Raw genomic sequence first — 57,671 nt, 5'->3', positions numbered from 1 at the left:
TAAAACAATGATACCGGCTGCATAAAAAACTGTAGTTGGTTTTTGTGTTTCGTCTATTTTTTGATTTTCATTCACATTTTTCCTGTATTTAAACAGTTCTCTCCTCTCATATGTATCGAAAAGTCAGTTTCTTTTAAAATGTCTACTTAATACCCCTAATTATGTTATATACATGAGCTAAATATTTAACTCAATATTTCCTTAACCCTACCTACTATACCACTCTCAAGCATTACCTTTATGCCATGGGGATGCTTATGCGCATTTGTAAGTATTTTTAAAACTACACCCTCTGTTAATTTACCTGTCCTTTGATCTTGTTTCTGAACTACTCTAACCTTTGTTCCTTGTTTTATATTATTTCGTATCGTTCCGTCCATTTTATTGCCCTCATTCCTTATTTGTAAGTTGTACACTATTATAACCGTTTTCCATACAACCAACAATTATTTCTTTTATCTTACTAATACAGTAGTTTATTAAATATAACTTTTTGTCCTTCCAAGATTTTTAGTTTGTACTTTCATATTCTTCTAAATATTTTTACCAATTAAGCAATGATATATTAACTTTTAATTGTACTATAAATTACCTTATATCGAATTTCTCGATAGGTTCAGGCCCTTGGATTTTTTCTCTTTTTACTTGTAGGGTTCCTTTATGATTAGGTACTGTCTGCCACTGTACCAATTGAATGTTGCCATCGGATATTTCAATAGCTGTAATTCTTGTAGGATAAACGCAACACCCCATATTAAAGTAGGGTAGCTCATTATGCTTAGGATATTTGATCCTATGGGTGTGTCCACAAAGGAGCATCATTTTATTTTTTTTAATCCATTTCTTATAGTTTTTTTCGATTTTATGACGTTTTTCAGCATTTTTTACAGGACTAGCTGGGTTTTGGATACCAAAAGCGTGAAGGAATCTCCAGAAATATTTTAGGGATAGCATCGTAAAGAACCAAAACTGATCATTTAAGAAATCACCCTGATGACCATGAACAATTAGAATTTCTTGATTGGTTTTTTTAACTTTCAATACTAATGCTTCAAGTGGTTTAATTCCATATAGAAACTCATGTTCAGTTTCGTAGTAGCTATCATAATAAGTGTAGTAATTATCTCTAACATAATCTTGGTTCTTCAAATATATATTATGATTTCCATAAATTAAAATTAGTCGATCATCATCATAGAATCTTTTAATATTTTCAAACGTCTCATGATGGGCATTTTTTATGTTTGCGAATTTAGAATGCTCCCAGAGTTCATCTCCATCTCCTGCTTCTACATACGTGTATCCATTATTGAAATAATGCTTAAGCGCATAATTGTAGGCGTTTTCATTCCTTGTAAACTCGTCAGCAAGACTGCCCGCACCTCTATGACAGTCACTAAGAAAAACATATTTCGAATTTTCATCAATATACGCTACTTTAGCATTATTATAAGCTTCTGTTAATCTTTTAGCAGTCCGCAAATTTAATCACCTCACATAATTTAAATGATTTATAATTTACATACCCTAATTTCTTCATGCTTAATATATAAAATTTAAGTACGAATTAAAGAATTCTTTCTGTTTCTTGATTAGATCTTCCATGTAGATAGAACCACATTATTATAGAAGTGAAAAAATAAAAAACAGCCGCGGATTAATATAATTGCATATCAATCCGTTGGGCTGTTACTTTAATTTCTATAAAAGAACCTGAAGCGCTTTTTCTTATACAAATAAACCACCAATTCGTATAATGATTCCACCTACTAAAAATGCTAATGTGCTGGTTAGTACTAATATAACTGCAGTCATCTTCAGATTAAATTCTCTGGCAAGGGTGGCAAGTATCGCCACACAAGGAACATATAATAATCCTACCACAGATGCTGTAAATAATTGTAGCATGGTTAGGTCCATTTCCACTAGTGGAACTACTGTCAGTTCTCGCCTAAGAACTCCTAATATTAATGGCACCGATGCTTCTGCTGGCAATCCTAACCAGTTAACCACTAAGGGACTAAAGAGTTCTCCAATGAATTCCATAATTCCCGACTCGTAAAGCACTGCAGCAACTCCAACAATTGCCATCATTGGTAAGGCGCCTTCATCAAGATAATTTTTCACCTTTGACCATACCTTCTTAAAAATCACCTCACCCTTAGGCAGCAGTAGCTCCGGAATTTCTATTATGGTATGGGGCCGGCTTCCCGGTAGAAGCTTATCTAAGATTAGGCCTGCAAGAAAAATAACGAAAAATGAAAATATAAAAATCATCAATAGTGCTAAGATAGATCTTTCAGCTAATAAGGAAATAAAGGCTCCTGTTTGAGCAACACAGGGTATTCCTAAACAAACCATAGTAGATACTGTGATACGTTCTTTACGGGTACTTAATTGTCTGGTGGCCATAATAGCTGGAATTCCACATCCGTAGCCTAAAAGTAAAGGTACCATGCTAGATCCGGGTAAACCTAATTTATTTAATAAGCCATCCAATAATGCTCCTAGTCTTGGTAGATACCCACAGTCCTCCAATATACTTAAAGCAATATAAAAGGAAATTACATAGGGTAATACTAAAGTGAAGGGCCATTCTAACCCCTTGACAAAAATCCCATATTCTCCGATTAATACCTCGAGTATAAATCCTTGAGGAACAACGAGTTCTATTACGCTACTAATAGCAGGGATAATTAGACCTCTAAATAATGGAAGTAAAATAAATCGGCGTAGACCCATACCAACACCCACAACAATTCCAAAAACTGCCATTAATATAATTCCTGCTAAGGGAAGGCCTGGCCATGGTTTAACTAAGCGTTCACCCCATATTTGTCTTTTGGTTTTTTTCTCTGTTTTAGGTTTCGTCTTCACTTCCTGAGTAATCTTTTCTGCCTTTTTCCAAAGGTCTTCTTGGACTTCTGACTTTTCCTCTATATGAACTTGCTCCCCATCACTAGAAGCTCCTGTAAACAACATCTGCTCTAGGGTTTCCTTTACGGTGTTAACCCCTTTTTTATCCACAGCTACCGTTGGAATTACTGGCACACCAAGTCTTTGAGAAAGTAGTTCTACATCAATTTTCTCTCCACGATCTTCAATCAAATCCATACGATTAAGTACTGCAATAGTAGGGATTCCGTACTCTAGCACCTGAAAGAAAAGATATAAACTACTTTCAAGATTATGGGCATCTATTACGCTTATGACCGCTTCAGGTCTATGATTTATTGTAAAATCTTCAATTCCTGCATCCTCATGACAACTATTTATTTTTTTAGAACTGATTCTTCCTTGAAGCATTTCAACAGCTACTCGTTCTGCCTCGTTGTTTATTTCAAGCGTATATGTTCCTGGAACATCTATTAGATTAGCTCTATGATCCCCTAGTTTAATTTCTCCTGCAGTAAATTCTACTGTAGTTCCAACATAATTTGCAACACTGATATTTAAACCGGTAAGATGATTGAACATTACACTCTTTCCGATATTGGGTTGTCCTATCATGAGAATATTAGGTCTATCCTGATAATTACTTGCCAACTTAAATCACCTGCTTTCAACATTTTTACTGTTTGGTTGTTTTAATGTTTTTGCTTTATTTAAATAGTAAATCATTACGACTCCCGAAATCAATAAAGGAATCCAAAAGGTAATTACACGGGTCATTAAAGCTATGGAAAATGCTTCATGAGAAGCTAAATGCTCATAAGCTAAAACTAAAGCCATACTTCCCTCAAAGGTAGCTAACCCACCAGGTAATAGAGGTACCATACTTACTAAATATGCTGTATAAGTTGCGATGATCACTACAATTACACTTAATTCATAACCAAGCATCCTAGCTACTAAGTATACCTTCACAGGATACAAGGCCCATACCATAAAGGCAATACTAAAAAGAAAAATCCTTTTATGGCCAGCGCTGATAAGTGTTTTTGACTGTATAGAAGTTTCGATCATAAAAGCATATATTTTAGTGCTTTTATGAAGTATTTTAGTAAGTAGGGGGTGGCGAATTTTCCCTTTATTAAAAATCTTGTTTGCCAATACATGCAAATGTAATCCTTGTAAATTAAATAAGAGTAAAAAAAGTATAAAAAATAATAACAAACCTATAAAGGCTACATAAACAAATATAGGGACTTCGTAGCTAAAGAAAGCCACTGCTAAGGTTACAAAACTGATCCCTAAAAAAGGTAGCATAGAAAAAAACTTACTCATTAAAGTGATAGCAGTAAGCTGTGAATATTCCAGTCCAGTTTCTTTCTGCATTAAATATACTTTTAGCGCTTCTCCCCCCACCTTTACAGAAGGAGTTACACTTTCCACAAAGGAGCCTGCTAAATTAATACCAAAGACGCTTCCCAAGGAAACCTTAGGAGATTTTTGTTTTAATAAGTAATGCAATATATAGGTGGTAGAAAACAGTGTACCAAGCTGTAACATAGTTAGCAATAGCAATTGAGTTATACTTATACGACTGATAATACTATATACTTCTTCCCAGCCAAGTATAAAGACAACTACTAAACATAATACGACCCCCACCATTAATAAAAAGGTTTTCTTCAAGTTTATTTGCCTCCAGTCTTTTCTACTCCCACCTACGGAATTAAAAATAGATAAGATTCTTTAAATGCCTTCATCCTATGTAGGCATTTCCCATTGGGCTGATATTTCTCTGATAAGTAGCCATATTCTTCTTTAAATTGATCTACCGGTTGTCTAAAAATAATCCTGCCCCCTGGTGGGCCAACAGCCATCAAATTATCAAGCATTTCTTCCTTATCTTTTATATGTAGGGCAACAAGTGCTGCTGTAAAAGTAGGAAGTGCTTCTGGTGTTCCATCTCCTAGTTTGACTTCAATATTTTTCTCTAATCCATATTTTTTCAAGCACGCTTGAGCCATTTCAACAGCTTCCTGATCCTTATCTAAAGCAATTACTTTTGCTCCAGTCATTTCCACTATATGAAGGGCTGTAAAGGGTATTGCTCCACAGCCTATATTTAGTACAATATCATCTTCCGTAATCTTGGCCAACTCCACTTCTTTTTTTACTACATCCCTATATAGGTTGTGATATAGTTGAAAGGTTGGTCGAAATCTACAGACTACTTTTTCTAAGGATGTAAACAACTTTTTCATACTTTAAAACCTCCGGTTGTCTCTGAAATTTCCTCTTTCAACACAAAACATCAATATAAGTTGAAGCTCCAACTTATATTGATGTTTACTTTTAATTAATTCACATACTTGAGGAAATTACATAATTAAATTTAGACGAATAAATATAAAAAATATACCTTCCCTGCTTCGAATTTGTCGACTTGTTTTTTATTATAAATTCAATGATACAAGTCAACAAATGAGGCGCGACCTCAGGTAACATTTTGTATATTTATTCTATGAGAACCTTAAATAATGTAATTATACAATTTCCTCACTTCTATAATTTAAAATACGCTATCCATTAATTTAATCTACTATAATGTCTTGAGCAACCTCTTGACCTAAAGCAATGTTTCTCCCGTCAATAGAGCATAGTATAGGACCATTAAGTGCTCCCTTTGCCATGATAGTCACGATCTTATTCATTCTAAATCCTAGAGAGGCTAAATAGGAATTCGGTGGCACATTCACAATTTTACCCTGTTCCCCACATGTTAATTGTTTTAGAGATCTATTTGAAGTTTGATAGACCTTATTTATCACTTTATTGCCTTTATGTAATCTACTAATTTCTACAGCCACACAAAGTCACGTCCTTCCTCATTTTGAATCTATTTGTAATTTTTAAAAATCGACGATAATGATTTTCATTAACTATAATTGTAAAGCATTGTTATAGTTTTGTCAATGATTACAGTGCTATAAAATAATAAAATATTGTCATTTCCTTGACACCCATTAATACAAAATTTCTCCTGTATATTTTATACTTTTTCTGGATTTTAACTATTCATGAGACCTTTTCTCTCAAAAAGCAAAATCCCCTAAACTTAACGTCTTGGGGAGCATATTGCTATCTAATTTATCTATTTTTCAGGCAAATAATAAAGTCTTCCTTCTTTAGCAATTCTAAGTCATCCAAGCCTGACGCAATTAATATCAAGGCGTACCGAGCTATATGGCACTTGTTTTTGTTTTCAGTATACCCCCTATTGAATTATACGGTTTTTCACACGAGGCGCACGTGGTCGTGTAAGTAGAAATCTGTAGGGGTTACACCTGCCCTAGTGGTAGTTAATCCACCTTTTTTACTAGTTGTTTTGTGTATGGTAATAATTCCTCTATCTTCTCCACGATACGTTTTTGTTCTTCTAGTGGGGGGAGGGGTAGAATATAATTTTTCACTGTATTAGTACCTAACTCTATTTGTTTCGTACTTCCGGACGATTGCTTTTCAATTACGCTTTGTACAGTAGGATTGGCAATATAAAAATAAAGATATTTAAAATCAACATATTGTTTTAATAATCTAATGACAGTTACATGACTATCAGTAACAGCAAACTGATATGGATTTTTATTTTCTTCGTATATTGCTACTCTTCCTAAGGTTCCTAACCCTGTTGAATTCCACATCAAATCTCCATCTTGTAAGATTCTTTCTTGCTTATAAGATTCTATGGTATTAGGATCAATAAACTTTGCTTTCTCTAGACTAAACCCTGACCACTGATTACATTTTTGTGCAACAACTGGGTACATTTGGATATCTGAGTATTTTGGTGACTTCCCTCTTTGTATGTATTCACATACTTGTTCTAACCTAACCCACTTCCAATTCTCAGGAATATCAAATGTAATCTCATCTTCTGTAATGTCTGGAAGTGCCTTTGTCTTTTTAATCTTTTTCTCTTTTATCAGCTTTTCTTTTTCTGCTTGAATCTGCTTATAAAGGTCTTCTGCCGTTCCATCTTCTTCTCGTTGCTCTACTAGCTTGCCTTGGATGGCATATTGCAAAATCGACTTTTGCATATCCTCTGGGAACTTTTTATTCAGCTCCTCCACCTCAGTATAGGCTTTATCGTATTGGTCAACATAAGGCATTAGTTCTTCTATCTTTGCTACGATACGCTTTTGTTCTTCTAGTGGGGGGAGGGGGATAGGAAACCTTTTAATGGTATCCATCGAAATATTGTCATTAGTTGAGTTTTTACTTATTCTTATAATGTTTTGTATTATAGACGATAGAATAATATAGTTGATATACTCTGGTAACAAACTATGGCTGATTTTAATTGTTGCTACTCTTTGATTTGTCATCATAGGCTCATCTATTTCTTTAACAAATAAGCTCTTACCAACAGTCCCACCTGTCATGCACAACAAGATATTATTCTTTTCAAGCAAAAACATTTGAAGAGAGTCATCATAAGGATGTCTTACAATTTTATTGTCAACAAATCCTCTTTCATTAAAATCTGATATTCTTATCACCCTTACACCCTGTTCTGTGTAATTAGTGCTTTTAAATGCATACCCTCCTGTTATAGTAGCGAGTTGTTCTAATTTAACCCACTCCCAACTCTCAGGAATATCGAACGGTTTTTCATCCTCTGTAATTTCTGGCAGTAGTTTGGTCTTTTTAATCTTACCCTCTTTAATTAGCCTTTCTTTTTCCACTTGTATCTTTTCTATTAATTCCTTTGCAGTACCTTCCTCTTCCCTTTGTTCTACCAGTTTTCCCTGTATGGCAAGTTGAAGGATACTGTTTTTTAAGTCTTGTGCCTTCATTTTAATTACCTCCAAGCATAGAAGTAATTTGTTCTAGTACGTGATCGATTTCTGCATTAAGAGAAGCTCTTTTTTCTTGATATTCTTGAATCAAGTCCATTGGCTCAAGAATAACTTCTTCTTCGTGAGGAAAACCACAAAGGTCAATATTGTAACTTCTTTCTATGATTTCTTCCACTGTATATTTTTTCGCTTTTGGGAAAGCCTCTACTTCGATTTCTTCTCTATTTTCCCACCAGTTAAGGGCATCATTAAATGCTCTAGTTTCATCGGTCTTGTCTTTGAAAAGTTTTTATAGCCTTCTGGCATGTCCACTCGATAGAACCAAGTTTCTTTCGTAGGCGCAGTGTTATCAAAGAATAAGATATTGGTTCTAATGGATGTGTAGGGTGCGAATACACTGTGGGGCATTCTCACCACTGTATGGACATTAAACTCACTGAAGAGCTTTTTCTTAATATTAAATTTGGCATTATCTGTTCCAAATAAAAATCCGTCTGGAATGATTACTGCGCATCTACCCTGTTTTTTTAGTCTATACATGATCACATTCATAAATAAATCCGCTGTTTCTGAGCTTCTCAGTTCTGTTGGGAAGTTTACTTTTACACTATCCTTTTCACTTCCTCCATATGGTGGATTCATTAGAATGATATCAAAGGGCTCCATTTTACGAAGGTCTTTGTAATCCATCTCTAGAGCATTACCATGTAGGATGTTTGGATCATCTATATCATGAATCAGCATATTAGTGACACAAAGCATATGGGGTAAGGCTTTTTTCTCTATCCCATAAATAGACTTGTTATAGATTTCCCTATTTTCAAGGGAATTTCCCACCTGCTTATCAAGCTCGCTTAAGGCTGAGGTTAAAAAACCACCAGTTCCACAGGCAAAATCAGCTATTTTTTCCCCTAGTTGAGGCTTTACTACTTTTACCATAAAGTCTGTCACTGCCCTTGGTGTATAAAACTCCCCTGCATTCCCAGCACTTTGTAAATCTTTAAGAAATGACTCATAAATAAAGCCAAACTCATGTCTTTCCTTGTATTCTGTAAAGTCTATTTCATCGATTATATTAACAACTTGTCTTAGAAGCACACCATCTTTTTGATAGTTGTTGGCATCTTCAAAGGCATAGCGAACAATTACTTGACTCATAGGGGTTTCTTCATCAATTTCTAAATTCTTTAAGGTTGGGAAAAGTTTATTGTTTACAAAGTCAAGTAGGGCATCACCTGTTAGGGCTTCACCATCTTTTTTATCTACTGCCCAATCTCTCCATTTAAGTCCTTCTGGGATTATAGAAACATAGTTATCGTCATGAAATTCCCACATTTCTTCTTTTGCATCATATATTTTCAAGAATAAAACCCATACAATTTGTTCTATTCTTTGGGCATCTCCATTTACTCCTGAATCATTTCGCATGACATCTTGAATTCTTTTAACAAAGTTATTTATTGCCATTTTATCTACCTGCCTTTTCTATTTATGCATAATATATTTCGTTTTCTAGTTCTTTGACAGCTTTTAGATAAGCTTCTTTACCACCAAAAGCTTTGACAATTTTCATCGGACTACCGATTTGAGCAAATTCCTTTAGTTGTAGTACCTTTGTATCTTCAATCTCTTTAATACCATCATTAGCATACTTATCAAGTAGTGCTTCTATAACCTCTTTAGCAGTATCTGAATATTTATAGAGATAATGTCTTTTCTTCACATTTTCTGCTCGTTCTTTTTTCGTAAGTGGTGCTTTATCATAAGCGATGTGACAGATAAGGTCAAAGTCATCTAGCTCCGTCTGCCCTAATTCTTCTCTTACAGCATCAAGAAGCACACCACCGTCTTGTAATTCATCAATGATGGCTTGTTTTTTCTCCGCTTCTGTCCATGTTCTTAAAAACTCGTCTAATCTCGAATACTGCTCTAGGATGTTTTTCTTGGTATAATCAATAAGGCTTTCTGTGATAAGCTTTCCATCTTTATCTACATATTGCACCCGTTCTGACAGAATGCTTACGGTTATATCCCCAACATAATACTTTCTTGGCTTATCTTCCCCTTCATCATCAAAAGGTGGTATATTACCAGTGCCATATTCACCTTCCTTTTCATTCACACGACCATTCGCTGTATCTTCCTCAATGCCCACTTCCTCTTCGTCTGTTGGCTTTTCCGGTTCATCTACTGGGTCACCCTCACCAAGGTCAATAACTACTTCCGGTTTGCCATCAAAGGCAGGATCGGCAAAAAGTCTACTGGCATTTTTAAAATCCATAATAGTAAAGTAGGTCTTACCATATTCTTCAAGAAGCCTTGTTCCTCTACCAATGATTTGCTTAAACTCAGTCATCCCATTTTCACCAAAATTATTATCCAACACAATTAATTTACACATCTTAGCATCTACCCCTGTAGTCATTAGCTTGCTAGTCACTGCTATAACTGGGTAAGTGCTTTCTTCATCTATAAAGTTTTCAAGTTGTGCCTTACCTTCATCATTGTCACCGGTAATACGCATAATATAGCGATCATTCTCTGCATACAAATCCTTGTTTTCATTAATAAGCGCTTGTCGCATTCTTTCAGCGTGTTCTATATCCACACAGAATACAATGGTCTTACTAAATCTATCTGTCTTCTTTAAAAACTCTGTAATTTTAGCTGCCACAATCCGCGTACGATCATCTATTACTAATTTACGGTCAAAATCTTTAACATTGTATTCTCGATCTTCTATCTTATAGCCATGCTTATCTACTTTACCTGCTTCTGGGCGATAGCCTTCAAGGTCTTTGTCCAGACCGATACGAATCACTTTATATGGAGCTAAGAAACCGTCTTCGATTCCTTGTTTTAACGAGTATTCATAAATTGGCTCACCAAAATAAGAGAAACTCGATGCCTCTTTTGTTTCGATAGGTGTAGCTGTACACCCTACATGAGTAGCTGAAGAAAAATAATCAAGGATTTTTCGCCACGCTGATTCTTCTTTGGCGCTTCCTCTATGACACTCATCTATAACGATAAGATCAAAGAAGTTTGGTTTAAACTGTAGATATGCTTCTTCTCCCTCATCCCCTGCTAGTTGTTGATACAGGGCTAAGTATATCTCATAAGAACTATCAAGGTTCTTATTTTTAACCTTTGTCATCTTACCACCAAAAGGCTTAAAATCTCCTGAGATGGTCTGGTCAATAAGTACATTTCTATCTGCTAAAAATAGAATTTTTTTCTTAAGTCCTGACTTCCAAAGTCGATAGATAATTTGGAACGTCATAAAAGTTTTTCCCGTACCTGTGGCACTGACTACTAGTACACGATTTTGCCCTTTAGCAACAGCATCAACAGTTCTGTTTATTGCTACCCGCTGATAGTAGCGTGGACTTTTATAATTTGGTATGTAGTAATAAGGCTCAAGTATAACTTTCTCTTCGGCCTCATCAATGCCTTTATCGATTCTGTATCTTTTGTATAAAGCTTCTGGCGATGGAAATTCTTCTAGCTTCAGTTCTTTTACTCCCCCTGTAATAAGATTCTGTTCCACAAATCCTTCTCCATTTGAGGCATAGACATAAGGCACATCTAGCGCTTTGGCATAGTCAATAGCTTGTTGAAGCCCTGCACCAACCGAATGATTATTGTCTTTGGCTTCTACAATGGCTAAAGGAAAGTTGCTTTTATAGGACAAAACATAATCTGCCCGTTTTCTTTTCCCTCTTGCCGTAACATTCCCACGCAAAATAATACGCCCTGCTGTAAAAGGGTATTCTAATCGTACTTGCTTTTTAATATCCCACCCAGCATTTGTAATTGCCGGTGTAATGTATCTGGCTTTTATATCTTCTTCAGATAAGTTTCTCTTTCCCATAATCTCCTTCCTTTCTCCTTTATTTTTTAATATCCCCTAATTGATTTTAAACCCCACGATGTTTCTTTTTGCAATAGGCATTTATAGATTTCATATAAGCTTTCTAAATTAACTATATTTCCTTTTTTAATACAGACTACGGCGTATGTAATACAGCTTATCTTTTAAGTATGTTTTTGGCTTATTCCAAGCTAATTTCTATCATAGCCATGTAAAATAAATATAATTACAGTATACCATATTCTTACACAAAAAAATAAAGAAAACCTTACATTATAGCAAGGTCTATGTGTTTGTAAAGGCTATTTTATTTTTTAGATATTGTCCAATATATACGTCAATATTTTGTGCAGAAATACAAATATGTCATGTGAAATACTTAAGAACAAAAGTAGACAGTGACTTTCTATATCATTCAACACCAATCTTCAATCCAAAATTGTCTGCCATGAGTTCCTCCCCTCCTTTAAAGCATGAATAAAGACACCATATTATGATGTCTCTTTGGAAATCTTATATTCGATTAAGCTTCTGCTTTTTCTAAGAATATATCACCTAGAATTTCTAGCATTTCATCAAAGCTTGTACCTTTAATACCTAAGTTCTTCAAATCAGGTTTGTCTTCCTTGATTTTGTCAATGAACAGAATAACATCATTTTGAATTTCTTCTGTGAACTCAATCCTGCTTGTAGGAGATACATTGGCCAGAAGTCTAAAGACATCATTCTTATGTTTCTTTATATTTTTCGTATCGATCTCTTCTCCGACTTCTTTTCGTTCTTTCATATCCAGCCATGCCTTAATCTTAAACAAGATGACCGTTTCAATTTCAATGAGTGAATAGCCGTGTACTGTGCGTTTCCCTTTTACTAATAGATCATAATAATCATCGTTTAGTAATATTGCTGAGAGACTGACAATGCTATCATTAATGTGAATAGGCGTTAGTCCCCTATCGAAACTAAGTTCAAATTCATTAGGAAGCTTGCTGAAAAGTTCAATCATTTTGGGAAAGGATGAATCCTTCGGTTTAGTGAAACGGTAAAATTGATTTTCACCAGTTCCCTTCTCACGATGCTCATAGCCTCCATCTTCTATGAACTGCCAGAAGGTTTCTCCAAAAGAGGAATCCAGAGCTTCAATGATTAGCACTATATCCAGGTCTTTGGTTGCTCTAAACGGTGCTCCCAACTCATCCATAAGAATATCGCAAGCAGTTCCTCCAATAAAGACATATTGACTTGTATGATTTCCAAAATACTCTTTGAATTTTTCTAATCCCTGTACCATGATTCACCTCGCAATACCTCTTCAAGTGCTTGCTCAATCCTTTCATCAGTTTCTTCTTTCAAAGTTGCGTATAAAGAGACCAGGTCTACATGGTGTTTGTTAGAAAACAGTTTCGGATCATAATCCCAAAGTTCTAGCTCCACCAGTTTCGCATCTTTTATCAAATCATTATTATTAACAACTTCTATTTGCTCTTTATTTAGCTGATTTCTATCTAATGCCAGGACAGGATGACCAGGTGAATTCAACATGGATAAGCCTGCCAGCGCATCCAGTCCTGCAGTCAAGGCCCCTACAGGTTTTGTCTTGGTGTAGATGATTTTTCTCACTGGTGTTTTAAGATAAGCTTGACCATTTTTAAAGTAATCCGGATCTGGAATCCTTCTATATTCCTTACTCCGTCCTGTCTTCCCAGCAATTTCATAGGTGATTAAATTCGCATGGTACAGGTTATTTAACGCCCTAGAAGCTGTCATTTTGTTAAATCCCATCTTATCTGCGAATTCAGTTATATTTACAACTTCATCTTTATGGTACAAGAAATACAAGTACGCAATCTGTGCAGGTGTTGTAAAAAGCTTTGTTTCCTTATCAACATGCTCTGGCGCTTTTTTTAAATCGAGACCTAAAAACGGCAAGTACATTTGCCCATCTTCAATCACAAATGCAATTCTGTTTTCAATTAAACTCTTTCTTCTATACCTGGTAATCGCTTTGTAGAATAGCACAATATGAAGATCTGTCAGGTTTTTAATTTGCTTTATATGCTTTTGTAGCTGATCGATATTAGGCATCTCATGTATAACTTCCACTAGAACACATCGTGTTTCAAGAATTGTCATCTCATAAAAACTGTAATTGTTTCTCAAAAAAATCGGCAAGTTATTCTTTTTATTCCAAGTATTCAGTGTAATATGCTCATCGATATTCTCTTTCAAATAGGCTTCAGCTGCCATTAACAATTAAACCACCTCCTAATATAACATTTTATACTTAAAATATAACATTTAGTTTGTTGCATTGCAAGTTAATTTTGTTACATTAGGTTAATTTAACTTTTTGATTTTTAATCTAACAGTATCTAACATGTCAAACCGTATTTCTATTATTTTGCCAATTGAGGTGCAAAATAAACAAAAGCATGATCATCCACTTTAAAAATGGGCTGTCTAAAGTATAATGGTTACTATTAATAAAGGTTAAAGCACCACCAGTTATTAACATTGAGATAACTGTTATAATAAAAACAACACTATAATATTTATTCATAACCATTTACCACAAAGTATTAACAAAACGGGACGGTGTGGTCAAGACCCATTTTAGGTTACACCTTGGGTACGGTTAATTAATCTATTTTTTTCTGGCACTATAATTTCTGAAGGTCTTTAAAAAGACCAGATTTAACGTTCTTAATCCTAACTGTCCCTACTAGAATATTTAATGACTTTAAGTATTGCTAACTTCCACTAAGATGCAGCATTCATATCTGTATATTTTTGTGGAGACAATCCACCTAATCGTGTTTGCGGTCTATAATTATTATAGTAATTTAAGTAGTTATTAACTAAATCTTTTACTTCATTAACATCAGATAATTCTCTAGTGTGTAGATATAATTCTTCGCATTTAAATAAACTAAAGAAGCTTTCTGCTTTAGCGTTATCCCAACAGTTTCCTTTCCTCGACATGCTCTGACGAACACCTAGTTCTGATAGAAGATCCATGTACTTGATACTTCTGTATTGCACACCTTGATCACTATGAATGATTGCATCTTTCAAATTAATTTTACCAACAACCTGTTGTATCGTTTTGATAACCAATTCTTTATCTTGCTTATCTGACACAGTTGCTGACACAACCTTACTATCGTACAAGTCCATTAAGACACATAAGTAAGTCATACCAGTTTTTGTAGGAATAAAAGTTATATCTGTAACATATTTTTCACCCTTAGATTGAGCTATAAAGCTTCTCTTCAAAAGGTTTGCCTTTATATCTGCTATAGATTCTTTAGATATTTTCTTTTTTCTTCTTGTTATAGAACGTATATTTAGTTCTCTCATAATTCGTAAGACTTTTTTATGGTTCACCATTAGACTATAGTCTTCTGCTAATTTATGTTTTATAGATCTGTAACCTAACCTTCTTCCAGATTTATTGTATATTTGGAGGATCTTTTTTTCTATATCATCTGATCTTTTAGCAGGCTTATTTTTGTATTTGTATAAAGATGTACGACTAATTCCTGCAATTTCACAGAGTAGGCCAATAGGATATTTATACTGTAATTCTAATATAGCTTGATACTTATAATCTCTTATTTTAGTTTTTTTTTAGATAAGAAGGGCTTCATGTATTTTATAGATTCTAAGTACTCAATTTGTGCCTTTAATCTAATATTTTCAGCTTCTAATTGTTTCTCTCTAGTTGTTTTACTTGCATGAGGTATATGAGAGTTTTTGCTTGGTCCAGCAGTCTTATGAAGTTTTGAGGCATCTTCAGGTAGCAGCCCTTTTTTCTTTAATTGCTTTTCCCAGTTGTTTATATAGTTCTTTGAAGGTAATTCATACCTTCTTGCAATAGCTCTAACGCCTATATCGCTTTGATAATAGTCTTTGATGACCTGTAACTTAAACTCATCCGTGTACTTTTTCATCCGTATCATCTCCCCTTATAAGTAGTATACATAACCGTCCCTTACATGTACACTATATAGGGTCTAGTACAGTGACTGTTTACTCCATTATATTCCAATAACTTTATTTCTACTTAGCCCTGATATGGCTATAATCTGTCTATTTGTCAATCCCATGGCCTTTAATTTTTTTATAAACAATATTCTTTGCTCTACTGAGATGTTTTCTATGTTGTTAATCCCTAAGGTTTTCTTCTCACTATCTACAATACTTTCTGCTTCAGTATCTGTTCTTCTTATGTTGTCTATTGTTAAATTTATAGGAACTAAATCTTTTTTCATAAATTCTTTTCTGAATAGTTCTTTTGCCTTTCTTTTATTTGTATGGTATATGCTAAGTAGAAATTCGGTATCGGTTAATGTGCTTTTATTTGTATATTCCTTGTAACTGCTCCATTTGAAATTCGTTGGATTCTCAACTATTTTTGCTTTTACTGGATTGTTCAATATGTACTTGGCCACTTCAATTAAATACGCCTCTGTTTCTACGGTTTCACTTTTAAATCGGTCTTGAAATACGTGTCCAACCCTATTGTGCCTTTGATTAAACCAAGCGCCATAAGTGCCACACACTTTTTTCATAATTGTACTAATTGTAACTTCATTCTCTTTTAATAAAAAATGGGCATGGTTATCCATTAAGCAGTATGCGTATAACTCAAACTTTGTTTCTTCTTTTGTTTTCATCAGAATTTCTATAAATTTGTTCTTGTCTACTTCATCGGAGTAAATATTTGAACGATTAATTCCTCTAATCATAATATGATATATTCCTGTTGAACTTATTTTTCTAGCTGCTCGGGGCATTCTTACACCTCCATATCTTACTTTTAATTATACATTATTATCATTTCCTTATCCTTCCTTAAGCTTGCATCATATAACTATATCTTTCCCCTCTTCAGTTCCTTTAAAAAACTGTATAGAAATATCGTAATAATAAGAGCCACACCAATGAAAGTGTACATCATAATCTTTTCTTCTCTCATCATAAAAGATAACCACAGAAATAATACGATCCCAGAGAAGATCACCAGAATGACAAAATTTTTGAAGATATTTGGTGCTCTATCGGATTTTGCAAACTCAAAACTTCCCTCAATGATAATTTCAAAAATAAATTCCAAGATAAATCCCAAAGGATGCCCACCTTTCATTTATCTCTTACTCTTACAATGCAAAAGTATAGTAATGCTTTATTTATTATATTCCTATAACTTTCTTACTACTTATACTGTTATTACAATAATATCTAACCAACAATTCCAGCGCTTTTAATCCTTTTATAAGGTCTAATAGCTCTAACCTACTTTTGATTATAACAATTTCAAATATATATTACCATATTTTAGTGTGAAAAAGTCACCGTCCCTTTTTGTTTCAATACAGAAGTATCATTTGAGGTTATAATATTGTTTGTTTCTTCTGATAATAAAATTTACTTCTCATACCCCAAAACGCTAAAGCTAATTCTATATATTCCTGAACTCTTCTAGCTGAGTTAATTGCTTTCGAACCTGAATATATTAAAGCATCTACAAGTTCTTTATCGTATATATTGTAAAACATTTCACAATATTGGTATATACTTTCACTAGGAGATTTTTTATATTCAAAACACTTCAACGCTTCTTTTAATATTAAACAATTCTCTTGTGTTGAATGATTTAATACTAATTCATTTTTTCCCTTATAATATTCATCTAAAGCCCAAATAAACGTATCCCCTCTATCATTACCAATAGATTGTTTTGCTATTTGTAATTTGCCTTGTTTAACCATAAGAGAACAATTTTCTATACTGTAGTGCATTCTATGGCATATTTCTAATTTATTTAGATACTCTTCCTTCTCCTCTTCATCTTCAATTTTCTTAATATATTTTCTAAAATTATCATATCGTCCCTGTCCGTTTTTGCTATCTTTACCAGAAAAATTAAAAATAATATCTCCACTAACTGAAATATTTTTGTTATTTTCTTTTGTAATCCCTTTTATTTCTGATTTTATAAATGCTTCTTTCCTACCAGCTTTTATGTCTGGTTTTGATAAATCAAAAATTTTACACAAAGACATCGTCTCGTCGCAATCTGACTTATACATTATCTTATATGCATCCCAAGCTAAATCAGATGTATCAAATCCTTCAACATTTCTCTTTACTTCCATACTTATTCCCTCCAAATCATTAAAATCTAAGTAAGTTTTTTTCATTTACTTCTTCGAGATATATTTTTTTATCCTAAAGCTAGACCCTAACAAAACACCCAAAATCCCGCGCCAACATCCCCCAACTATTCGCTAAATGTTCGTTTATGTAAAGCGAATGGATAGTTGCAACCGAGGGTTAGTACTAGAGGTAACTTTTTCCTAAAAATTACATTTAAGGAAGTGGACTAGGGATAGGACCCTCTTGAGATAGACCCTCTGTATAACTAAAGGGGACAGTGACAATTTTATTCATCCATTAATCTAAATATTGTATATCCATATATTTTCTTTTGTCTATTTAATAAAAATGTCGGTGAATTCTTTAAAATAGTGATTTTGTGTTATAAAGGCCAAGTTTTCCCAAGAGCAAAGATGCGATTGGCTAGAAAACGACGGCGGAAGTCTAGTAACACTACATAAAAAGTATAGATATATTACTAGAAGCAGAGTGAGTAGAACGGTTGTATTATCAAAAATTTAAGGCTTAAGTGAATTTCTAATACAATATATTAAAAGCCCGTTTCTATTAGCTCGTCCAACGTCAAAGGAGTTGTTGACGAACTTATGCAAGAAAATCTTAAATCTTTGATTTGTCATTTCTACTGCCATATACTTTCTTCAGTCGTTTCACTCCTTCACAAGGAGTGAAACGACTTCTGTATGCGGCGTATGGGGGAACATATCCATACACTTTACTTTTTGTACTTTATATCCTTTTTGCCCTAATTCAGTTAGGTCTCTTACTAGTGTTTTTGGGTTGCAGGATACGTATACGATCTTTGGTGCATCAAAGGCGATTATATCTTGTAGTGCTTGTGGGTGTATGCCTGCTCTTGGTGGGTCTAGTATGATTATGTCTGGTTTTTCTTTTAATGATTTTATTTTTTCTTTTACGTCTCCTGCTATAAAGGTACAGTTATCTAGTTCGTTTAATTTTGCGTTGTTATTGGCTGCTTCTACGGCATCTTCGATGATTTCTATACCGATAACTTTTTCTGCGTTTTGTGCGACTATTTGCCCAATGGTCCCGGTTCCACAGTATAAATCAAACACAGTTTGGTTATTTGCATCACCTACGAAATCTCTAACGATTGTGTACAGCTTTTCTGCCCCTGGACTATTTGTTTGGAAGAAGGAAAAGGCTGAAATTTTGAATTTTAGTCCTAGCAGTTCTTCTGTTACATAGTCTTGTCCGAACAGGATATCTGTTTTGTCACTTTGTACTGTGTCGGCTAAGTTATCGTTAAAAGTGTGTAAAAAACCAACTAGTTTCCCTTCAAGCTGTAAATTTTTTATTTCTTGAAGTAATGGGTTTATATCTATATCCATTTGTGTTGTTGTGACAAGATTAACTAATATTTCTTTTGTAAAATATGCTTTTCTTACAACAAGATGTCTTAAATAGCCTATATGCGACCTACTGTTATAATAGGGTATTTCCCTTTCTTTAAAAAAGTCTAAAATAGTACTTAGAATTTTTCTAAAATCTTCATCCATTATGGTGCATGCATCAACAGTAACAATATCGTAATGACGCCCTCTCTTATGCATGCCTAATGTTAAGGGGCCTCCTTTTTCTTCGTCTCCAAAGGAAAACTCCATTTTATTTCTATAGCTATAGGCTAACGGGCTTGTACCAATTTCTTCCCATCCTTTTACTGCTATATTTTCTTCTTCAAAAAGTCTTTTTACCTGATCTTCTTTCATTTTAACTTGATCTTCGTAGGAAACCCCTTGTTTAAAACAACCACCACAAATTCCGAAATGTTTACAGGTAGCTTCTTTTTCTAATGGTGATTTTTCTACAATCTCCATTACTTTTCCTTCTACTTTATTTTTTCTTACTTTTGTAATGTAAACTTTCACTTTTTGTCCTTTGATTGCGTGTTTAACGACTACTTTCGTTTGATCTATGTAACCGTAGGCTTTGCCTCCGAACTCATTTTCTTCTATTGTTAAATCCACAAGTTGCTTCTTCTTAATCATTGCATACACTCCTATTAATTAGTCAAGCTTTCTAGCTCATCTTCGGTTAATTCTCTATACTCACCTAGCTCCAAGTCTTTATCTAAAGATAATGTGCCCATTGTTAACCGCTTTAAATAAATAACTTTTTTATCTACTGCCTCAAACATACGCTTTACTTGATGGAATTTACCCTCGTAAATCGTTAAGGCTATTTCTGATACATCTGCTGATTTAATTATTTCTAACTCTGAAGGCAAGGTTTTGTACCCGTCCTCTAGGGTTACACCAGCTTTAAATGCTTTTATATCTTTATCGGTCACTTTACCTTCTACCTTTGCATAATAGGTTTTTGGTACATGTTTTTTTGGTGACAATAGTTTGTGGGCCAATTGACCATCATTGGTCAATAATAAAAGTCCCTCTGTGTCTTTATCTAATCTTCCCACTGGAAATACATCAAACACCCTAAAACTAGTGTCAATTAGGTCTATCACGGTTTCATGTCTTGAGTCTTCTGTAGCGGATATAACATCTGGTGGTTTATTCATCATCAAATAAACAAACTCCCTATATTCTATTAAGTCTTCCCCTACTTTTATTTCTGATTGATAAGGATCTACATGGATACTACTACTTTTTACGACTTTATTATCTATTGTTACCAACCCTTGTTTACAAATGGATCGTATATCTTTTCGACTTCCAAATCCAAGGTTGGCTAAAATTTTATCTAATCTTTGTGTTTTACTCATTTGTCCCTCCATATTTTAGTACTTTTCATTGATATAGTTTTCTATTAATGATTTACGTGTACCCTCTTTAAATACAAGCTCATCCTTTAAGTGATTTAATAACCACTGGTTTCTTGAATGTAAGATAATCTTTGGATAATCTTTAAAAATTATTTCAAATAAATTCTCCTTTAAGTTTGGTGAAGAAACTTTTATATAATATGCTTCTACGCCAATATAATCAAGAATTTGAACAGCTTTATGGGTACTTTGATCTTTTTTTCTATAATAGAAATTTACTTTATCCATTAAATCTCGATTAAGATCTTCGTGTTTATCGTTTTTTCGCATTTCTCTTGCTTGTAAATAGCAATACTTTGCCATCATATTATAGTACTGATAATTGTATATGGCTTTTTCAAAGCTATCGATATTTTTAAAAGGTTTTACATTCATTCTTTGAATATAACTATAATTTTCTTCTATAAATTCTTTTTTCGTTAAATCTCCTTTTTGAAACTGGGCAATCAGGCTATCTCTCTGGGCTGCAAATTTCTCAAACATATTTTCACCTTGTACGTATTTCAAATTAAACACCCTTTTCAGTTTTAAGAACTAATATATTACTTATACCATTTGTTTTAAAAACCAGTCAGTTCACGATACTACTATCGATTCCTAACTGGTTTTTTAGTTAAATTATATTGAAATTACCTTTTTCTTAGCTTAATCTTTGTTGATATCATTGCATAGGATAAAAATAACATCATAGAAATGATAAAGTAGGGATTTGTCGTATAGTTTATAGAATAAAGGGTCATTAGGGCAACAATTCCACCACACATTGTAATAGGAATGCCTAAATACACGCCTTCAAACTCCATCACATTATATCTGGCCAATCGATAAGCACCACTTATGGCAAATAATAATATAATGATCAATCCAAAGTTACCATATTCGCCTAGTTTGAATGCATATATTAATATGGCCGGAGCTACTCCAAAGGAAATTAAGTCACACAATGAATCCAACTCTTTACCTAATTCGCTAACAACGTCAAATTTTCTTGCTAAAGATCCATCAAATCGATCCATAAATGCAGCTAGTAAAATTAATAAAGACGCTGCTACGTAATCTTCTTTAATAATATTTATAATAGCCACAATACCAAGGGCTAGATTAAAGAAAGTGAAAATATTTGGTATATGTGCTTTAACACGCACATCAATCACCTCAATTCTTACTTTATATTTTATCATACTTTGTTAAAAAATATTTCTAAACTTTAATAAAAAATACACAAGACTAATTACATTTTACTGTATTTTGACAAAAATTGATAGTAATAACTTATAAAAAATGATATAATTTGCATTGAAAATCCAAAATATAATATATAAATGAATCAAGGAGGTACTTTAATGCCATTAGTTACTAGTACAGAGTTATTCCAACAAGCATACAAAAACAAATATGCTATTGGTGCCTTCAACGTAAATAATATGGAAATTATCCAAGGAATTGTTGAAGCTGCAAAAGAGGAACAGTCTCCTCTAATCCTTCAGGTTTCTGCTGGAGCTAGAAAATATGCAAGTCCAATTTATTTAAGAAAGCTTGTTGAAGCTGCTGTTGAAGATTCAAATTTACCAATTGTACTCCATTTAGATCATGGTGAAAGCTTTGAAATATGTAAACAGTGTATAGATGACGGTTTTACTTCTGTTATGATTGATGCTTCTCACCACCCTTTTGAAGAAAACATTGCTATTACTAAAAAAGTAGTAGACTATGCTCATAGCAAAGGTGTTGTTGTGGAAGCTGAACTTGGTAGACTTGCAGGTATTGAAGATGATGTTAATGTTAGTGAAAAGGATGCTATTTATACAAATCCTGAGCAAGCAGCTGAATTTGTTGAAAAAACTGGTGTAGATTCTTTAGCGATTGCTATTGGAACAAGTCACGGGGCATACAAATTCAAAGGAGAGCCATCACTAGACTTTGAAAGGTTACAGGAAATTGCAAAGTTATTGCCAAACTTTCCCCTAGTACTACATGGAGCATCTACTGTTTTACCGGAGTTTGTGGATTTATGTAATCAATATGGTGGTAATATCCCTGGCGCTCAAGGTGTGCCTGAGCATATGATTAAAAAGGCAACACAGTTTGGGGTTTGTAAAGTAAATATTGATACTGACCTTCGTCTTGCAATGACTGCTGCAGTTAGACGTGAGCTACAGGCAGATCCAAAAAACTTTGATCCTAGAAAATATTTAGCTCCTGCTAGAACTGCTATCAAAGAAATGGTTCAGCATAAAATTGCGAATGTATTAGGCTCAAGTAATACTTTAAATAAATAAGTTTAAATGCTGGTGTGTTCACACCAGCATTTTTATTATCTTCTTTAATCTATAATATTTTTAAAGGTTTAAAATCTAAGTAATCACAGGATGTCAATTTATAATGTATACCTTCAAATTCCCCTTGTAATCCAATATTATAAGCATCTTTTCCGTGTAGATGTCCATATATAACTTGCTCTACTTCATGTTCTTTAATGACTTCTGTAAATAAAGAAGGTTCAAACTTTTCATTGGTTGGTGGATAGTGAAGCATACATATTATTTTGTCATACCCTGCTTTTTTTGCAGCTTCTAAGGATAGTTTTAAACGGTTAGCTTCTCTATTATAAATTTTATTGTCTTTTTGGGTAAAATGATAAGACCCGGGACAATTCCACCCTCTTGTACCACAAATAGCATAATCTTCATATGTTTCAAATGTGTTTTGGATAAACATCATATTATCATATAGCCCATTTATTTTGGTTAAGGAAGTCCACCAATAATCATGATTGCCTTTTATAAAAATTTTTTTTCCTGGAAGCTTGTGTATCCATTCTAAATCTTTACTAGCCTCTTGTAATGAGATTGCCCAAGAAATATCCCCTGGGATCAAAATTGTATCATCTTCTGAAACAGTTAACTTCCAACTCTGCTCTATTTTTTCATAGTGACGTTCCCATTGCTCTCCAAAAATATCCATAGGCTTTTCGCTGCTAAAACTTAAATGTAAATCCCCAATAGCGTATAGGCTCATATTTTATCACCTTTTCTTAACTTTACTTAATTAATCCCATCTATTTCATCAATAAAATTGCTTATTTCTTTATCCAGCTTTTTTAAATCGACTACTTCTGTATTTTCCCAAACTTTGTTAAATTGTGCTTGGAATTCTATTACTTCTTTTGTACGTCCAGCTTTCTGTAGTGCATGAATGTTTCTTAGGATATTTGATATGGTTTTGGAACGTACTTCAAACATCTTTTGTGCTTGTCTAATTTCATGTCTTATTCCTGACATTTCTTGATCTAACTTAAATGCAGCATCAGCTGCTTTTTTGATACGGCCTTCTATATGTATAGGAATATTTTGCTTATATTTATATTTAAGTGAATGTTCTATGGTTGCCCAAAAATTCATGGCTAAGGTTCTTATCTGTATTTCAGCTAGGATTACCTTTGGCCCAAGTGCAGTTTGTATTGGGTAGTTTATAATAATATGATAGCTTCTATAGCCACTTTCTTTATAATTTGTAATGTAATCTTTTTCATATACAATATCTAAGTCACTTCCATCACGTTCTCTTATGTAATCCACAACAGTATAGATGTCTTCAACAAACTGGCACATTATTCGAATACCTGCTATGTCTTCAATCTTTTCTGCGATGTCTTCATTTTCTACCTCTAGTTTTTTTGCCTTTTCTATTATGCTAGAAACTCGTTTTACCCGCCCAGTTACAAACTCGATCGGTGAGTATTCGCCAATAGTTCTCAATTCAGTTCTTATACTTTTAAACTTTACTTTTAACTCTTCTACGGCATTTTCATAGGGAATTAAAAACTTTCTCCATTCAGTAGTATGCATTTTAGTCACCTCATTATAGCCAATTGTATTAATATTGAACTCCTATGTTATTATAACATTTTTTTCCTTAATTATTGAATTAATTTTTATACAAAATCCACCAATATTTTTAAAAAACAAACTCTTGAAGTATAAACTTCAAGAGTTAGACAACTAAACTCATTCTATCATATATTTTTCTAAAAACTCCGGCAAATCATCCTTACACTTACCTATTGTCATAATAAAGTTTACATTATATTTTAATTCTAATTCTGCGAGTTTATTAAAAAATGTTTCTAACTCTTGTACTTCTTTATTGGTTATATTAAATAATCGATCAATGTAGATATTCTCTACATCATAATTTGAAGCAATTATGCCACATATGAACCCATATAGGGATGTATCATCATTTATGTTGTATTCACTAATCCCCATAAACCGTACCTTATAATCGATTTTATACATCTGGTTGTTATCATAGTCTAGAAAAACTAAGTTTCCTTTAGTCGTTTTTATTGCATTGTTTACCATTCCAATTAACTTTTTTGTTTTTCCACTTCCCTCTTGACCGGTAAGTAGCTTTATCATTAATTTTCTACCCCCTTTTTATCTATTATTTATAAATATTCTATATTTTCTGATATTTACCTTTAAAAATTTTTAGATACATCTTTATATAAAAACAATTTTCAAGCTGTATTTCATTTTTTAGAATAAATATACAAAAATAATCTTACTCATTATTTCAATTTATACTTATATTTGCGTAATGATCAGTCTCATAATAGATTATTTTGTATATTTATTCATTTGAAATTATTGTTGAATTATTTTCTAAATTGTTTGCCTTGATAACTGTCCCTGGCCTCTAAATTATGATCAATTAAATCTTTAATTTTCCACCAGCTCATGTTCCAATTTACAAACAAACTATTTTCTTCTGGTGCTCTACCAATCAACCTCTGTACTACTATTTTAGGACTAAGGTGTTCTAAAAAAGTAATCACTCGGTCTACATATTGGTCTACTGTAATCATCTCAATATCTCCATGCTTATATTGTTCTCCTAATTTTGTATCATTCATAATATATAGTGCATGAAGTTTTACTTGTTCTACTTCAAGTACAGACAATATCTTTGCATTTTCAATAACATCATCCATGTTATCCCATGGTAAGTTTAGAATCAAATGTACACACATTTCAAAACCATACTTCTTTATTTTCAATACAGCATCAATAAATTCTGCTAGTGTATGACCTCTATTTACTTTTTTTAATGAATGATAATTTACTGTTTGAAGCCCTAATTCAATTGTAATTTCAATATCATAAGCTTCTTTTATTTCTTTGAGATAGGCTAAATACATTTCATCAATACAATCTGGTCTTGTTGATATAGCAATTTCTACTACATTGTCGACAACAGCCTCTTTTATATATTTTTTGAATTGATCTAGTGGCATATATGTGTTTGTATAGTTCTGAAAGTATGCAATAAATTTATTCGCTTTATATCTACGGGAGATATAATTCATATTTTTTTCAATCTGTTCTTTAACTGATAAAGTATCGGATAAATTCTCAAACCCAGCACCTACTTCTGCGCAAAAGGTGCACCCTCCTGTTCCTTTTTTCCCATCTCTATTTGGACAAGTGACTGGAAGGTTAATCGGTAGTTTATAAACTTTTTCTCCATACTTTTGTTTTAAATGCTTTGAGTATATATTATATCTTTCTTTTGTATCCAAAATAATCAATCCATTCTCTAAGATTCAACTTCCAATATTATGTTGAAATAATTTTTAGATCTAATCTATTGTTCAGTTTTTTAGATAACTCTATACTAATATTATTTTTGCTTTGTTCTTCCCTTGATTCTCCTAAAACAATTGCGTTGATATCATTCTTTTTACAAAAATCTATTATACTCTTTACAACCTCAGAGGACCTAATAACTGTCATATCTGCGCCTACATTTTTAGATATTTCAAATAAATAGTCCAGTGCTTCTCCTTCTTTAGAGTTCCCAAGAATTTTCCACCCATTCGGTGCAACATGTACAACATATAATTTATCGTCAGGAGTATTACACATTTCTGATCCGACTTTTATCAATTTTTCACAGGTCTTTTGTTGTGTTACACATACCATTACATTTTTTTCTTCCATATTGCTCCCCCTTTTTTTACTTTCTTGAAGCAGAAGAATATTGTACTTACTTATATTATACTATAGTTTTATTCCTATTTCACATTCACATTTTGACAAACCAAAAGATAATCCTTTAGCCATGGCTAAAGGATTATCTTTTGTTAACCTGTTATTCTACCTCGTAAAACTACTTTCCCTTCTGGTGCCTTTGGCTTTGCAACCTTCTCTGCGGTTACTATAACCTCGTCGTATCCACGCCAATCCCCGGTAGTTTTTCCATAACCTGCAAGTATTCCAGGTGCACAATCTTTTAATTCAACACCGAAATACATTTTAGTATCTCTGTCAACTACCCATGCATAGTATCCACAATAATCTTTTCCTAGCTCTGACAGTGCTGGTAATCCAAAGGTGGTAATCCATAATGTCGGATCATCAACATTAACAAAAGCTACCCCACCTAAAGCAGTTATACTAGGCTCAGGCTTTAGTAATACCCTTACAATCCCAGTAGGTAATGGAACGTCCGGTGCTGGTATACAAATTTGTTGGCCAATCTCAAGCACATTAGGATCAGTCACCTGTGGGTTCGCTTGAATTAATCTTTGTAAACTTACGCCAAATCTTCTAGCAATTAAGAACATGGTATCTCCTGCTCTTACGGTATATAAGGTTCCATCAGGACAATCAACTGGAGGTGGAACCGGTGGTACTGGTGGTGTTGGAACTCGTGGTATGCAAATTCTTTGCCCAATTTCAAGTATATTTGGATCAGGTATTTGAGGATTTGCTCTTATAAGTTGTTCAACTGTGACTTCATATCTTCTAGCAATTAAAAACATTGTATCTCCAGGTTGCACAATGTAAACTGTGCCGTCAGGACAAAACTCTCCTGGTGGTGGAGGTGGTACTGGTGGTGCTGCTGTAGGAACACAAATCCTTTGACCTACTACAAGAACATTCGGATTTGCTACTTGGGGATTTGCTTGTATTAGTGCTTGTAAGCTAATTGCATATCTATTTGCAATTCGAAACATTGTATCCCCTGGTTGTACTGTATAAATAAACCCACCAGGACATGTCGGCGGTTCTGGCATTTGATTCATCATTGGATTTTGCATAGGCCCCATCATTGGATTCATCGGGTATGGCATTCCATAATTATTATAGTACATGATTCATTTCTCCTTTCAAATTAAATGCTCTATGTCATTATATGAATTTACTATTATTTTGGTTCAAAAAAAAAGAAGCAACTTTCGTTACTTCAAGAATCGTCTAATTATACAATATATAATTTTATTGACTTATTTTATTACCTCGTAATCAGTAGCAATAATAAATATACACCAGATATCCCTACAAATGTATATATAAACCTTGTCACTACCGTTTGAACACCAAATATTTTATCAACAATATTTACATTAAATAACCCTATTAGCCCCCAGTTGATCGCCCCTACAATAACAAAAATTAAAGCAATCCATGTTAACAAATGATCTCCCCCTTATATAATATATACTTTTTTCACAAGATATCAGTGAAAGCACAATCATATTTTTCTACATATATATGTCTAAACTAATTTTGATATGCTATAATGTTATGGGAGGTTATCAGATGTTTTACCGAATACGTCAATTCCTTTTAGGACTTACTGCAAAAATGACAGAAAATGATCATATATTTATTGATAAATTTTTAAATAGCAAAGAAAAAGAATTATTTTATCGTCTAAGAAGTAGCGAACAAAAACATTCTGTAAATGTTGCATATGGATGCTTTAAAGAACTTAATAACAATACTTTAACCCGTGCAGCTTTATTACACGATATCGGTAAGGTGAAAAGTAATCTAACCTTGGTAAATAAAGCCCTAGTTGTTCTTAGTATGAAGTTTAATATAAACAGCAAAATCCTTCCTTCTTTTTTAAGACAAGCACTTTACTTTAAAGCACATCATCCGGAAATTGGATTTGAAATATTAAATGAATTTATAGAAGATGAAAAAATGTTATCCTTAGTTAGGTATCATCATAATCCTGAGAAATATAAAACTTTAGAAATGGATGTATTAATAAAATATGATAACTTATATTAATATATTTCTACGTAAGAAAAGGGGCCTGAATTATGAAATTTAATCTATTAAAAAATACACTAGTTGCCTGGGCAATATTATTTACATTGTCTATTTTTCAACTTGTTAACAAAGGCGAGGGTTATACCCACATTATTTGGATTGGCATGGTGGGAATCGGTATTTTTTATTCCATTTTACTAATTTTAAATCAATATTATAGAATAAAGCTAACAAAAAATGATAATGGTGTTGAAGTCGGTGGAAATCTTACAGGTATTTTTAACGGTATTTTATTTTTTGCTGTAGCTATGCTGACCTATTCTATTGTTTCCTTTGAACCAACTTTAGCAAGAGGACCGGTAATTTTACTATTCGTTCATAGTTATGTATCAGGAAATAGTGCTATAGTTGGTGATCGATATATTGCTATTGGTTTTTCTTTTTTTAAAAAAGATAAAATTACAGATTTTGAAGTGAAGGAATTAAAGCTAAAACAATTTTCTGGAATTATCAAGTTAAATAACGGCAAGCAAATTACGATTACAAGAAGTAAAGAAGATTTACTTTCATTCGCTGCTCTTATTGACCAAAAACCGAAAGAACCTCTTAGCTAACTAAGAGGTTCTTTTTTAATTACTGTTTCTTGTATCGATATCTTTTAATACTGCATTTTTATTTCTTTCTTCTACTTTTTGAATAGACCACTCATTTTGGAATAATAAAACAGGATTATTATTTCTGTCTTCAGCAATTAAGGTGTCCATTGTAATGCTAAACTTATCTGGTTCAAACTTTTCACTCATTTCAACCCATCTAATGTATTTATATGGCATATGTTCCATATGAATTTTCACATTATATTCATTCAAAAGACGATATTCAAGCACTTCGAATTGAAGCACCCCAACAACACCAATAATTAACTCTTCTACTCCCACTTCAGGTCTTTTAAATACTTGTATCGCGCCTTCTTCTGAAAGTTGATCAATACCCTTTAAAAATTGTTTTCGTTTCATAGAATCTTTTGCATAAACTTTAGCAAAATGTTCTGGTGCAAAAACAGGAATACCTTCGTAGTTAATCTTAGCGTTATCTTCACATAATGTATCCCCTATTCGAAATATACCTGGGTCATGGACTCCTATAATATCTCCGGGATAGGCATTTTCAACTACAGCACGATCTTGTGCAAGAAACTGCTGTGGTTGGGAGAGCTTTATTTTCTTTTTATTTCGCACATGATTTACAGCCATGCCTTTTTCAAACTTACCTGAACAAATTCGAATAAAAGCGATACGATCTCTATGAGCTGGATTCATATTCGCTTGTATTTTGAAAATAAACCCCGTAAAGTTGTCACTTCCTGGATCTACTGGTCCGATGTTACTTTGACGAGCTTGGGGCGGTGATGTTATATCTAAAAAGGACTGTAGGAATGGTTCTACCCCAAAATTAGTCATTGCACTTCCAAAAAATACTGGTGTTAATTCCCCAGTTAAAATTTTATCTAAATCATAGTCATCTCCAGCTATATCTAATAGTTCTATCTCTTCTAGTAATTGGCTGTGTAGGTCCTCCCCAAGTAATTCTTTGAATTTAGGGTCAGCAATGTCTCCAGTAACAGTTGTTGCTTCTGACTGTCCGTGATTTCCCCCATCAAAAAGCTCTATTTGTCCCTTCACACGATTATATACGCCTTTAAAATTTCCATCAGTTCCTATAGGCCAATTCATTGGATAGGAACGAATACCTAATACTTGTTCTATTTCTTCCATTAATTCAAAGGGATCTTTACCTGCTCTATCTAGCTTATTAATAAATGTAAAAATAGGTATTCCTCTCATTTTACAAACATGGAATAATTTCTTTGTTTGTGCCTCTACCCCTTTAGCACAGTCTATAACCATGACAGCACTATCTGCTGCAACTAATGTTCTATAGGTATCCTCACTAAAGTCTTGATGTCCTGGTGTGTCTAGTATGTTTACACAGTGATTTGCATAATTAAATTGCATTACACTAGATGTAACAGAAATACCTCTTTGCTTTTCTATTTCCATCCAATCAGAAACAGCATGTTTTTGTGTTTTTCTTGATTTTACTGAACCAGCTAATCGAATAGCCCCTCCGTATAGTAAAAACTTTTCAGTTAAAGTCGTTTTACCTGCATCGGGATGGGAAATAATCGCAAAGGTTCTTCTCTTCTTTACTTCTTCCTCTAATAGATTTTGACTCATACTAATCCTCTTTCCGCAAAAAATGTTTTTTAACACAATAGATTTTATATGTTTTTAAAATTACTGTCAATGAAAGTTATCTTTAGTGTAGCTAATTTAACTATTTTATTAAAGTTTTATTTTGAATAACCCGTAAAATAACCAATCTTATTAATAAGATTGGTTATTTTAATACTTTTTATTAATTTTATAATAATAGTGCTCCTATGATTCCAAATATGATAAGTGGAATATTAAAGTGTAAAAACGTTGGTACACAGGTATCCCAAATGTGATCATGTTGCCCATCAGCATTTAATCCAGCTGTCGGCCCTAACGTACTGTCTGATACAGGTGACCCTGCATCTCCTAAGGCTGCGGCTGTTCCTATTAGTAGGATCGTTGCCGGGACACTAAAGTCCATAGCTGTTGCTAATGGTATATATATTGCAGCTATTATAGAAACCGTACTAAAGGATGAACCTATACCCATAGTAATTAATAAACCTAATAGAATCATTACAGTTGCACCCATAAATTTAGATGTTATTATATTAGTCGTTGATTCTACTAATGTTTCTACTCCACCAGTAGCCGTCATTACCGACCCAAAACCTGAAGCAACAAGCATAACAAAGGCAATGAAGCCCATCATGCCAATTCCACCATTAATAAACTTATCTAAATCTTTAAATTTCATCGCACCGGATAAAATCATAATTAATATACCGGCTAAAGCAGCTAAGGGTAAAGATTTAAGTTGAATTTGTATAACCAATGCTGCCACCGCACCTATCAAAGCAAAAACGTGTGCTTTATTTAATCTATCAGAATTTCCTGACTCTGTTGTCGCTGCAACTTCCTCAGTAACAAGTTCCTGGGACTCATATGTGCGTCCTTTTCTATAAGTAAATAAAATCGATATAAACAAACCTACAAGCATTGCTAAACCAGGAATCCACATAACCTGCCAGATCATTCTATTGGTAACTGTCATTCCGTTTAGGCCCATTTGGTCTCTAATGATATTGTGAAATATCAATCCGTATCCTAATGGTATTGCAACATAAGGTGCTTTTAACCCAAAAGTTAAGGCTGTTGCTACTGCTCTTCTATCAATATTTAATTTGTTCATCACACCTAATAGTGGCGGAATAAGTATAGGGATAAAAGCGATATGCACAAGAATTAAGTTCTGAGATAAACAACTAATTGCTGCAATAATAAAAACTAAAACTTTTCCTTTTCCACTCAAACCATTAGCTAATTTTTTTGTTAATAAATCTGCAGCTCCAGTTTGGGTAAAGGCAACAGCAAAAGCACCTAATAAAATATAACTTAGGGCTGTTTCTGCATTTCCACCCATTCCATCAATTAAGGTTTCCATAATTTCGCTAACTGGCATATCTGCAATTAATCCACCTGCAAGTGCAGCTATAATTAATGAAATGATAACATTTACTTTTAAAAGACATAGTACTGTTAAAATTAGTATAGATAGTACTACTGGATTTGTAAACATAGAGAATCCCCCTTCAATTTTAATTTTGCTCTGTTACTTTAGTACGCTAAATCATTACTGTTATATTGTCTTATATTTTTTCTAATTTGTCTAGTGTTTTATTAAAATATTTAATATTAAAATTATTCTGATAATTAGAGTGTTAAAACCCTAGTTTTAAATTTTTTTCAAAAAAATGTGTTGACATATTAAAAGTTTAGTCTTACAATGTTAAAAACATTATAATTATTAAAACGATGATTAAGATGAGTAGATACAGGATGTAATTATAGAGAGTCGGGGATGGTGGAATCCTGATATTAAAGAATGTATTGAATGGACTTATGAGTTGAAGCCGAAATATTTAGTAGGCAACACGGGTTCTCCCGTTATAGAGATAGGATATCGGATTTTTATCCCGTATCGGATTGAGTGGGTATTTTATTACCAAAACAAGGTGGCACCGCGGTCTATAACCGTCCTTTATGTATGTATTTGCATACGTAAAGGGCGTTTTTTTATTTTTGTTATATTTAAAATTTATATAAATCAAGGAGGCGTTTATTATGAAAAATAAAAATGGGTATTTTGGTGAGTTCGGTGGTTGTTATGTTCCTGAGGCTTTAGAGACTGTGTTAAAGGAGGTAGAGAGTAACTTTTTCAAGTACATTGAAGATCCTGATTTTTTAGAAGAGCTTGCGTATTATCAAAAACAGTTTATTGGTAGAGAAAATCCTTTGTATTTTGCTGAGCGATTAACAGAAAAAGTTGGTGGTGCAAAAATCTACTTAAAGCGAGAAGATTTAAATCATACTGGTGCTCATAAAATAAATAATACCGTTGGTCAGGTTTTACTTGCAAAAAGAATGGGTAAAAAACGTATTATTGCAGAGACAGGCGCTGGTCAACATGGTGTTGCTACTGCTACTGTTTGTGCACTTTTCGGTATGGACTGTACAATTTACATGGGTGAAGTTGATACTAAAAGACAGGAGTTAAACGTTTTTCGTATGGAACTTTTAGGTGCTAAGGTTGTACCTGTTACTTTCGGAACCAAAACTTTAAAAGATGCTGTAGATGCAGCACTGATTGACTTCGTAGAAAATGCTGACGATACCTTTTATCTACTAGGGTCTGCTGTTGGCCCTCATCCTTATCCTATAATGGTCCGTGAGTTTCAAAGTGTTATAGGTTCAGAAGCCCGCAGACAAATTCTTGAAGTTGAAAATCGACTTCCTGACTATTTAATTGCAGCTGTTGGCGGTGGTAGTAATGCAATTGGTTTATTTCACCCTTTTGTAGATGACCAAGAGGTGAAAATAATTGGTGTTGAACCAGCTGGAAAAGGATTAGACACTACTGAGCATGCAGCTTCTATTTCATTAGGTAGTGTTGGTGTTTTACATGGATTTAAGTGTTATACACTACAAGATGAAGATGGAGAACCGCTTCCTGTGCATTCTATTGCTGCTGGTTTAGATTACCCGGGTGTTGGCCCTGAACACAGTTATTATCATCAATCCGGTAGAGGAGAATATGTTTCCATAACGGATAAAGAAGCTTTAGATGCCTTCTTTACCCTTTCTAAATGCGAGGGAATTATTCCAGCTATAGAAAGTTCTCATGCAATTGCTCATGCCATTAAAGTAGCTAAAGAATTAACCAAAGATAAGATTATTATTGTTAACCTTTCAGGCCGTGGGGATAAGGATGTGCAGCAAGTAAAAGAAATGATTAGTTAAATAATATATTAAGCAGGTTCTATAGAACCTGCTTAAATATATTGTTACATATTTATAATGTGTCCATCTAATAACTCCGCTGTTTCTTTGCTACAGGTTGTAAATATAACCTGGTGTTTAGTAGAAAATCGTTTTATAAGTTGAACCGCTGCGTTTCTTCGTTCTTCATCCATATCAATTAAACAATCATCTAAGACTAAAACCCCTGACTGATCTCTATATAAAAAGGCTACTACAGATAATCTTAAAGCTAGGGCTACACTATCGTGGGTACCCATTGATAATAAATGTATAGGCATGTCACTATCGTTTTTATTTATTATTTCAATATTAAACTGATCATCTATTTTACCACTTTTATATTGCCCTAAAGTTAGCTCAGACAAATATTCACTAAAAAGCTTTGTTAATGGCACAAATGATTCACTATCGACTTCTTCAAGATTTTTATAAAAAGCTTCTCTTATTTTCAGCAAACTTTTCCCTTTCTTTAATGCTTTTTTAAACCTACTCTCTTTCTCCTTGAATATTGAAATTAGCTCTTCAGAAGAATATTCAGGCATATCTTTACCTATTTCAATTAGGGATTCTTTTAAATCATTGCATAACATACTCTTTTCTTTTAATGCTTGCCTTAGTTCTGTTAATACTTTATTAAAAGCTTCAGCTGATTCAAATTCTTCTGGTAGCTTCGCAAGCTTGTCTAACTGATTTACAATACTTTTAAGCGCAACTTTTACATCAATCATTTCATCCAGTAGCTTATCTGTTTCTTCATAATCACTAATCCATTTTTTTAGCTTTGCATCTGTTGATTGTTTTTTAATTTTTAAATCAATTTCTTTATCATGTAAGTTCTTTTTCTCTTCCTCTATTACATTCATTTCACGAGGGGCTTTTAGTGATTCATATGACTGTCTTTGTTCCTTCAAGCCTTCAATTGTTTCATCACCGAGCAATTCTTTAATTTGTGAGTCTAACAATTTCATTTCTTGCTGTAAATTAGATATACTTTTAAAATTTAATTTAGCATCTAATAAGCTGTCTACTTGTAATTTAGATAATTTATTGTTGTTTAGTTTTTGTAAATCAACGTATTTTTCTCTTAAGGTTGTAAAATCTTGCTCTCCTGTTTTTAGCTCAAGCTCAAGTAATTCACCTAATTCTACTCTAACATAGCCATTGGCTTTGAAAGTTGAATTTTTTATTAGCCTTTCCCGTTCGCCTAAATCGGTTGTTACCCATAGATCATGGTCCTGATCCTTTACATTTATTACGCTTCCTATTATTTTTCCTGCTTCCATTGTTGTTTTTATACGGTCTAATTCTGCTTTGTTTTCCTCTAGTTCTGTAATATCTTCTTGCTTAACTAAAGGAAGTTCATCAAGTTTTTGCTGTAGTTCATTTTTTCTTTCCTGTTTTTCTTCTATTTTTTTAATTAGCATCTCTAATGCAAGTTTTTGTTCAAAGGCTTTTGCAATTTTCTGTTCTTCTTCTAAAGTAGTTATCTCATTTTGAATTTGTTCTATGTCACTATTATACTGTTCTATTCTGATCTCTTCTTTAGGCCATTCGGTACTTATTTCTTTTAAGGTTTGTAATTTATTTTCTAAAACTTGCTTTTTAGGCTCTATCATACCTCGTTTTAGTACTTCGCCCTCAATTTTACTCATGTCTTCAATTCTTTTTTCTAGTTTCTCTATTTCTAGCTCTTCAGCTGTCAGCTTTTTAGCAATGTCACTACGTTCTTCTTCTAAGCTTTCTACTTTTTTTATATCTTGTCTAATCTCCTCTTTTTCATAGTAGGCTTTTAATATTTCTCCGACATCTGTTTTATATGGATTGTGTATGCCTCTATTATTTTCAGGGCTTTGATTTTCTATATCCCATCTTTTAAGATATTCTTGACATGTATCTTCTATTTTCTTCTTTAGTTTTTCAATTGGCACACCATCTAGCTCCATAACAACTTTTCTCAAAATAGAACTTAATGTTTCTGTTGTATCACTATCTTCTAAAATTGTTTTAATCGCCTCTTTGATATGCTGTTGTTTCGCAAACAAAATATTATCAAATGTTCCTTCTGCAAAACGAGTAATCTCACTTATAGATGCTAGTGCCTTCGCATCATCACATATTATTTGTCCATCTGGTAGTTCTAATTGAAGGGATGTTTTTGAACCCCAATATTTCTCTATTCCATATCTTTTATCTTCTATATCTATATATATTTTTCCATTAATAAAGTCTCCATGGGGATAGGGCATAAATCGTTTCTTAAAAGTTTTATCTTGTTTATTATTACTTTTTAACTTAACTTGTTTTACAAGGGTTGCATATATTGCTTCAACTAAAGTACTTTTACCCGCTTCATTTGGCCCAAAAACAATATTTATTCCTTCATCAAAGGAAACCTTTTTATCTTTTAGACCGGCAAACCGTTCTGATTCAAAGCTTTTTATCATCATTCCCCTTGCACCTCCTTAATCAGTTCATAAGCTAAGTTTAAAGCTTCTTCATCTTTTTCTAAGCTAGTTAATAATTTATTTGGAAAGGAGTTTGGAGAAAACTCTTCTTGAATCATTTCTCTTGAAATGTTTATTTTTACATCACTATCATCTAAGTCGAAATAAAGTAACGCATTGGCAAGTTGATCTACTATTGTTCGCTTTTTATAAAAAACTTCCTTATCAACACGACCATTGAGTGTCAGTCTAACCAATTTATTTTCGGGTTTATCTTCCAAAAGTTCTTTTTTTATCGCTTCTAAACTTTCTTCATCGCTTATACTGTATTGTAAATCTTGAAAAAGATATTGACCACTTTGTAGTCTTTTAGCCTGTGTATTTTTATTTTCATCCAGCTCAATTAACCAGACGTTCCCTTTATGTTTACAGTCTAATCCATCTGGTTCTGGGGTCCCTGCGTTAAAAATCTTCCAATCTATTGGATTTTCATCAATAGGATATGAAATATGGGTGTGCCCTAATAACCATAAATCTAAATCGATTTCTAGTAGCTCTTTTTCGGACATATTAAAATATCTATTATCCATATCTGGCGAAACACCCGTTAAAGCACCGTGAGCCATACCTATTTTCCACTTATCGTCAGATACTTCACAATCTTTAATCCACCCTAACCTATTTCCATCGGAATGCTTACTATCACAATAAGCAGGATATATTACTGCATCTATGTTAAATTCCTTTAGATCATATGGATTATTCTCTTGCAGTATGAGTACATGATCATCTGTCTCTTGTTTAAAAGTATCCCATAGTGGTGTGTTCCCATCTTGAAAATCATGGTTTCCTGGAAGAATGAGTACACAATTTCCTTGAAATTCGTTTAACATTTTTGCTACCTTTTTTATATCTTTATTAGAAACCCGCATGTTATCAAATAAATCACCAGCAACAGCAAGTATGTGACACTGGTTTTCATTTGCTTTTTTGACAATGTTCTCTATGACTTGAATCCTAGCTTCGATTAGCTGGTTGCGTATATGTTTAGGATACTTCATAAACTTTAATCCTATATGTATATCTCCTGTATGTAATATTTTTAAACTCAAGCTATTGTCCCCCTATCTCTCTAAAAGTTCACTTTATATTATTATAACATTAATAATTCATGGATAGAAATGTAAAAAAACACCTAAAATTATAGGTGTTTTGCACATAAATTAAAATTTTATTATTCTTAATTAAAAGTCTAGGTTGATATGACAATATCCCCCGGGATTCTTTTCAAGATACCTTTGATGGTATTCTTCTGCTAAATAAAATTGTTTTAATGGTTCTACTTCTGTTACAATTGGATCTTTATATTTTAACTGTTCTTCTTTTTTTGTTTTTAATATCATTTCTTTATCTTCTTGTTCAATATAATAAATCCCTGTTCTGTATTGCGAACCTACATCAGGACCTTGTCTATCTTTAATTGTTGGGTCTATAATACGCCAAAAATGCTTTAATATCTCCTCTAGCTTTATAATTTCTTCATCGTACTTTATGTAACAAACTTCAGCATGATTTGTTGTTCCAGTCTTTACTTCTTCATAAGAAGGGGTTTCAGTATCGCCATTTGCGTATCCAACCTTTGTTTCAGTAATTCCATTTATTTTCATAAAATATGCTTCTACACCCCAAAAGCATCCTGCTGCTAAAACGATCTCTTTCATGTTTTTCCCACCCTTTATTTTAAATTAATATTAAAATGAGGGTGAATGACACCCTCATTTTTTGTACTGTCACTTATTGTCTTGAACCATATCAATGCTTCCTAGAACAACATGGGCAAGTCCAAAACCAATTACACCTGCAGCAACTAAGGGCATTAACTTATCTCTGTCCATTCTGTCACTCATGTCCATGTCATCGTCTCGCATCGCCATTGTTTTTAATGCAATTCCTGTTGCTGCAACACCGGTACCTAAAACAGTTGGTATTAAACCTTCTCTCATAGTGACCCCTCCTGTTCTTATACAATTAGTAACAGATACAAGTTTATTTTGCCCTGGGGTCTACTTTATATTCCTGCCATAACTTAGCTCCTAAGTTAATTATCATAAATGTTATCTATTAAACATTTTTCTAGTCTCTCATTGTATTCATTTATACTTTTTATAACATCCCCACTAGATAATTGCAATACTAGTAGTGAATTAATTTGGAACAATCTTTTAAAAAACTGAATATTTGTCGCAAATCGTTTTAGACCGTTATTTGGGTACCCTTTTATGCAATCTTGAAAAGACTCCACATCTTTCATTTTCTTTACCACCATAAGATGCCAGTTTCTTTCTGTTATCATAGCAAAAGCCCCCTTTATGATCATTACGATCTTGCTTTTGCTATATGTTATGTTATGGTGTCGTTATTTGTGAATATATGCGAATTCACATCCTAAGGTTGTAACGCTTTTAATTTTTCTAGGTCCACTGGCTTTGTATAATCTACATTTTCAAAATTAAATCCATTTAACTGCATAAATTCATCTCGAAAGACTTCTACAGCGGTTATGTTTTGAAAATTTTCTGGTGTTACTTCTGATAGTATATCTTCTACTTCTTTTTGTACATCTTCTCTCATCTCCCAAGAATCAGGTCTTAGTCGTCCTCTTTCATCGACTTCAGGGTTATCTCCGTAGAACATATCTTTCATAAATCGATGAACATGTTCCATTGTATCTTCATGTAATCCTTTCTCTAACATTACTTTATATAAAGCACTTACGTATACAGGAAAAATCGGAATTACAGCACTTGCTTTTGTTGTTACTGCTTTCCCAACACAAATAACTGCTTCACCATTAACTTTTTCTTTTAAAGTCTCATGTAATTTATCTGCTGTTTCTTCGGTATCTCTCTTTGCTTCACCTAAAGTACCAGAACGATAAAACTCTTGGGTAACTTCTGGTCCAATATAAGAATACAGCGTTGTTTTAAATCCTTCTGCCAAAACTCCTGCCTCTAGTAACCATTGTACCCATATTTCCCAGTCTTCACCACCCATAACTTTTACAGTGTCAGCAATTTCTTCTTCAGTGGCTGGTTCAACTTTTTGCTCAAAGAGTTCTCTCTTTTCTAAGTTTACGCTGTAGCCTTCTATTGGTTCCCCAATGGGTTTCAGTGCTGAGTAATGAGTTTGTCCTGTTTTAGGATCTGTACGGCGTCCGGAAGCTAAACTGTAAATTAGCACGTCAATTTTTCCACCAAACTCTTCTTTAATATATTTTATTACTTCTTCTCTCATTTCATCTGAAAAGGCATCCCCAATAAAGTTTTTTGCAACTAATCCTTCCTTTTCAGCTGCTTCTTTAAAGAATATATTATTCCACCAACCAGCTGTAGCCAACTTTTTCTCATCTTGAATACCATGTTCGTAAGAAACACCAATTGTATCCGCCCCAGCACCAAATGCTAAGGAAATTCTTGAAGCAAGTCCATAACTTGATGAAGCACCTAAAATTAATGCTTTTTTTGGACCTGAGTAAGTTCCTTTTTCTTTTGTATAATTTATTTGTTCCTCTATTGCTGCTTTACAACCATAGGGATGAGCAGCTCGGGCAACGTTACCATTTAATTTAGGTTCTATAATCATAAAATCATCTCCTTTTAAAAACACTTAGTATTATTATTTGTTCAATAATCATATTTAGTCTGGTAATTTTATATTGTAAAACTGATAATGATTATCGTTATTATTAATATACCACATATTTCCCAATTTAAACAAGTAATTTGTTAATTTTTTATCAATATTAAAAATAAAAAAAGTTTATAACCCTATTCAAGAGCTATAAACCTTTTTTATTTTTTATGTAGATTAAGATGAAAAAGTGCAACTGCTTGTAACCTCTAGGTTTCCCTAGACGACTGCAAAGTTTCAAGTACCTTACTAAACGTGATCATAACATTTCCTTATATGAAAAATTCAAATAGTATTTCTAATATCTTCATGGGATCTTTACATTTATAAAAGACGCCTGTAACTATTAGGCCTATACCTAGCAATGTCATCGTTAAACCTAGTATGCCATCATAGTATAGAACAGCGAATTCTAAATAAAGAATCACCACACCTAAAAGAATAAATATTATTTTTAGCATTTTAAGTAATTTATCATTCATCATTAACACACCTTATTATAATAGCCTTTGACCATAAATCATTATATTATTTATACTTAAGTACCATGTATGTTATGACTCTATCTCTCGCTTAATTTTTATACCACCTTCTACAAATTCAATTTTATTTTCCTTAAGTAGTCTTCCAATAGCTCTTTTAAAAGCGTTTTTACTCATTTTAAACGCCGCTTTTATTTCTTGAGGATCACTTTTATCATTCAATGGTAAACTGCCACCACTTAGTTCTAATTTTTCTAAAATAATTTGTGCATCATCATTCATTTGTAAATGTGCTTTTTCCCGCAGGCTTAAATCTAATTTTCCATCATCTCTTCGCCTGCTAACCCTTGCTTCAATTTGCTCCCCTATTTTATAAGTTCTAAATACTTCGCTATTTGGAATAAGACCACAATATAAATTATCTACTGCGACGAAAACACCTATATCTTCATTTATACTGTAAACAGTACCTAAAACCTTTGCATCTTCTTTATATGGTGCATCCTCTAATAACTGATGGTATATATCCATCGTTGCACATAATCTGCCGGTTTTATCAATATACATGCCCATTAAATATTGACCGTTAACCTTTACCCTTGTTGACTGCTCACTAAAGGGCAGTAATAAATCTTTTTCTAAGCCCCAATCAACAAATGCTCCGATCTTAGTCACATCTACCACCTGTAAATATGCTAGTTCCCCTAAAGTTATTTTAGGCTTTGTAGTCGTTGCAATCATTCTATCCTCTGAATCTCTATACACGAATACTTCAATTTCGTCACCTAGATTCAAGTTTTCGTCTAATTTATTGTTAGGTAATAAAACATCTTCATCTCTACTATTAATCGTGTTTAGATAGGCACCTACAGATGCTATACGTATCACTTCTAGTTTTTGAATTTTTCCTAATTCAATCATAGTTCACCTTCTCTAACTAAATAATTTTTATGTACATACGTTACACTACTATTATAACGCTTATTAAGGGATAAATACAATCAACCTTTAGATATATTATTTTAGAACTTAAAATAAAAATAAAAGGACACGTTTATTAGCTACCTAATACGTGTCCTTCCAAAATATTTAATTAAATCCCTTATGCTTCATTAGCTAATGGTTCTATTATTTCTTCTTTAATTGACGCTTCGGATTTTTTTGCATCGTTTTTAGCTTTTAATACCATCATTACAGCACATATAATACCTACAATGTTCATAGCACTTGAAATGATATATGCTCTAGAGTATACCCCGCCACTTGCTTCAACAGCAGCTGACGCAATCTGCGGTCCTACTACTGCGGCAACTCCATAGGCTGTAAATAGAATACCATAATTAATACCTAAACTTTTCGAACCAAAGTTTTCTGCTGTAACTGAAGGCATGATTCCTAAGAAACCACCAAAACTTAGCGCAATACCAGATGCTGAAATTAAGAACAAAACAATATTTTGCGATACATTTAAGACTAATAGCATTACAGCACTTACAATGTACATTACAACAATTGTGTTGTATCTACCTATTTTATCAGAAATATTTCCCCACAAAATTCTACCAAATGTATTTGCTAAAGCAATAACACTTACACAAATGGCGGCTACGTGTGGTGCTAAACCGATTTGTCCTTGGGCAATCGGTGAAGCATGTCCAATGATCATTAATCCTGATACCATACCAATCGTATACATCACCCATAAAATATAGAATGTACCTGTTTTCATCATTTCTCCTGGTGCCATTTCAACTCCTGAATTAATAGAAGTCTTAGAAGGTGCTGGCGGTGTCCACCCTTCTGGTGTCCAACCTTGAGCTGGTGCTTTAATTATGAAAGAACATAGTCCAACAACAATTAAGAACACAATTCCCATCAATTTAAAAGTCGCTAATACACCATACATATCTACTAATCTTGCCCCTAAAGGTGCAAGAATTACTGCTCCAGATCCAAATCCAGCTGCAACTAAACCACCGGCTAAACCTCTTTTATCTGGAAACCATTTAACCGTATTGGCAATCGTACAACCATATACAGCCCCTATACCGAAACCACCTAATACTCCATAGGTAATATAAAGCATTAGAACAGAATTTGTATATCCTGTTAATATTAATCCGATTCCGAAGACAATACTTCCTATTAATGTTACAATTTGAGGTCCTTTTTTATCTTGAAACTTACCAAAAATAATCATAGAAATAGGGATAAGTGCTAAACTTAGGGTAAAAGCTAATGAAACTTCAGAAGTTGTTGCTCCTAGAAGTTCTACTAGAGGCGTTTGGAATACACTCCATGCATAAGCGGCACCTATACAAACGTTCATAATAATACTTACTGCTAATATTACCCACCGGTTTGTTTTCTTTTGACTCATTTTATCACTCCTCTAAATTTTTACTAAAGTCTAATATGGTACACTGTTGTTATTTTTTTAACATACTTAACTGCAATTAGCATGCCAAATTATTTTTATCGCCCTATATTTTCGACTTTTTTCTCTTTTTTTCTGTACCAATCTATTCTACACTAATTTTTGAGCTAATACTATAATTTTTTTAAAGTTTTTATTGTTAAATTTAGCATTCTTTTATATGTACCTCCCGCCTACGTAATAGGGACTATTCATGAGTATACAATATTAATTCTATGTCTCTCATTGCTAATCTCCTGTAACTAGATGAAATACACGGAAATAGTGCCTTATGCCTTTTTACAGAATTTGTATATTTATGCATTTTAGTGCATAATAGAATTGTTACAAAAAAGGAGGATACAATGAGAGATTATAAAAATGTAGAATTATGGAGAAATGTTACGGACGAAGAATGGAATGATTGGAAATGGCAATTAGCTAATCGTATTACTGATATTGATCAGCTTAAAGAAATTATTCACTTAACGGAAGATGAAGAAATCGGCATTAAACAATGTCTAGAAACGCTGAGAATGGGTATTACCCCTTATTATGCAATGTTAATGGATGAAAATGATCCTACTTGCCCTATTAGAAAACAAGGCGTACCTTTAGCTTTAGAGTTAGAACAAAAAGATGGTGACATGGATGACCCATTACATGAAGACGTTGATTCACCCGTACCTGGACTAACTCACCGTTATCCTGATCGTGTATTATTACTTATCACTGATATGTGTTCTATGTACTGTCGACATTGTACAAGACGACGTTTTGCAGGACATGACGATGCACATACTTCCACAGAACAAATAGATAAAGCAATTGAATACATTGCAAATAACCCTCAAATTAGAGATGTTCTTTTATCAGGTGGAGATAGTTTACTTGTCTCTGATGAACACCTAGAATATATCCTTAGTAAACTTAGAAATATTCCCCATGTTGAAATTATAAGGCTGGGATCAAGAATCCCTGTGGTTATGCCTCAAAGAATTACTCCTAAACTTGTAAATATGCTAAAGAAATATCATCCTATTTGGTTAAACACGCACTTCAACCATCCAAAAGAAATTACCACAGAAGCAAAAGATGCTATTAATTTATTAGCTAATGCAGGCATTCCCCTTGGTAATCAATCTGTACTTCTAAAAGGCGTTAATGATTGTGTAAATATTATGCGCAACCTTGTTCATCAACTCGTACAAATTAGGGTACGACCTTATTATTTATATCAATGTGATCTTTCAACAGGAATCGAGCATTTCAGAACCCCTGTTTCTAAGGGAATTGAAATTCTTGAAGGTCTTCGAGGTCACACATCTGGTTATGCGGTACCTACTTTTGTCATTGATGCACCTGGTGGTGGAGGGAAAATTCCTGCTATGCCTAACTATATTATTTCTCAATCACCAGATAAAGTTGTATTAAGAAACTATGAAGGTGTAATAACAACGTATACACAGCCTGAAAGTTATGAGAATAACTGTTCCTGTGAAATGTGTAATGATGATGAACAACATGCTACATTTAGTGTAGCTGGTTTAATAGAAGGTCAAGAAGTATCGATGGAACCAGATCAGCTTGAGCGTCACTCAAGATAACCTTACATAAAAAAGTGTTAGTTGTGAAGTAGCACTTTCCTAATATATAAAAAGACAGCTTTTTAAAACTTACATCGTTTTAAAAAGCTGTCTTTTTTATTATTAAGGTCTATTGTTTATCAATGCCTTCATAGATCATTCTAAAATATTTTCTCTTGAAACCTATCTTTTCATATAACTTTACTGCATTTCTGTTTTTGGTATCAACATGTAATGACAAATGTCCATCTGTAACTTCAACTGCTTTCTGAAGTATCTGTGTACCAATTCCTCGCCCTTTGATATCTTTTTTTGTTGCTATATATCCTAAATGGAATCTTGGGAAAAACGCTTCAAAACCTGTTTTAATAATAACCGATATACCAACTAGTTTACCATGTTGATAAGCACATAGAACGTGTCCATCTTTAAAAGCTTTTTCAAGTGCCTCATTAATTTCGAAAACTGGGTCGGTATATTCTGTTAACCAAGTATGTAGTAATTCAACAAATTTATCGTATGGAACTGGTAAGGTATCTCTAGTAACTTTAGTGACATCCAAATCAACTTTTCCATCTTTAAGGACTATTATATGTACACCATCAGTGATTTTTCCTTGTTCAGCCAACTTCATAAACGTTGCTATTGGTAATGCGTTTGCTGCAGTTAATTTGATTCTTTCTAACTCTTGTAATTTTCTTTTTGCTGGTAAAAGTTCCTTATCATCAATTCCAACTGCTCCACCCTGTGTCTCATAAATAGCGTTCAGTGCTTCTTGTGCATTGTACTTTGCTTTTTTTATAAATTCGCTATTATACTTTGTCTTACTATTTGGTTTTGGCTTTGTCAACATTAATTCTCTACTACCTTGGTTAAATGACTCTACAATTGAGTTGCCCTCTGCTGTACTACAAGCATATAATTTGGGTACTTTTTTTAGTTCTTCATCGATCCATAGCTGTTTAAATCCCCAATAAAGTCCTGATATTGACGACCCTTGACCTGTTTGACAAAATACAGTATCGATCTTTTCATCCTGTTGGCTACTTAGTTCTTTAGCTAAATAAGAGTATGTATAATTGTATAATAGATTGTTTTCTTGTCCAACATTGCCGTTATACCAGTCTTTTTCAAGTGCAACTTCATTACTTCTCTCAACTGAATCATTACTATTTTTACCGTACTCAATTATTTCTACATTCTCACATTCTTTAAATACCGACTTTTTCGGAAGTTTACTATTTTTAGGTACATAAAAAACACAGTCTATATCGAAGTACTTTGATATAAAAGCAACGGAAACCATAATTCTACCAGGAATCCCCATGCAAATTGTATCCCGTCCCTTGTCTAAAGCATCTCGTATCATTAGATACGCCAATCGATCTTCTAAAAAGCCTGATGGATTATTCCCTTCCATTTTTATGTAAATTTTTGATATTCCTAAGTATTCCTCTAGATTTTTTGCTCTTATTAAAGGTGTTTTTCCTACATATCTTTTTATACTATCATTTTGCAAACTATCCCCTCCCGATCTTTAGTGTAAGAGTATATTATAATTACCGTATATTGTAAAGTCGTTGATTTTCCACTCATAAAGTATTATATGAAATTAGTATGGCTTTTTATCCATCTAATTGACATATACGCATATTTGCACTATTAAGTACTTATACATTTCGGGATTTTTTTAGTTTGCTTCCAGTTTTTCTACTACATCTTTAAGCATTTCTCTAATAGGTAAATCATATGGGCAATTAGGTTCACACTTTCCACATTTAATACATTCAGAGGCTTTGTTAGGTAATGCGTTATATCTTTCTAAAGCCCAGTTTTTTAAGTTGTAACGGGAATAGTAGCCTTCCATAAGAAAAGCACTTGGTATATCAATATTTTGGGGACAAGGTAAGCAATATCCGCACCTTCTACAAAAGTTTGAGCTTAATTCCTTTTGAATTTTTTCTAACTTTTGTCTTTCTTCCACTGTTAGTATAGAAGTTTCTTTTCCCACTTTACTATTTTCAATAACTTGCTGTTCACTATCCATACCAGGAATAACTACTGAAATATTATTATTATTTAAAATAAATTTAAGTGCTAAATCGCCATCATCGAGTGCTCCACCAGCTAAAGGTTTCATTATAATAACCCCTATGTTTTTTTTAGCTGCTTTTTCAAATAAGGCTTCTCCTTGTCTTTCAACGATATTATATGGAAATTGAATCGTTGAGAAATACTTAGTATCTAAAGCCATATCAAGAATATTATAGTCATGACTTGTAATCCCGATATTTTTAATCAAACCTGCCTCTTGAGCTTCCTTTAACGCAGGATAGGCACCATTTGGACTTAAAATTTGATCAAATTGCTCTTGTGTTTTTACTAAGTGGCATTGATATAAGTCTATGACATCACATTTTAAATTTCTTAAACTTGTTTCTATATCTTTTTTCATTGATTCGTAATCTCTAGAAGTGGATTTTGTTGCAATATAACACTTTTTCCTCATATTTGCATTTTCTATAGCCAAACCTATCATTTTTTCACTTTGTCCATAAGCTCTTGCGGTGTCGATGAAATTCATTCCTTTTTCTATCGATAATTTCACTAATGATACGGCTTTGTCTTCTTCCAATCTTTGTATAGGTATTCCACCAAATCCAACTACAGATACATTTAATCCTGTTTTTCCTAAAGTTCTTTGAATCATAATGATTTCTCTCCTTCTTATATGTATAGATGTTTGTGAGAACTTAATTTTATCATATATAAAATGCTCATAGTATTTTTATTTGCTTCATATAATCATATGAGTTCATATATGGAGGTTCCCTTTTATGATAATTTTTTTTCGAAAAAGAACAATCATTATTACGATCGTTTTTATAATGTGCTTAGCCATTATTTTTCATTACACCCGCTCATCTAAATCTTATGTACCTACATTTAGACAGGTTACAGAAGAAGACCTAAAAGAAAAACTGTTTGATGATATAGCGCATATTTTTGATCTTAGAAATGAAGCTTTATTAAAAGAGAAAGTATTTGTTTTTGATAGCCTTTATAATAAGCATGCACGAAATGGTTTATGGGCCTATGAGCATGAAATAAAAAAAATGAATTATATTCATCTTTGGTCAAGGAAGCAAGGTGCTAATTTTATGGATATTAATTCAGACATCGTCATTCGAAGAGCTACAGAAAAAGGTGATGGTTACACTTTAAATCTGCTTGTATCCACGGAATATACTTATAAATATATTAATGAATCAGATAAAAGCAATTCTTTTAGACTTGGTACCCATCACACCTTAGATATCATCCCTGGAGAGCAGGGATGGATAATTTCAAAAGAATGGTACGCCGATCCTCTCTTTAATACGATAAGTTTAGATGAAGAAACAATTAACAACATCAGTAGTAAAATTCTTTCTGGGGAAATGAAGGATCTATCGGATCTTGAAGAAAGTCGTATAAATGCAGTAGCTTATGCAGATGAGTTTTGTGGTGCTGCAAGCTTACCAGAGTACGGATTTAAGTATAATTCGAAATATACAAATTTTAATTACCAAGGTGGTGACTGTGCTAACTTTGCTTCACAAATACTTTATGAAGCTGGTAACTTTAAAAAGAATGGTACTTGGAATTATGAAAAAGGCGCTGGAAGTAGAGCGTGGTTAAATGCCCATGCATTTAACCAATATATGACTAATAGTGGTAGAGGTTCGGTAATAACTAGAGGATCTTATAAGGAAGTTCTTAGTGCTTCTTACAAGCTTTTACCGGGGGACTATATTGCTTATGAAGAAAAGGGCAAAGTAAGTCATATATCTGTAGTTACAGGTATAGACTCAAAAGGTTATGCCCTTGTAAACTCTCATAATGCGGATCGTTACAGAGTACCTTGGGATATTGGTTGGAGTGGTAAAAACGTAAAGTTCTGGCTAGTAAGGGTCCATTACTAAAATAAATAATTATCTAGATTTAAACCTGACCATTAAAATATTGTACTGTTATTGACACTATGACAACTACCGTAGATACAATAAAACCTAATGTCATTGGCTTTATACCAGAGCTTAACATCAGTTTTAAGTTGGTTTTTAGTCCAACGGCTGCTAGTGCCATTGCCATCATAAATTTACTTGTTCTACTAAAAAACATCCCTGTTTCTACTGAAATAATACCTATTGTATTTAACAAGACAGAACCGATAAAAATAAGAATAAACCAGGGAAAAATTCCTTTTATGTTAGGTGCTTTTTTATCAACTTGTTTCTCTAATTTTGCATTTCGGTACCCTATAAAAATTGAGAAAATCAATGTTATTGGAATAATAGCCGTAGTTCTTGTTAATTTGACAATTGTTGCATAGTTGCCTGCCGCTTCGCTGAATGCATAACCTGCTGCTACAACTGATGATGTGTCGTTAACCGCTGTTCCTGTCCAAAGGCCATAAGCGATGTCAGAAAGATTTAATACTTGCCCTAAGATGGGAAAAAGAACAATCATTAACACATCAAAAATAAAAGTGGCAGATATGGCATAAGCAATGTCCATCTCGTCTGCCTCAACAATAGGAGACAATGCAACAATAGCTGATCCACCACAAATTCCTGTGCCAGCTCCTATTAAGCTGCTAAGCTTCCAGTTCATATTTAAAAGTTTTCCTACTAGATATGCTGATAAAAAGGCTGCTGAGAGGGTGAACACCATGACAAATAGTGATATTCGACCAACAGTAAAAACTTGAACTAAGCTTAAATTTGTTCCAAGCAATATAATTGCTAATTGTAGCAGTCTTTTCGAAACAAATTTTAAACCAACCTCAAATTGCTCCAATTTTACCAATGGATTTATGGTCATTCCTATGAGTAATGCAATTATACTCGACCCTAATATTGGTATTCTATTACCACTAAAAACGGATATAACCGCAATAAGAAAAGCCATAGCTAGGCCGGGAGCATATTTCTTTATTTGTAAATACATAATATTTTTCCTCTCTTGTATATCGATATAGGTCATGAAAACAAATAATAAGCATAGATTATGTTAATCTATGCTTATATATAATACCATACACAATATTTATTTCAAAGCACTTAGCTTCTATACCAACTATATGACAGGGCATTTTATTTTGTTAATTCCACCTGGTGTCAGTTTATCTTTAAAGTCATCTAAGTATGGTACTTCCTCTCTAGCCCATAATAGTACTTCTTTATCTATTATATGGGTTATAATTTCTTCTTCTGTATCTGAAGCTTCTATAAGTATATCTCCCAGTGGACTTACAAGTTTACTTTTACCACAACTATTATTGCCCACTGTATTAATACCAAAAACAAAAACTGTATTGTCTAAAGACCTCGCTGGTAATTGTATATCCCATCGTCGTGAGGCTGCAATACTCCATACAGAAGGGCAAACAATAACTTCTGCCCCTTCTAAAGCTAATAGCCTACTAGTCTCTGGAAATTCCATCTCATAGCACATTAGTATTCCGATTTTCCCTGCTTTTATATCAAAAACAGGATACTCTATATTACCTGGTTTAAAAATATTGTTTTCACGCCCCCATAATACACTTTTTCTAACGATGCCTCTTAGCTCTCCTTCGTTGTCAATAACTGCTGCTGAAATATACAAATCATCCATTTCTGTTTTTTCAATAAATGGACATATAATCGCAGTATTTACTTTTTTAGCCTCTTCTCTTATTGTAGAAACCGTTTGTCCGTATCTTGATTCACCTAAAGCTAAAAAAGTCTCTCTAGATAGATGGTATCCTGTAGTCCACATTTCAGGAAATACAATTAAGTCAACTTCCTGCTGTTCCACTGCTTTATAAATATAATTAATACCTCTTTTTAAATTTGCTTCCACATTATTCATAATTGGTCTCATCTGAATTCCGGCGACTTGAAACATCTATTACCCCTCCTATGTAACTTGATTTGTTTTAATAATCCATTAATAATATGTACTTTTTGATAAATTATAACTACTAAAACTACACTTATAAAATACCTACTTCACTGTAAGAGAATGTAAGACAATTCTAAAACGTCTACTAAAACTACACTTATAAAATACCTACCCTTTTTGAAGGTTTTTAAATATCTTTTCTTTATTCAAGTTAATTTATCATAAAGTTAACGTATATAAACCCAAAAAGTTCTGCTAAGCAGAACTTTTTGGGTTTTAATGTATTACCTAATCAACGACCTCTACTTTTCCTCCTGCCGCTTCAACTGTACCGACAATGTTGTCATACAAACTTTTAACACTGCTATTACTACCTAAAAACGGAAGTCTTATAATTAAACATATACCACTTGGTGAAGTCACTTCTATAAGGTTTAATAAATTAATTACTGCTCCCGCTGGAATATAAATTCTTAGCACTGTTCCTGGTAACTGTGGACACGGTTTTACCGGTGGTTTTGGTCTATGACATCCTTTTGATACAAATTCCATATAGATCTCCCCTTTTTCTATAATTTATTCTTCTACTACTACTTCAACTTTACCGCCAGCTTCTTCAACTGTATTTACAAGATTGTCGTAAATACCTTTAGCTTTTTTATCCCCTGCTAAAAAAGGAAGTCTCACGATTAAGCAAATGCCACTTGGTGATGTTACTTCAATAAGGTTTAGTAAATTAATTACCGCACCTGCTGGAATGTTAATTCTTACTAATGTTCCTGGAAGTTGTGGACAAGGCTGAACTGGTGGTCTTGGATGTGCCTTTTTGGTACAAACTTCATATATATTTCTCCCCCTTTCTTTTTGCACTACATTTTATGCAGGCTAAGATTAAGGGTGACAAATTTAATATACTTGCTCTACAAAAATTAGCACTCTTATTCTAAGAGTGCTAATTTTTTATTGACACTTTGTTAGGTTAGTTGTATCATAGTTTTCAAAAGGGATTTTAACCCATTTAACTATAAAATAACAATTTACTAGGAGGCGATCTTATGGATAAGCAAAAAGGAAGTTTATCGATCCATAGTGAAAACATTTTTCCAATTATTAAAAAATGGTTATATTCTGACCAAGATATTTTTATTAGAGAATTAGTGTCTAATGCTTGTGATGCTATTACAAAGGTAAAAAGATTAGACAGTTTAGGTGAAGCTCAGTTAGAAGAAAATACCAAATTTAGTGTAAAAGTTATTATTGATGGTACCAATAAGACTTTAAAGTTTATTGATAATGGTATTGGTATGACTGAAGAAGAAGTTAAAAAATACATAAATCAAATTGCTTTTTCTGGTGCTGAAGACTTTTTTAAAACCTATCAAGAAAAAGGTGGTACGGATCAAATTATCGGACACTTTGGTTTAGGCTTTTATTCTGCTTTTATGGTTGCGAATACCGTTGAAATAAATTCCTTATCCTATCAGGATGGTGCTCAACCAATCAAATGGCGTTGCGACGGTGGTACAGAATTTGAATTGGAAATGGGGACAAAATCAAATAGGGGAACAGAAATCACCCTTTTCTTAAGTGAAGAAGGTGAAAATTTCCTTGACGAATACACTGTTCGTTCTACCATTGAAAAATATTGTTCCTTTATGCCCTACCCTATTTACTTAGAGGTTATCGATAAGGAACCTGAAAAAGATGAAGATGGTAATATCGTGATAGAAGAACCAAAACCACTTAATGATACTTCTCCTCTTTATTTAAAACAGCCTAGCGCATGTACTGATGATGAGTATAAAGAATTTTACAGAAGTACTTTTAACGATTTTAAAGAACCTTTATTCTGGATTCACCTTAATATGGACTATCCATTTAACTTAAAAGGAATCCTTTATTTCCCTAAGTTAAATACACAATTCGATACGTTAGAAGGACAAATAAAACTATATAATAACCAAGTATTTATAGCCGATAATATTAAAGAAGTTATCCCTGAATTTTTACTGTTATTAAAAGGTGTTATCGATTGTCCTGATTTACCACTTAACGTATCTAGAAGTTTCTTGCAAAATGACGGTTCAATTAAAAAAATATCTGATTATATCACTAGAAAAGTTGCGGATAAGTTAAATTCTTTATTTAAATCTGATCGTGAATCTTATGAAAAGTTCTGGGATGATATTAATCCATTTATTAAGTTTGGATCGATCAAAAACGCAAAATTCTATGATAAAGTATCTAATATCATACTATATAAAACAATTAATGATCAGTATGTAACTACGGAGGAATACCTTGCTAACCTTGAAGGTAAATTAGAAAATCAAGTTTACTACGTTACTGACCAAATTCAACAGGCACAATATATAAAAATGCTTAAAGCGCATGATTTAGATGCTGTTATCCTAGACCATACAATTGATTCTGCTTTTATCTCTCATGTGGAATCTAAAAAAGAAGGACTAAGTTTTAAAAGAGTAGATTCAGATATTGCCGACCTTATGAAGGATACAGATGATTCTGTTAGTGAAGAAGAACAAAAAAATCAAACCGAGGCTATTACAAATGTATTTAAGGAAGCTTTAGGTAAAGACTCCCTTAAAATTAATATTGAAAGCCTTAAGTCAGAAGATGTTGCCGGTATGATTACTTTGTCTGAAGATAGTCGCCGTATGCAAGATATGATGAAAATGTACAGCATGGATGGGCTAAATATGAATGCTATGCCTACTGAAGAAACACTAGTACTAAATAAAAAGCATAGCTTGATTCAGTATATTCTTGAAAATAAGGATAATAAATCTGATTTATTAAATATGATTGCTCAGCAGGTTTATGACTTAGCACTTCTTACGCATAAGACATTACCACCTGAAGATATGAGTCAATTTATAAAACGTAGTAACGATATAATGAATCAATTAATTAATGAAAAATAATTTGCAAAAGCCGAGGAATAAAATTCCTCGGCTTTATTGTTAGACTTTGCTATATCAATTTAATCTCCTAATTGTTCATACCACTTCACGCCAGTTGATTTTAGTAGAATATATGTAATTATATTTAAAAAACCATATAGTGAAATTAGTAATATTGAAGTCTCCACAGTGTTTATTTCTAATTGGTATATTGTATATACAGTTATCCCAGCAATTAAAGAGCCAATCATCATCGTGTAAAACACATTGAAATTTTGTTTGACTGCTTTTTGTTCGTTATCCCAGTTAAGTTTTGGACTATATAAATCAAACATAATTCCTATCATTGAAATAAATAAAATACCTAATAAGCTTGTTATAAGTATCAATAATGCTATAGGGATATTAACGCCAAAGGCTAATATGCTTACTATTAGTACTGTACCTATGCCTATCAAACCAATTATAGATCCGGCAAAAACCTTCGCAGCTATTTGAATGCCATAGCTTACAGGTATAAATTTATTAACATAGTAGTTTTGTCCTTCCCTTGAAATAGCTGTAGATGCAATGGAGTTAGTCGAAGTTATAAATATTGCAATGGCAAAACCTATGGCTATTACTAAAGAACCATTTGTTTGTTGCATGTTTATAACCACTTCTCTTAAATTCTGCAAACCTCCGGGCTGAGAAAAAGCTGGAATTAGGAAAAAAATTGGCCATATAAAACTCATTAGAATACAATTTAGAAAATAAGTAGGTGTTCTAAACAACAATTTAAGTTCGTTAGTTGTGTAGGATATTATAACTGCCTTGCTTTTTGTATTATTCTTTAGGACTTCTTTCGTTAATAGACGCTTCTTTGAGTTTGATTGTGATAACCCTAGAATACCTTTAAAATACAATCGTTCTGATAGATATAAAAATACACCGAAGATTAAAGAAGTGATTCCTATAAAAATTATCATGTTTAACATGCCGGCCATGTAATTATAATTTACTAAACCTTGGATGGCAAAATTCAAACCTGGAAATAAGCTTGAAATCACAGCTGCCAGTGAGTTGCTTCCTTCTAATAACATTTGTTCTATTGCTTCTGGGTCTGATAAAGCCCCTGTTAAATTTCTTTGCATTACTATGTTAAATCCTATACCAATAATTAATGCACTAATTCCCCCTAATAACTTTAGGAAATCTTTATTTCTACCAATATTTGAGAACCTCATTATAATCATAACAATAAAAGAGGCAAAAACAAGGGGCACTACAGGTACGATTAAAAATGTTATTAAGGCAGAAAAATAATATAAAATACCGGCGCTGGTTTTTACACCATACATGATTAAAATTGGTGCAAGAACAATAAGCGCGGTCAAATATTCATATAACACGACTTGAATAAACTTAGCGCTAATAATCTCATATGGTTTTATGGGTAAGGGTAATAAGTTTTCCGTATCCTTTGAAAAATAGAAAGCACTTATTATGTAAAAGAAGCCAAAAAAGAAAATTATTGAGCTGCTAATGACTACTCCTAAGCTTAATAACAACGCTTCTTGTTGTACTTCTATTAGCACATCGAAAATTTTAGATAGATAAAAAATGAAATTTCTTACTACAGGTACTAAAATAATTCCAACAATAGCCATTAAAATTAATGACCTTCTACTTTTTTTATTTGATAAAATTATTGAATTGATTATATCTTTTAAAAATATTTTTGTTAATGTAAATATATTATTCATGTTCTGTCATCTCCAAAAACATTTTTTCTAAGGAGTCATTACTTTTAAAATGTTCTTTTATTTCTTCCATTTTCCCACAGAACAGAATTTTTCCTTTATTAATAATTGCTACTCTATCGCAAATTCTTTCTGCTACATCAAGTACATGGGTTGAAAAGAACACTGTTTTATTTGACTGTACATGCTCTTTCATCATTTCTTTTAACACATAAGAGGATTTTGGATCTAATCCTGTCATAGGCTCATCTAATATCCATACCGGTGGTTCATGTATTAGGGCACCCATTACAACAATTTTTTGACGCATACCATGGGAATAACTCTGTATTTGATCTCCTAAAGCATCTGTCATAGAAAATCTTTTAGACATACTTTCAATTCTTTCTAACCTTAAATCAGAAGGCACGCCATATATATCAGCCATAAAATTTAAGTACTCTATTCCTTTTAGTCGCAAAAACATATTTGGCGTGTCAGGAACAAAACCAAATTGTTTTTTTGCTTCTACTGTTTGGCTTACAATATCTTTTCCATTTATTTTAATACTTCCTGAATCTGGTTTTAAGATTCCTGTAATCATTTTTATCGAAGTTGTTTTCCCTGCCCCGTTTGGTCCTAAGAAACCAAAAATTTCTCCCTCTGGAATCACGACATTTAAATTGTCTACTGCTTTTTCCACACCAGTGTAACTTTTATTCACATTTGTTATTTCTATCATGACTGACCTCCCATTTCGAATAGCTACGTAAAAGACTATAGCAATATTATAGTGCATTTATTGTTTTTTTACTATTATTTGATTGATTTTATGAGCAATTTAAATATACTTTTACAAACAAAAAAAGAAGGGAGTTTAATTCCCTTCTTTCAATACGCTATATTTTATTATCCTAAAAATGAGTTAAGCATCCAAATATTTTTCTCATATTTAGCTAAGCTTCCTACAGCCATATCTACTGTAACTTCATCTTCGTATTCTCCTGCAACGCCAGCACCTTTTCTTAATTCTTGAGCCAAGAAACTAAAGTCTTCTAAAAGTGTTTGGCATACATCTTCACTTGAATACTTTTGACTTGGTATTTCTTTCAGCTGCGCAACCTCTAAGTAATCTTTCATAGTTGCTAAAGGTCTATGTCCTAGTTGTAATACTCTCTCAGCAACTTCGTCAATTTCAGCTGCTACTCCATCATATAATTCTTCTAATTTTGCATGTAACTGAAAGAAACTTTTCCCTTCAATGTTCCAATGGTAGTTGTGTAACTTCGTATAAAGTACATGCAGATTCGCTAAATAAATATTTAAACCATCTGCAATCTCTTTTCTTCCTTTTTCTTGAATTCCAATATCTACTTTCATTATGACTCCTCCTTAATATTTTATAAGTTTTATTTGCTATATACTATATATATCCATAGATTTATTTTTTAAACATAGTTTTTTAAAATTTTGCTTAGTAATTTCTTATACTTTGTTTATATTTTCTTTACAAATCTTTATTCCTACTTTATTTTTAACTTCTATACTAACATTAGCCTAATTAAAAAGAATTTTGTTAGGAATTTGTGTTTCCTGTACATTCGTGTCGAATTATACTATAATATGCGTCAAGGAGGAGTTATTTATGACAAGCACAATCAAAAATTTCTACTTATTGCTTTTCTTTATATTTTCATTGTTCATAATGGAAACTATATTCAGACTTGCCACCTTCGGTGAACTCTTTACATATGGTTTTATGTTATCTCTAATTTTTTCTCTAATAATCAGTACGTTATTCTTTATGTTTTGTAGTTTTTTCAGTAAAAAAATTAACTTTATATTATCATTAATACTTATATTGGGCACTACTATTATCTATGTATCACAACTAATTTACTACAATGTATTTCGTACTTTTTACACGCTATATTCAGCAGGGAATGGCTTGCAAGTTCTAGATTTCTGGAGGGATATATTACAAGTTATTACACAAAATTTATTATGGATTATATTACTTTTTTTACCTCTGCTTTTCTTTTTTATTTTCAAAAACAGCTATTTTACATTTTCAAAATTGCAGTTTAAATATAGTATTTTATTTATTCTTCCTATAGTAGGTATTTACCTTATTGGATTATTAACACTTTCTGCTGATGGGAAAGGGTTAAATTCGGCTCACAGTTTATACTACACAAGTAGTAATCCTGCACTCTCAACTGAAAAACTTGGTCTCTTAACAACTATGCGCCTTGATGTTCAAAGGAGTGTAACAGGTTGGTCTCCATCTTATGAAATAACTTCTAACCCCATTCCT

At 32.9% G+C, this 57,671-nt stretch carries 57 protein-coding genes and 1 other annotated feature (2 of these 58 only partly in view); of the genes, 8 read left to right on the top strand and 49 right to left on the bottom strand.

Going from position 1 to position 57,671, the window contains the following annotated elements; translation table 11 throughout:
* The 22 genes from RH915_RS03545 to pssA form a co-directional block, all read right to left on the bottom strand.
* Positions 1–75: the start of a BCCT family transporter gene (locus tag RH915_RS03545; RefSeq protein WP_310477934.1), read on the bottom strand. Its footprint begins 1,749 nt before the window's first position; only the first 75 of its 1,824 coding nucleotides appear in the window; its start codon is at positions 73–75; the stop codon falls past the left edge of the window.
* Positions 76–185: 110 nt separating this feature from the next.
* The gene (locus tag RH915_RS03540; protein WP_310477933.1) at positions 186–380 is read right to left on the bottom strand and encodes a YwbE family protein; all 195 of its coding nucleotides are present in this window, start codon (positions 378–380) and stop codon (positions 186–188) included.
* Between the two features lie 208 nt (positions 381–588).
* The gene (locus tag RH915_RS03535; protein WP_310477932.1) at positions 589–1,482 is read right to left on the bottom strand and encodes a metallophosphoesterase; all 894 of its coding nucleotides are present in this window, start codon (positions 1,480–1,482) and stop codon (positions 589–591) included.
* A 246-nt stretch (positions 1,483–1,728) separates the two neighbouring features.
* Positions 1,729–3,546, bottom strand: a complete 1,818-nt coding sequence (locus RH915_RS03530) for a ferrous iron transporter B (RefSeq protein ID WP_310477931.1) — start codon at positions 3,544–3,546, stop codon at positions 1,729–1,731.
* 6 nt (positions 3,547–3,552) lie between these two features.
* The gene (locus tag RH915_RS03525; protein WP_310477930.1) at positions 3,553–4,578 is read right to left on the bottom strand and encodes a lysylphosphatidylglycerol synthase transmembrane domain-containing protein; all 1,026 of its coding nucleotides are present in this window, start codon (positions 4,576–4,578) and stop codon (positions 3,553–3,555) included.
* A gap of 32 nt (positions 4,579–4,610) precedes the next feature.
* Positions 4,611–5,153, bottom strand: coding sequence for a class I SAM-dependent methyltransferase (locus RH915_RS03520; RefSeq protein ID WP_310477929.1), 543 nt, complete (start codon positions 5,151–5,153; stop codon positions 4,611–4,613).
* Between the two features lie 330 nt (positions 5,154–5,483).
* The gene (locus tag RH915_RS03515; RefSeq protein WP_310477928.1) at positions 5,484–5,759 is read right to left on the bottom strand and encodes a FeoA family protein; all 276 of its coding nucleotides are present in this window, start codon (positions 5,757–5,759) and stop codon (positions 5,484–5,486) included.
* A gap of 492 nt (positions 5,760–6,251) precedes the next feature.
* Positions 6,252–7,748 carry a restriction endonuclease subunit S gene (locus RH915_RS03510; RefSeq protein ID WP_310477927.1) on the bottom strand — a complete coding sequence of 499 codons (1,497 nt, stop codon included), beginning with the start codon at positions 7,746–7,748 and terminating at the stop codon, positions 6,252–6,254.
* Position 7,749: 1 nt separating this feature from the next.
* Positions 7,750–7,926: a hypothetical protein gene (locus tag RH915_RS03505; RefSeq protein ID WP_310477926.1), complete on the bottom strand. Its 177-nt coding sequence runs from the start codon at positions 7,924–7,926 to the stop codon at positions 7,750–7,752.
* 29 nt (positions 7,927–7,955) lie between these two features.
* Complete coding sequence (locus RH915_RS03500; protein ID WP_310477925.1) at positions 7,956–9,218, bottom strand: class I SAM-dependent DNA methyltransferase; 1,263 nt, start codon at positions 9,216–9,218, stop codon at positions 7,956–7,958.
* A gap of 22 nt (positions 9,219–9,240) precedes the next feature.
* Positions 9,241–11,625 (bottom strand): EcoAI/FtnUII family type I restriction enzme subunit R, encoded by a 2,385-nt coding sequence (gene hsdR / locus RH915_RS03495; protein WP_310477924.1) that lies wholly within the window; start codon positions 11,623–11,625, stop codon positions 9,241–9,243.
* 523 nt (positions 11,626–12,148) lie between these two features.
* Positions 12,149–12,916: a hypothetical protein gene (locus tag RH915_RS03490; RefSeq protein ID WP_310477923.1), complete on the bottom strand. Its 768-nt coding sequence runs from the start codon at positions 12,914–12,916 to the stop codon at positions 12,149–12,151.
* Complete coding sequence (locus tag RH915_RS03485) at positions 12,901–13,854, bottom strand: MarR family transcriptional regulator (RefSeq protein WP_310477922.1); 954 nt, start codon at positions 13,852–13,854, stop codon at positions 12,901–12,903. The genes RH915_RS03490 and RH915_RS03485 overlap by 16 nt, the downstream gene beginning before the upstream one ends.
* A 531-nt stretch (positions 13,855–14,385) precedes the next feature.
* Positions 14,386–15,243 (bottom strand): IS3 family transposase, encoded by an 858-nt coding sequence (locus RH915_RS03480; RefSeq protein WP_310477950.1) that lies wholly within the window; start codon positions 15,241–15,243, stop codon positions 14,386–14,388.
* Positions 15,240–15,578, bottom strand: a complete 339-nt coding sequence (locus RH915_RS03475; protein WP_310477921.1) for a transposase — start codon at positions 15,576–15,578, stop codon at positions 15,240–15,242. The genes RH915_RS03480 and RH915_RS03475 overlap by 4 nt, the downstream gene beginning before the upstream one ends.
* An 87-nt stretch (positions 15,579–15,665) precedes the next feature.
* Positions 15,666–16,424: a transposase gene (locus RH915_RS03470; RefSeq protein ID WP_310477920.1), complete on the bottom strand. Its 759-nt coding sequence runs from the start codon at positions 16,422–16,424 to the stop codon at positions 15,666–15,668.
* Between the two features lie 77 nt (positions 16,425–16,501).
* Positions 16,502–16,756 (bottom strand): hypothetical protein, encoded by a 255-nt coding sequence (locus RH915_RS03465; protein WP_310477919.1) that lies wholly within the window; start codon positions 16,754–16,756, stop codon positions 16,502–16,504.
* 265 nt (positions 16,757–17,021) lie between these two features.
* On the bottom strand, positions 17,022–17,786 hold the full coding sequence (locus RH915_RS03460) for a hypothetical protein (protein WP_310477918.1): 765 nt from the start codon (positions 17,784–17,786) through the stop codon (positions 17,022–17,024).
* Positions 17,787–18,455: 669 nt separating this feature from the next.
* A complete protein-coding gene (gene rlmD, locus RH915_RS03455) occupies positions 18,456–19,814 on the bottom strand; it encodes a 23S rRNA (uracil(1939)-C(5))-methyltransferase RlmD (protein ID WP_331618285.1) in 1,359 nt (452 codons plus the stop codon).
* Between the two features lie 14 nt (positions 19,815–19,828).
* Positions 19,829–20,548, bottom strand: coding sequence for a pseudouridine synthase (locus RH915_RS03450; RefSeq protein ID WP_310477917.1), 720 nt, complete (start codon positions 20,546–20,548; stop codon positions 19,829–19,831).
* Positions 20,549–20,563: 15 nt separating this feature from the next.
* The gene (locus RH915_RS03445) at positions 20,564–21,124 is read right to left on the bottom strand and encodes a DUF6648 family protein (protein ID WP_310477916.1); all 561 of its coding nucleotides are present in this window, start codon (positions 21,122–21,124) and stop codon (positions 20,564–20,566) included.
* 113 nt (positions 21,125–21,237) lie between these two features.
* Positions 21,238–21,753 (bottom strand): CDP-diacylglycerol--serine O-phosphatidyltransferase, encoded by a 516-nt coding sequence (gene pssA, locus RH915_RS03440; RefSeq protein WP_331618283.1) that lies wholly within the window; start codon positions 21,751–21,753, stop codon positions 21,238–21,240.
* Positions 21,754–21,951: 198 nt separating this feature from the next.
* Between pssA and fba the strand changes: the two genes are divergently transcribed.
* Positions 21,952–22,887, top strand: coding sequence for a class II fructose-1,6-bisphosphate aldolase (gene fba, locus RH915_RS03435; protein ID WP_310477914.1), 936 nt, complete (start codon positions 21,952–21,954; stop codon positions 22,885–22,887).
* Between the two features lie 49 nt (positions 22,888–22,936).
* Here fba and RH915_RS03430 read toward each other — a convergent pair whose 3' ends face one another.
* The 7 genes from RH915_RS03430 to RH915_RS03400 all read right to left on the bottom strand — a co-directional run bounded on the left by RH915_RS03430 (position 22,937) and on the right by RH915_RS03400 (position 28,093).
* Positions 22,937–23,626 (bottom strand): metallophosphoesterase, encoded by a 690-nt coding sequence (locus RH915_RS03430; protein WP_310477913.1) that lies wholly within the window; start codon positions 23,624–23,626, stop codon positions 22,937–22,939.
* A 26-nt stretch (positions 23,627–23,652) separates the two neighbouring features.
* Positions 23,653–24,456: a GTP pyrophosphokinase gene (locus tag RH915_RS03425; protein ID WP_310477912.1), complete on the bottom strand. Its 804-nt coding sequence runs from the start codon at positions 24,454–24,456 to the stop codon at positions 23,653–23,655.
* 159 nt (positions 24,457–24,615) lie between these two features.
* Complete coding sequence (locus RH915_RS03420; protein WP_310477911.1) at positions 24,616–25,029, bottom strand: hypothetical protein; 414 nt, start codon at positions 25,027–25,029, stop codon at positions 24,616–24,618.
* Between the two features lie 239 nt (positions 25,030–25,268).
* Positions 25,269–26,192, bottom strand: coding sequence for a TIGR01212 family radical SAM protein (locus RH915_RS03415; protein WP_331618281.1), 924 nt, complete (start codon positions 26,190–26,192; stop codon positions 25,269–25,271).
* A gap of 37 nt (positions 26,193–26,229) precedes the next feature.
* On the bottom strand, positions 26,230–26,613 hold the full coding sequence (locus tag RH915_RS03410; RefSeq protein ID WP_310477910.1) for a universal stress protein UspA: 384 nt from the start codon (positions 26,611–26,613) through the stop codon (positions 26,230–26,232).
* Positions 26,614–26,756: 143 nt separating this feature from the next.
* Positions 26,757–27,770, bottom strand: a complete 1,014-nt coding sequence (locus RH915_RS03405; protein WP_310477909.1) for a LysM peptidoglycan-binding domain-containing protein — start codon at positions 27,768–27,770, stop codon at positions 26,757–26,759.
* Positions 27,771–27,910: 140 nt separating this feature from the next.
* Complete coding sequence (locus RH915_RS03400; protein ID WP_310477908.1) at positions 27,911–28,093, bottom strand: DUF378 domain-containing protein; 183 nt, start codon at positions 28,091–28,093, stop codon at positions 27,911–27,913.
* Positions 28,094–28,218: 125 nt separating this feature from the next.
* On the opposite strand from RH915_RS03400, the gene RH915_RS03395 reads away from it, so the two are divergent.
* Positions 28,219–28,698, top strand: coding sequence for an HD domain-containing protein (locus RH915_RS03395; protein ID WP_310477907.1), 480 nt, complete (start codon positions 28,219–28,221; stop codon positions 28,696–28,698).
* 32 nt (positions 28,699–28,730) lie between these two features.
* Complete coding sequence (locus RH915_RS03390) at positions 28,731–29,294, top strand: hypothetical protein (protein WP_310477906.1); 564 nt, start codon at positions 28,731–28,733, stop codon at positions 29,292–29,294.
* 15 nt (positions 29,295–29,309) lie between these two features.
* On the opposite strand, the gene RH915_RS03385 is transcribed toward RH915_RS03390, so the two are convergent.
* Positions 29,310–30,917, bottom strand: coding sequence for a peptide chain release factor 3 (locus RH915_RS03385; RefSeq protein WP_310477905.1), 1,608 nt, complete (start codon positions 30,915–30,917; stop codon positions 29,310–29,312).
* A gap of 187 nt (positions 30,918–31,104) precedes the next feature.
* Positions 31,105–32,418 (bottom strand): Na+/H+ antiporter family protein, encoded by a 1,314-nt coding sequence (locus tag RH915_RS03380; protein WP_310477904.1) that lies wholly within the window; start codon positions 32,416–32,418, stop codon positions 31,105–31,107.
* A gap of 227 nt (positions 32,419–32,645) precedes the next feature.
* Positions 32,646–32,884 (top strand) — a binding site (T-box leader).
* A gap of 79 nt (positions 32,885–32,963) precedes the next feature.
* On the opposite strand from RH915_RS03380, the gene trpB reads away from it, so the two are divergent.
* Entirely contained in the window at positions 32,964–34,139 is a 1,176-nt protein-coding gene (trpB, locus tag RH915_RS03375) for a tryptophan synthase subunit beta (RefSeq protein ID WP_310477903.1), read from the top strand.
* Between the two features lie 44 nt (positions 34,140–34,183).
* On the opposite strand, the gene RH915_RS03370 is transcribed toward trpB, so the two are convergent.
* The 9 genes from RH915_RS03370 to RH915_RS03330 all read right to left on the bottom strand — a co-directional run bounded on the left by RH915_RS03370 (position 34,184) and on the right by RH915_RS03330 (position 43,156).
* Positions 34,184–36,607 carry an ATP-binding protein gene (locus RH915_RS03370; RefSeq protein ID WP_310477902.1) on the bottom strand — a complete coding sequence of 808 codons (2,424 nt, stop codon included), beginning with the start codon at positions 36,605–36,607 and terminating at the stop codon, positions 34,184–34,186.
* The gene (locus tag RH915_RS03365) at positions 36,604–37,716 is read right to left on the bottom strand and encodes a metallophosphoesterase family protein (RefSeq protein WP_310477901.1); all 1,113 of its coding nucleotides are present in this window, start codon (positions 37,714–37,716) and stop codon (positions 36,604–36,606) included. Before RH915_RS03365 ends, RH915_RS03370 begins: the two co-directional genes overlap by 4 nt.
* Before the next feature lie 132 nt (positions 37,717–37,848).
* Positions 37,849–38,325: a peptide-methionine (S)-S-oxide reductase MsrA gene (gene msrA, locus RH915_RS03360; RefSeq protein WP_310477900.1), complete on the bottom strand. Its 477-nt coding sequence runs from the start codon at positions 38,323–38,325 to the stop codon at positions 37,849–37,851.
* Positions 38,326–38,394: 69 nt separating this feature from the next.
* Positions 38,395–38,607, bottom strand: coding sequence for an asparagine synthase (locus tag RH915_RS03355; protein WP_310477899.1), 213 nt, complete (start codon positions 38,605–38,607; stop codon positions 38,395–38,397).
* Positions 38,608–38,702: 95 nt separating this feature from the next.
* Positions 38,703–38,957, bottom strand: coding sequence for a hypothetical protein (locus RH915_RS03350; RefSeq protein ID WP_310477898.1), 255 nt, complete (start codon positions 38,955–38,957; stop codon positions 38,703–38,705).
* A gap of 92 nt (positions 38,958–39,049) precedes the next feature.
* Complete coding sequence (gene fabV / locus RH915_RS03345; RefSeq protein ID WP_310477897.1) at positions 39,050–40,246, bottom strand: enoyl-ACP reductase FabV; 1,197 nt, start codon at positions 40,244–40,246, stop codon at positions 39,050–39,052.
* A gap of 320 nt (positions 40,247–40,566) precedes the next feature.
* Complete coding sequence (locus RH915_RS03340) at positions 40,567–40,776, bottom strand: hypothetical protein (RefSeq protein WP_310477896.1); 210 nt, start codon at positions 40,774–40,776, stop codon at positions 40,567–40,569.
* Between the two features lie 72 nt (positions 40,777–40,848).
* Positions 40,849–41,697 carry a CvfB family protein gene (locus tag RH915_RS03335; RefSeq protein ID WP_310477895.1) on the bottom strand — a complete coding sequence of 283 codons (849 nt, stop codon included), beginning with the start codon at positions 41,695–41,697 and terminating at the stop codon, positions 40,849–40,851.
* A gap of 181 nt (positions 41,698–41,878) precedes the next feature.
* A complete protein-coding gene (locus tag RH915_RS03330; protein WP_310477894.1) occupies positions 41,879–43,156 on the bottom strand; it encodes an L-lactate MFS transporter in 1,278 nt (425 codons plus the stop codon).
* A gap of 401 nt (positions 43,157–43,557) precedes the next feature.
* Between RH915_RS03330 and ablA the strand changes: the two genes are divergently transcribed.
* On the top strand, positions 43,558–44,799 hold the full coding sequence (gene ablA, locus RH915_RS03325) for a lysine 2,3-aminomutase (protein WP_310477893.1): 1,242 nt from the start codon (positions 43,558–43,560) through the stop codon (positions 44,797–44,799).
* Between the two features lie 109 nt (positions 44,800–44,908).
* Here the strand turns inward: ablA and RH915_RS03320 are convergent, their stop codons facing one another.
* Positions 44,909–46,297: a pyridoxal-phosphate dependent enzyme gene (locus RH915_RS03320; RefSeq protein ID WP_310477892.1), complete on the bottom strand. Its 1,389-nt coding sequence runs from the start codon at positions 46,295–46,297 to the stop codon at positions 44,909–44,911.
* Positions 46,298–46,468: 171 nt separating this feature from the next.
* Positions 46,469–47,488, bottom strand: coding sequence for an aldo/keto reductase (locus RH915_RS03315; protein WP_310477891.1), 1,020 nt, complete (start codon positions 47,486–47,488; stop codon positions 46,469–46,471).
* Positions 47,489–47,615: 127 nt separating this feature from the next.
* On the opposite strand from RH915_RS03315, the gene RH915_RS03310 reads away from it, so the two are divergent.
* Positions 47,616–48,743 (top strand): amidase domain-containing protein, encoded by a 1,128-nt coding sequence (locus RH915_RS03310; RefSeq protein ID WP_310477890.1) that lies wholly within the window; start codon positions 47,616–47,618, stop codon positions 48,741–48,743.
* 19 nt (positions 48,744–48,762) lie between these two features.
* Here the strand turns inward: RH915_RS03310 and RH915_RS03305 are convergent, their stop codons facing one another.
* The 4 genes from RH915_RS03305 to RH915_RS03290 all read right to left on the bottom strand — a co-directional run bounded on the left by RH915_RS03305 (position 48,763) and on the right by RH915_RS03290 (position 51,579).
* Positions 48,763–49,770 (bottom strand): YeiH family protein, encoded by a 1,008-nt coding sequence (locus tag RH915_RS03305; protein WP_310477889.1) that lies wholly within the window; start codon positions 49,768–49,770, stop codon positions 48,763–48,765.
* Between the two features lie 129 nt (positions 49,771–49,899).
* The gene (locus RH915_RS03300; protein WP_310477888.1) at positions 49,900–50,712 is read right to left on the bottom strand and encodes a nitrilase-related carbon-nitrogen hydrolase; all 813 of its coding nucleotides are present in this window, start codon (positions 50,710–50,712) and stop codon (positions 49,900–49,902) included.
* Between the two features lie 285 nt (positions 50,713–50,997).
* A complete protein-coding gene (locus RH915_RS03295) occupies positions 50,998–51,261 on the bottom strand; it encodes a hypothetical protein (protein WP_310477887.1) in 264 nt (87 codons plus the stop codon).
* 24 nt (positions 51,262–51,285) lie between these two features.
* Positions 51,286–51,579: a hypothetical protein gene (locus tag RH915_RS03290; protein ID WP_331618279.1), complete on the bottom strand. Its 294-nt coding sequence runs from the start codon at positions 51,577–51,579 to the stop codon at positions 51,286–51,288.
* Positions 51,580–51,764: 185 nt separating this feature from the next.
* Between RH915_RS03290 and htpG the strand changes: the two genes are divergently transcribed.
* Complete coding sequence (gene htpG / locus RH915_RS03285; protein WP_310477886.1) at positions 51,765–53,654, top strand: molecular chaperone HtpG; 1,890 nt, start codon at positions 51,765–51,767, stop codon at positions 53,652–53,654.
* Positions 53,655–53,713: 59 nt separating this feature from the next.
* Here the strand turns inward: htpG and RH915_RS03280 are convergent, their stop codons facing one another.
* From RH915_RS03280 to RH915_RS03270, 3 genes are all read right to left on the bottom strand, one after another.
* Positions 53,714–55,378, bottom strand: a complete 1,665-nt coding sequence (locus tag RH915_RS03280; protein ID WP_310477885.1) for a putative ABC transporter permease subunit — start codon at positions 55,376–55,378, stop codon at positions 53,714–53,716.
* The gene (locus RH915_RS03275; protein WP_310477884.1) at positions 55,371–56,096 is read right to left on the bottom strand and encodes an ABC transporter ATP-binding protein; all 726 of its coding nucleotides are present in this window, start codon (positions 56,094–56,096) and stop codon (positions 55,371–55,373) included. The genes RH915_RS03280 and RH915_RS03275 overlap by 8 nt, the downstream gene beginning before the upstream one ends.
* Positions 56,097–56,263: 167 nt before the next feature.
* On the bottom strand, positions 56,264–56,734 hold the full coding sequence (locus RH915_RS03270; protein ID WP_310477883.1) for a Dps family protein: 471 nt from the start codon (positions 56,732–56,734) through the stop codon (positions 56,264–56,266).
* A gap of 568 nt (positions 56,735–57,302) precedes the next feature.
* On the opposite strand from RH915_RS03270, the gene RH915_RS03265 reads away from it, so the two are divergent.
* Positions 57,303–57,671: the start of an LTA synthase family protein gene (locus tag RH915_RS03265; protein ID WP_310477882.1), read on the top strand. Its footprint extends 1,284 nt past the window's final position; the window shows 369 of its 1,653 coding nt (coding positions 1–369); its start codon is at positions 57,303–57,305; its stop codon lies off the right edge, out of view.

The sequence above is a fragment of the Serpentinicella sp. ANB-PHB4 genome (genome assembly GCF_031432315.1).
Lineage (GTDB): Bacteria > Bacillota > Clostridia > Peptostreptococcales > Natronincolaceae > Serpentinicella.
The sequence above is the reverse complement of the archived record's forward strand: the minus strand, read 5'-3'. Positions and strand labels throughout refer to the sequence as shown.

Bases quoted from the DNA above. Each gene is read 5' to 3' on its own strand.
- RH915_RS03540 (WP_310477933.1), bottom strand. From the start codon at position 380: ATGGACGGAACGATACGAAATAATATAAAACAAGGAACAAAGGTTAGA.
- RH915_RS03520 (WP_310477929.1), bottom strand. From the start codon at position 5,153: ATGAAAAAGTTGTTTACATCCTTAGAAAAAGTAGTCTGTAGATTTCGA.
- RH915_RS03510 (WP_310477927.1), bottom strand. From the start codon at position 7,748: ATGAAGGCACAAGACTTAAAAAACAGTATCCTTCAACTTGCCATACAG.
- RH915_RS03500 (WP_310477925.1), bottom strand. From the start codon at position 9,218: ATGGCAATAAATAACTTTGTTAAAAGAATTCAAGATGTCATGCGAAAT.
- hsdR (WP_310477924.1), bottom strand. From the start codon at position 11,625: ATGGGAAAGAGAAACTTATCTGAAGAAGATATAAAAGCCAGATACATT.
- RH915_RS03490 (WP_310477923.1), bottom strand. From the start codon at position 12,916: ATGGTACAGGGATTAGAAAAATTCAAAGAGTATTTTGGAAATCATACA.
- RH915_RS03475 (WP_310477921.1), bottom strand. From the start codon at position 15,578: ATGAAAAAGTACACGGATGAGTTTAAGTTACAGGTCATCAAAGACTAT.
- RH915_RS03470 (WP_310477920.1), bottom strand. From the start codon at position 16,424: ATGCCCCGAGCAGCTAGAAAAATAAGTTCAACAGGAATATATCATATT.
- RH915_RS03460 (WP_310477918.1), bottom strand. From the start codon at position 17,786: ATGGAAGTAAAGAGAAATGTTGAAGGATTTGATACATCTGATTTAGCT.
- rlmD (WP_331618285.1), bottom strand. From the start codon at position 19,814: ATGATTAAGAAGAAGCAACTTGTGGATTTAACAATAGAAGAAAATGAG.
- RH915_RS03450 (WP_310477917.1), bottom strand. From the start codon at position 20,548: ATGAGTAAAACACAAAGATTAGATAAAATTTTAGCCAACCTTGGATTT.
- fba (WP_310477914.1), top strand. From the start codon at position 21,952: ATGCCATTAGTTACTAGTACAGAGTTATTCCAACAAGCATACAAAAAC.
- RH915_RS03430 (WP_310477913.1), bottom strand. From the start codon at position 23,626: ATGAGCCTATACGCTATTGGGGATTTACATTTAAGTTTTAGCAGCGAA.
- RH915_RS03425 (WP_310477912.1), bottom strand. From the start codon at position 24,456: ATGCATACTACTGAATGGAGAAAGTTTTTAATTCCCTATGAAAATGCC.
- RH915_RS03420 (WP_310477911.1), bottom strand. From the start codon at position 25,029: ATGATAAAGCTACTTACCGGTCAAGAGGGAAGTGGAAAAACAAAAAAG.
- RH915_RS03410 (WP_310477910.1), bottom strand. From the start codon at position 26,613: ATGGAAGAAAAAAATGTAATGGTATGTGTAACACAACAAAAGACCTGT.
- RH915_RS03405 (WP_310477909.1), bottom strand. From the start codon at position 27,770: ATGTACTATAATAATTATGGAATGCCATACCCGATGAATCCAATGATG.
- RH915_RS03395 (WP_310477907.1), top strand. From the start codon at position 28,219: ATGTTTTACCGAATACGTCAATTCCTTTTAGGACTTACTGCAAAAATG.
- RH915_RS03390 (WP_310477906.1), top strand. From the start codon at position 28,731: ATGAAATTTAATCTATTAAAAAATACACTAGTTGCCTGGGCAATATTA.
- RH915_RS03385 (WP_310477905.1), bottom strand. From the start codon at position 30,917: ATGAGTCAAAATCTATTAGAGGAAGAAGTAAAGAAGAGAAGAACCTTT.
- RH915_RS03380 (WP_310477904.1), bottom strand. From the start codon at position 32,418: ATGTTTACAAATCCAGTAGTACTATCTATACTAATTTTAACAGTACTA.
- trpB (WP_310477903.1), top strand. From the start codon at position 32,964: ATGAAAAATAAAAATGGGTATTTTGGTGAGTTCGGTGGTTGTTATGTT.
- RH915_RS03370 (WP_310477902.1), bottom strand. From the start codon at position 36,607: ATGATGATAAAAAGCTTTGAATCAGAACGGTTTGCCGGTCTAAAAGAT.
- msrA (WP_310477900.1), bottom strand. From the start codon at position 38,325: ATGAAAGAGATCGTTTTAGCAGCAGGATGCTTTTGGGGTGTAGAAGCA.
- RH915_RS03355 (WP_310477899.1), bottom strand. From the start codon at position 38,607: ATGAGAGAAGGTTTAATACCAACTGTTTTAGGTACCGGTGTTGCAGCA.
- RH915_RS03350 (WP_310477898.1), bottom strand. From the start codon at position 38,957: ATGATAACAGAAAGAAACTGGCATCTTATGGTGGTAAAGAAAATGAAA.
- fabV (WP_310477897.1), bottom strand. From the start codon at position 40,246: ATGATTATAGAACCTAAATTAAATGGTAACGTTGCCCGAGCTGCTCAT.
- RH915_RS03340 (WP_310477896.1), bottom strand. From the start codon at position 40,776: ATGAATGATAAATTACTTAAAATGCTAAAAATAATATTTATTCTTTTA.
- RH915_RS03335 (WP_310477895.1), bottom strand. From the start codon at position 41,697: ATGATTGAATTAGGAAAAATTCAAAAACTAGAAGTGATACGTATAGCA.
- RH915_RS03330 (WP_310477894.1), bottom strand. From the start codon at position 43,156: ATGAGTCAAAAGAAAACAAACCGGTGGGTAATATTAGCAGTAAGTATT.
- ablA (WP_310477893.1), top strand. From the start codon at position 43,558: ATGAGAGATTATAAAAATGTAGAATTATGGAGAAATGTTACGGACGAA.
- RH915_RS03315 (WP_310477891.1), bottom strand. From the start codon at position 47,488: ATGATTCAAAGAACTTTAGGAAAAACAGGATTAAATGTATCTGTAGTT.
- RH915_RS03310 (WP_310477890.1), top strand. From the start codon at position 47,616: ATGATAATTTTTTTTCGAAAAAGAACAATCATTATTACGATCGTTTTT.
- RH915_RS03305 (WP_310477889.1), bottom strand. From the start codon at position 49,770: ATGTATTTACAAATAAAGAAATATGCTCCCGGCCTAGCTATGGCTTTT.
- RH915_RS03300 (WP_310477888.1), bottom strand. From the start codon at position 50,712: ATGTTTCAAGTCGCCGGAATTCAGATGAGACCAATTATGAATAATGTG.
- RH915_RS03295 (WP_310477887.1), bottom strand. From the start codon at position 51,261: ATGGAATTTGTATCAAAAGGATGTCATAGACCAAAACCACCGGTAAAA.
- htpG (WP_310477886.1), top strand. From the start codon at position 51,765: ATGGATAAGCAAAAAGGAAGTTTATCGATCCATAGTGAAAACATTTTT.
- RH915_RS03280 (WP_310477885.1), bottom strand. From the start codon at position 55,378: ATGAATAATATATTTACATTAACAAAAATATTTTTAAAAGATATAATC.
- RH915_RS03275 (WP_310477884.1), bottom strand. From the start codon at position 56,096: ATGATAGAAATAACAAATGTGAATAAAAGTTACACTGGTGTGGAAAAA.
- RH915_RS03270 (WP_310477883.1), bottom strand. From the start codon at position 56,734: ATGAAAGTAGATATTGGAATTCAAGAAAAAGGAAGAAAAGAGATTGCA.